This is a genomic window from Kribbella orskensis (assembly GCF_004342085.1).
Lineage (GTDB): Bacteria > Actinomycetota > Actinomycetes > Propionibacteriales > Kribbellaceae > Kribbella > Kribbella orskensis.
Genome location: NZ_SLWM01000026.1, coordinates 55,406 through 97,766, shown reverse-complemented (window position 1 = coordinate 97,766; position 42,361 = coordinate 55,406). Strand labels below are relative to the sequence as shown.

General features: G+C 67.9%; 39 protein-coding genes and 1 tRNA gene (1 of these 40 only partly in view). 22 read left to right on the top strand and 18 right to left on the bottom strand.

Going from position 1 to position 42,361, the window contains the following annotated elements:
• The first annotated feature begins 280 nt into the window (after nucleotides 1-280).
• Nucleotides 281-796, top strand: coding sequence for a MarR family winged helix-turn-helix transcriptional regulator (locus EV644_RS38245; protein ID WP_132195583.1), 516 nt, complete (start codon nucleotides 281-283; stop codon nucleotides 794-796).
• Nucleotides 797-1,041: 245 nt separating this feature from the next.
• On the opposite strand, the gene EV644_RS44895 is transcribed toward EV644_RS38245, so the two are convergent.
• Entirely contained in the window at nucleotides 1,042-2,199 is a 1,158-nt protein-coding gene (locus EV644_RS44895; protein ID WP_158293055.1) for a GAF domain-containing sensor histidine kinase, read from the bottom strand.
• 784 nt (nucleotides 2,200-2,983) lie between these two features.
• On the opposite strand from EV644_RS44895, the gene EV644_RS38235 reads away from it, so the two are divergent.
• Nucleotides 2,984-3,049: transfer RNA gene (locus EV644_RS38235), tRNA-Arg, on the top strand.
• 346 nt (nucleotides 3,050-3,395) lie between these two features.
• On the opposite strand, the gene EV644_RS38230 is transcribed toward EV644_RS38235, so the two are convergent.
• Nucleotides 3,396-5,516, bottom strand: coding sequence for a prealbumin-like fold domain-containing protein (locus EV644_RS38230; protein WP_132195587.1), 2,121 nt, complete (start codon nucleotides 5,514-5,516; stop codon nucleotides 3,396-3,398).
• 1,090 nt (nucleotides 5,517-6,606) lie between these two features.
• Nucleotides 6,607-7,083, bottom strand: coding sequence for a DUF1269 domain-containing protein (locus EV644_RS38220; RefSeq protein ID WP_132195589.1), 477 nt, complete (start codon nucleotides 7,081-7,083; stop codon nucleotides 6,607-6,609).
• A gap of 302 nt (nucleotides 7,084-7,385) precedes the next feature.
• On the opposite strand from EV644_RS38220, the gene EV644_RS38215 reads away from it, so the two are divergent.
• On the top strand, nucleotides 7,386-8,891 hold the full coding sequence (locus tag EV644_RS38215) for a CHAD domain-containing protein (RefSeq protein ID WP_158293054.1): 1,506 nt from the start codon (nucleotides 7,386-7,388) through the stop codon (nucleotides 8,889-8,891).
• Nucleotides 8,888-9,634 carry a ParA family protein gene (locus tag EV644_RS38210; protein ID WP_132195593.1) on the top strand — a complete coding sequence of 249 codons (747 nt, stop codon included), beginning with the start codon at nucleotides 8,888-8,890 and terminating at the stop codon, nucleotides 9,632-9,634. Before EV644_RS38215 ends, EV644_RS38210 begins: the two co-directional genes overlap by 4 nt.
• On the opposite strand, the gene EV644_RS47350 is transcribed toward EV644_RS38210, so the two are convergent.
• Nucleotides 9,617-9,745, bottom strand: coding sequence for a hypothetical protein (locus tag EV644_RS47350; RefSeq protein ID WP_255511450.1), 129 nt, complete (start codon nucleotides 9,743-9,745; stop codon nucleotides 9,617-9,619). The two genes, EV644_RS38210 and EV644_RS47350, sit on opposite strands and share 18 nt — an antisense overlap.
• Nucleotides 9,746-9,836: 91 nt before the next feature.
• Here EV644_RS47350 and EV644_RS46855 point away from each other — a divergent pair, with 91 nt between their 5' ends.
• From EV644_RS46855 to EV644_RS38190, 3 genes are all read left to right on the top strand, one after another.
• Nucleotides 9,837-10,574: a helix-turn-helix domain-containing protein gene (locus EV644_RS46855; RefSeq protein WP_158293053.1), complete on the top strand. Its 738-nt coding sequence runs from the start codon at nucleotides 9,837-9,839 to the stop codon at nucleotides 10,572-10,574.
• 11 nt (nucleotides 10,575-10,585) lie between these two features.
• On the top strand, nucleotides 10,586-10,747 hold the full coding sequence (locus EV644_RS46850; protein WP_369410595.1) for a response regulator transcription factor: 162 nt from the start codon (nucleotides 10,586-10,588) through the stop codon (nucleotides 10,745-10,747).
• A gap of 225 nt (nucleotides 10,748-10,972) precedes the next feature.
• Nucleotides 10,973-13,099, top strand: a complete 2,127-nt coding sequence (locus EV644_RS38190; RefSeq protein ID WP_132195599.1) for a Xaa-Pro dipeptidyl-peptidase — start codon at nucleotides 10,973-10,975, stop codon at nucleotides 13,097-13,099.
• Between the two features lie 11 nt (nucleotides 13,100-13,110).
• On the opposite strand, the gene EV644_RS38185 is transcribed toward EV644_RS38190, so the two are convergent.
• The 4 genes from EV644_RS38185 to EV644_RS38170 form a co-directional block, all read right to left on the bottom strand.
• Complete coding sequence (locus EV644_RS38185) at nucleotides 13,111-13,623, bottom strand: endonuclease V (RefSeq protein WP_241999330.1); 513 nt, start codon at nucleotides 13,621-13,623, stop codon at nucleotides 13,111-13,113.
• Nucleotides 13,624-13,898: 275 nt separating this feature from the next.
• Entirely contained in the window at nucleotides 13,899-16,340 is a 2,442-nt protein-coding gene (locus tag EV644_RS38180) for an FtsX-like permease family protein (protein WP_158293052.1), read from the bottom strand.
• Complete coding sequence (locus tag EV644_RS38175) at nucleotides 16,337-17,053, bottom strand: ABC transporter ATP-binding protein (protein WP_132195603.1); 717 nt, start codon at nucleotides 17,051-17,053, stop codon at nucleotides 16,337-16,339. The genes EV644_RS38180 and EV644_RS38175 overlap by 4 nt, the downstream gene beginning before the upstream one ends.
• The gene (locus tag EV644_RS38170; protein WP_132195605.1) at nucleotides 17,053-17,619 is read right to left on the bottom strand and encodes a PadR family transcriptional regulator; all 567 of its coding nucleotides are present in this window, start codon (nucleotides 17,617-17,619) and stop codon (nucleotides 17,053-17,055) included. The genes EV644_RS38175 and EV644_RS38170 overlap by 1 nt, the downstream gene beginning before the upstream one ends.
• Between EV644_RS38170 and EV644_RS38165 the strand changes: the two genes are divergently transcribed.
• Nucleotides 17,605-18,084 carry a hypothetical protein gene (locus EV644_RS38165; RefSeq protein WP_132195607.1) on the top strand — a complete coding sequence of 160 codons (480 nt, stop codon included), beginning with the start codon at nucleotides 17,605-17,607 and terminating at the stop codon, nucleotides 18,082-18,084. The genes EV644_RS38170 and EV644_RS38165 overlap by 15 nt on opposite strands.
• A 94-nt stretch (nucleotides 18,085-18,178) precedes the next feature.
• Nucleotides 18,179-18,892, top strand: a complete 714-nt coding sequence (locus EV644_RS38160; protein ID WP_132195609.1) for an SDR family NAD(P)-dependent oxidoreductase — start codon at nucleotides 18,179-18,181, stop codon at nucleotides 18,890-18,892.
• A 128-nt stretch (nucleotides 18,893-19,020) separates the two neighbouring features.
• On the opposite strand, the gene EV644_RS38155 is transcribed toward EV644_RS38160, so the two are convergent.
• Nucleotides 19,021-19,296, bottom strand: coding sequence for a hypothetical protein (locus EV644_RS38155; RefSeq protein ID WP_158293051.1), 276 nt, complete (start codon nucleotides 19,294-19,296; stop codon nucleotides 19,021-19,023).
• 35 nt (nucleotides 19,297-19,331) lie between these two features.
• Between EV644_RS38155 and EV644_RS38150 the strand changes: the two genes are divergently transcribed.
• The gene (locus tag EV644_RS38150) at nucleotides 19,332-20,981 is read left to right on the top strand and encodes a WD40 repeat domain-containing protein (RefSeq protein ID WP_158293050.1); all 1,650 of its coding nucleotides are present in this window, start codon (nucleotides 19,332-19,334) and stop codon (nucleotides 20,979-20,981) included.
• 140 nt (nucleotides 20,982-21,121) lie between these two features.
• On the opposite strand, the gene EV644_RS38145 is transcribed toward EV644_RS38150, so the two are convergent.
• Both EV644_RS38145 and EV644_RS38140 read right to left on the bottom strand, forming a co-directional pair.
• A complete protein-coding gene (locus EV644_RS38145; protein ID WP_132195615.1) occupies nucleotides 21,122-22,426 on the bottom strand; it encodes a S8 family peptidase in 1,305 nt (434 codons plus the stop codon).
• Nucleotides 22,427-22,587: 161 nt separating this feature from the next.
• Complete coding sequence (locus EV644_RS38140; protein WP_132195617.1) at nucleotides 22,588-23,037, bottom strand: hypothetical protein; 450 nt, start codon at nucleotides 23,035-23,037, stop codon at nucleotides 22,588-22,590.
• 588 nt (nucleotides 23,038-23,625) lie between these two features.
• Here EV644_RS38140 and EV644_RS38135 point away from each other — a divergent pair.
• From EV644_RS38135 to EV644_RS38125, 3 genes are all read left to right on the top strand, one after another.
• Nucleotides 23,626-24,147 (top strand): hypothetical protein, encoded by a 522-nt coding sequence (locus EV644_RS38135; protein WP_199240243.1) that lies wholly within the window; start codon nucleotides 23,626-23,628, stop codon nucleotides 24,145-24,147.
• Between the two features lie 208 nt (nucleotides 24,148-24,355).
• Nucleotides 24,356-24,637, top strand: a complete 282-nt coding sequence (locus EV644_RS38130; protein WP_132195621.1) for a hypothetical protein — start codon at nucleotides 24,356-24,358, stop codon at nucleotides 24,635-24,637.
• Between the two features lie 334 nt (nucleotides 24,638-24,971).
• On the top strand, nucleotides 24,972-26,216 hold the full coding sequence (locus tag EV644_RS38125; RefSeq protein ID WP_241999331.1) for a DUF2252 domain-containing protein: 1,245 nt from the start codon (nucleotides 24,972-24,974) through the stop codon (nucleotides 26,214-26,216).
• Between the two features lie 60 nt (nucleotides 26,217-26,276).
• On the opposite strand, the gene EV644_RS38120 is transcribed toward EV644_RS38125, so the two are convergent.
• Genes EV644_RS38120 through EV644_RS47340 form a run of 4 tightly spaced genes read right to left on the bottom strand, consistent with a single transcriptional unit; the run spans nucleotide 26,277 to nucleotide 29,411 of the window.
• A complete protein-coding gene (locus EV644_RS38120; RefSeq protein ID WP_132195624.1) occupies nucleotides 26,277-27,005 on the bottom strand; it encodes a hypothetical protein in 729 nt (242 codons plus the stop codon).
• A 58-nt stretch (nucleotides 27,006-27,063) separates the two neighbouring features.
• Nucleotides 27,064-27,888, bottom strand: coding sequence for an MIP/aquaporin family protein (locus tag EV644_RS38115; protein ID WP_132195626.1), 825 nt, complete (start codon nucleotides 27,886-27,888; stop codon nucleotides 27,064-27,066).
• 54 nt (nucleotides 27,889-27,942) lie between these two features.
• Nucleotides 27,943-28,533 carry a DUF2252 family protein gene (locus tag EV644_RS47345; protein WP_241999338.1) on the bottom strand — a complete coding sequence of 197 codons (591 nt, stop codon included), beginning with the start codon at nucleotides 28,531-28,533 and terminating at the stop codon, nucleotides 27,943-27,945.
• Nucleotides 28,428-29,411, bottom strand: a complete 984-nt coding sequence (locus EV644_RS47340) for a DUF2252 family protein (RefSeq protein WP_241999332.1) — start codon at nucleotides 29,409-29,411, stop codon at nucleotides 28,428-28,430. The genes EV644_RS47345 and EV644_RS47340 overlap by 106 nt, the downstream gene beginning before the upstream one ends.
• A gap of 467 nt (nucleotides 29,412-29,878) precedes the next feature.
• On the opposite strand from EV644_RS47340, the gene EV644_RS38105 reads away from it, so the two are divergent.
• From EV644_RS38105 to EV644_RS38075, 7 genes are all read left to right on the top strand, one after another.
• Entirely contained in the window at nucleotides 29,879-30,427 is a 549-nt protein-coding gene (locus EV644_RS38105; RefSeq protein WP_132195628.1) for a hypothetical protein, read from the top strand.
• Nucleotides 30,428-30,463: 36 nt separating this feature from the next.
• Nucleotides 30,464-31,585 (top strand): DUF4331 family protein, encoded by a 1,122-nt coding sequence (locus tag EV644_RS38100; protein ID WP_132195630.1) that lies wholly within the window; start codon nucleotides 30,464-30,466, stop codon nucleotides 31,583-31,585.
• Between the two features lie 13 nt (nucleotides 31,586-31,598).
• Nucleotides 31,599-32,951 carry a Dyp-type peroxidase gene (locus tag EV644_RS38095; RefSeq protein ID WP_241999333.1) on the top strand — a complete coding sequence of 451 codons (1,353 nt, stop codon included), beginning with the start codon at nucleotides 31,599-31,601 and terminating at the stop codon, nucleotides 32,949-32,951.
• 29 nt (nucleotides 32,952-32,980) lie between these two features.
• Nucleotides 32,981-33,847 (top strand): enoyl-CoA hydratase/isomerase family protein, encoded by an 867-nt coding sequence (locus EV644_RS38090; RefSeq protein WP_206751514.1) that lies wholly within the window; start codon nucleotides 32,981-32,983, stop codon nucleotides 33,845-33,847.
• Nucleotides 33,848-33,893: 46 nt separating this feature from the next.
• A complete protein-coding gene (locus EV644_RS38085; protein WP_132195634.1) occupies nucleotides 33,894-34,973 on the top strand; it encodes a sulfite oxidase in 1,080 nt (359 codons plus the stop codon).
• A gap of 124 nt (nucleotides 34,974-35,097) precedes the next feature.
• Complete coding sequence (locus EV644_RS38080) at nucleotides 35,098-36,408, top strand: chloride channel protein (RefSeq protein ID WP_199240242.1); 1,311 nt, start codon at nucleotides 35,098-35,100, stop codon at nucleotides 36,406-36,408.
• 351 nt (nucleotides 36,409-36,759) lie between these two features.
• Complete coding sequence (locus EV644_RS38075) at nucleotides 36,760-37,407, top strand: TMEM175 family protein (RefSeq protein ID WP_132195638.1); 648 nt, start codon at nucleotides 36,760-36,762, stop codon at nucleotides 37,405-37,407.
• Nucleotides 37,408-37,910: 503 nt separating this feature from the next.
• On the opposite strand, the gene EV644_RS38070 is transcribed toward EV644_RS38075, so the two are convergent.
• Nucleotides 37,911-38,411: a DUF1269 domain-containing protein gene (locus tag EV644_RS38070; RefSeq protein WP_158293048.1), complete on the bottom strand. Its 501-nt coding sequence runs from the start codon at nucleotides 38,409-38,411 to the stop codon at nucleotides 37,911-37,913.
• A complete protein-coding gene (locus EV644_RS38065) occupies nucleotides 38,401-39,054 on the bottom strand; it encodes a DUF1254 domain-containing protein (protein ID WP_199240241.1) in 654 nt (217 codons plus the stop codon). Before EV644_RS38065 ends, EV644_RS38070 begins: the two co-directional genes overlap by 11 nt.
• 212 nt (nucleotides 39,055-39,266) lie before the next feature.
• On the opposite strand from EV644_RS38065, the gene EV644_RS38060 reads away from it, so the two are divergent.
• The gene (locus EV644_RS38060; protein WP_132195644.1) at nucleotides 39,267-39,620 is read left to right on the top strand and encodes a carboxymuconolactone decarboxylase family protein; all 354 of its coding nucleotides are present in this window, start codon (nucleotides 39,267-39,269) and stop codon (nucleotides 39,618-39,620) included.
• A 6-nt stretch (nucleotides 39,621-39,626) separates the two neighbouring features.
• Here the strand turns inward: EV644_RS38060 and EV644_RS38055 are convergent, their stop codons facing one another.
• Nucleotides 39,627-41,873, bottom strand: a complete 2,247-nt coding sequence (locus EV644_RS38055) for a winged helix-turn-helix domain-containing protein (RefSeq protein ID WP_199240240.1) — start codon at nucleotides 41,871-41,873, stop codon at nucleotides 39,627-39,629.
• 247 nt (nucleotides 41,874-42,120) lie between these two features.
• Between EV644_RS38055 and EV644_RS38050 the strand changes: the two genes are divergently transcribed.
• Nucleotides 42,121-42,361, top strand: partial view of a potassium channel family protein gene (locus EV644_RS38050; RefSeq protein WP_132195648.1) — the start only. It continues 287 nt past the right edge of the window; the window shows 241 of its 528 coding nt (coding positions 1-241); its start codon is at nucleotides 42,121-42,123; its stop codon lies off the right edge, out of view.

The window sequence follows — 42,361 nt, the reverse complement described above, 5'->3', positions numbered from 1 at the left end:
GATGCGCCGGTCGAGGCGCCGATCGTGGTCAGCGAACCGCTGACCGCCGTGATCGGCACATACGTCACGAACACCCCCAAAACGGCCAGCGTGATGGTCAACGCGACGGTCCGCGTGCTGGGAGCGCCAACCTCTGCGCCTTGCCGCTGAGAGTGCGCGGGGGCGATTCGTCCCGCTCTACTTGCGTTCGTGGCCATAAGGTCCCTTCACCTTCATTATCTGAACGTGAAGGTAAATTTATCACGACGTTGAGATTCTTCAAGCTGCTATATTTGTGGGCATGTCCACAGCAAGCGCTCGACGCGACCGGGTCGACTCGATGCTGGCGTTCCTCGCCACGCTTGAGCCCGAGCGTGATGCCTCCGCGAAGGCGATCGCCTGGCGACTGCGGCGGGCCGCCCGCCAGTTGGACACCGAGGTACGCCGGCGGCTAGCCCCACTCGGCATGGAGCTGTGGGAGCTGGAGATCCTCAGCGGACTGCGCCGCGCGGGCGGCACGCTGACCGTCGGCGAACTGCTGGACGTGGCTCAGCTCACCTCCGGCGCGATCACCAACCGCGTCCGCTGCCTCGAGCGCAACGGCTACGTCCGACGCGACGTCGACCCCGCTGACCGCCGCCAGGTTCTCGTGACGCTCACCCTCAGTGGCCTCGAACGCCAGCAACAAGCGGTCGAGGCCAACGATGTCGCGGAACAGGAAGTCTTCGCCGCCATCGACCCCGCCCTGCAGCAGCGGCTGAGCGGCGACCTGCGTGAACTGCTACTCGCCATCGAAGGACCAGACCCCAACGCCTGAGGCCTGTCAGCACCACCCCGGCCGGGCCGTGCCGACGGCCACACGTCCTCGACGCCTGGTCGACGCGGGATACGCGAGCGACCCGCTCACATGGACGTTCGTAGCGTTGACGGTAGGAGGCCGGCTGTTTGTCTAGGCCGTTTCCCCTCTACTTTACGGCGTGGTTCCCTCGCTTCGGTCACCGAGCAGCGCGGAGCGAGGCGCCATCGTCGAGCTGCGTTGCGTGGTGGGTGATGGAACCGGCGCTACGGCGCGGGCGACACCCTGCTGCCCGGGCCTTCGAGTGGGATCTTGACCAGCAGCGTGGTGCCGTTGCCAGCGGGGCTGCTGACCTGCAGAGTGCCGCCGAGCGCTTCGATTCGATCGCTGAGCCCGAGCAGTCCGGACCCCTGGCCGAGGTCGGCTCCGCCTATGCCGTCGTCGCGGATCGCCAGTTGCAAGGTCGCGTCGTGGGTGTCGACTTCGACGTGCACGACGGATGCGTGCGCGTGTTTGGCGGCGTTGGTCAATGCTTCTGACACCACGTAGTACGCGGCGACCTCGACTGGCTCTGGCAGCCGTCGCTCGGTGTGCAGGTCCAGCTCGACCGGTACCGCAGAACGGAGCCGTAGCGCTTTGAGTGCCGGCTTCAGTCCGCCCTCGGACAGGATCGCGGGGTGAATGCCGTGGGAGATCTCGCGCAACTCGTCGAACACGCTGCTGAGCCCGTCGGCGACGCGCGCCAACGCACCTTCGAGCTCGCCGAGCTGCGGGGGCACCGTCGCCTGCGCCGCGCGCAGCTCCAGACCGAGCGAGACGAGCTGCTGTTGGATGCCGTCGTGCAGATCGCGCTCGATCCGCCTACGCGTCTGATCGGCGGTGGCGACGATCCGCGCCCGCGAGGCCATCAGCTCGGCGCGGCTCTGCGCGTTCGCGATCGCGGTCGCCATCAGCTCGGTGAAGTTGGCCAGGCGCGCCTCGATGTCCGCCGGCAGCGGCTGCTCCGGCGTCCCGCCCGCGATCAGCAGACCCCAGAGGCGCCCCTCGACGATGACCGGCGCCCCGACGCCTGAGCCGATCCCCTCCGGCCGGACTGCACCAATCGGGCCGGAGACATCGGCAAGGTTGAGCCGGGCCGGACGGCCGGTCTCGAAAACGAGCGTGCCGAGGTTCTTCCCGCCAAGGCCCCACCGGCTGCCGACAGGGAAGCTGTCGCCTGCCAAGCCCGAGCCGGCCACGATGGTCAACGTGCCGTCCGGCTCATAGCGACCCATGGCCACGTATTCGACCGAAAACAGCCTACCGGTCTCCTCGACAACGGCCGCGAACAACTCCTCCGGCGGCACCCCGCGCGCCACCAGCGTCGCGACCCGCCGCAACGCCGCCTGCTCCTCGGCCAGCACGCGCAACTGTTCACCGCTCAACCGCGCTCGCCATCCCCTCGCGACCGCGCGCCACACGCACAAGCGCCGCCACCGGCAGAGTGCGGCCGTCGTGCCCGACCCAACGCGGTTCACCTGCTGTTCGCCGACCCGTCCCGGCCTCCACAAGCACAGTTCAGCAGGCATCACCGACTCCCACAAGCGCGCGCAAGAACGAGCGCTCATCGGCATGAGCGTGCGGATTGCGGCAGAAGCGCGCGGCAAGTGAGGCGTCGCGGAACGACTCGTTACGTGTCGTACGTGAGTCCGTTCCAGGGTTCGTAGGACGCGATGAAGTCCGGGTCGGTGCCGGCCGCTGGATGGGCGGCCTGGCGGTGGGCGAGGGGCAAAGCGATCGCGCCCGGGAGCTGTACCAGCAGTCCCTCGACATCCGCGACCGCCTGGCCGAGACCGAGCCCGGCAACACCACCTACCAGCGCGACCTGGCGGTTGCAGCCGAGCTAGGCAACGCGGAGACGGAGCCTCGACAGCGCAGGGCAGTGACATCCCGTCCAGCTTGCGAGCGAACGTCCATCGTCTAAAGACGGCCGAGCAGGTGTGCTTCCCCCTCACCTCGGTCGGCCAGTCAACAGTGGTCCGGCGCACACAGGGCACTGCCGTGTAGCGGCTCAACTCAGCGACCGCGCCGACCTACCGGCCGCTCGTCGCGGCCGGCGCCCGGGCTGAGCAACTCAGCGTGGGAACGCTGTGGGAACAAAGAGGGGTCGATCCGAGTCAACTGGAGTCAAGATCGGCCGAACTGGTGTTGCCTGGTTATGCCTGGAGGGGCGCATGTCGGTGGGGTGCGCCGGTTTCCTAAACCGTGCGGGCGCAGGTTCGAATCCTGCCGGGGGCACCTTGTGATTTCTCAGGACATCGGCACAGCCCCGAACCGCCCCTCCGGGTTCGGGGCTTGTTGCTTTTGGGGGCCGGCGGGGGGCCTGTCCGGAACATTTTCGTCTGGTGGCAGTGATCCTCCGGAAAGGCGTGCTTCGCGCCGGCGACAGTACGACGAGTTCAGCCTTCGCAGACTCGGGCGTTTATGGGCAGGCGGCGGCGTCGTACGGGGTTCGCGGCGGCTCGATCAGGCCAGGCTGGACAAGCCGCTGGCGGAACAGGATCCGTTCAAGGTGGACACCTAGGCCTGGAGCGTGGGTTGGGGCCGGTCCGGGAGGACCGGCCCCAACTGGTGGGGGGTGTCAGCCGTTGGCGAGGGTGAAGCTTTCTACGCCGCAGGCGGAGCTGGTCGGGTTGTTGTTGGCGTCGCCGCTGTAGCTGACCTGCCAGCGCCAGGTACCGAGCGTGCTTGCGACGAACGTCGTGTTGGTCGTGCTGTACGTGCCGTTGCCGCTCACGGTCACCGTCTGCGTGAGCGCAGGCGCGCCGGCGCACGTGGCCGCGGCTGGGTTGTACAGGTTGAAGGTGATCGTGCCGGTCGCGTTGAGCGCTCCGGAGATCGTGGCGTCGTCATTCGGGATCAGGTTCGGCGCCGTGGTCATGGCCGGCTGCTTCTTTGTGACGACGAGATGCTCGCTGGTGCAGACGCTCGTCGCAGCGTTGTTGTTGGCGTCGCCGCTGTAGGCCGCCTGCCAGTAGAAGTCACCAGCCGCGTTGAAGGTGATCGCGTTGGAGTCGGGTACGTCGCCGTTCGTCACCGTGACCGTGCCTGCGCTCTGCGCGCCGGTCGAGCAGGCGGTGTCGGTGTAGACGGTGTAGGTCACCGTTCCACCGGCGTTCGCCGTCGCACCGGTCAGCGTCGCCGAGTCGTGTACAGTACCGCCGACCTCGACGGTTTCGGCCGACAAGGTGGTCGCGATCGACGGCGACTTCTTCGTCACGACCAGATGCTCGCTGGTGCAGACACTGGTGGCCGCGTCGTTGTTGGCGTCACCGCTGTACGCCGCCTGCCAGTAGAAGTCACCAGTCTGGTTGAAGGTGATCGCGTTGGAGTCGGGTACGACGCCATTCGTCACCGTGACCGTACCTGCGCTCTGTGCACCGGTCGAGCAGGCCGTGTCGGTGTAGACGGTGTAGGTCACCGTTCCGCCGGCGTTCGCCGTCGCACCGGTCAGAGCCGCCGAGTCGTGCACAGTACCGCCGACCTGGATCGTTTCGGCCGACAGTGTGGTCGCGATCGACGGATGCGCGTTGATGTGGTTGGTGTAGGTGCAGTCGACCACGCCGTCAGGTGCCATCACGATGTTGGTGGTCGCACTGCTGGTCGTGTAGCTGGTGCCTGAGCCGGTCGCCGTACACGCCAGACTCTTCAGCGTCCAGCCGTCCGGCAGGGTCGACTCGGTCACGCTGTAGTTGCCGGGCTGAACCTGAGTCGCGTCACTGTAGGTCCGCGATTGCCCGTTCGACAGCGAGAACGTCGACGGGGTGAGTCCGCCGGTGGTGGTGTAACCGAAGCTGGCGTCGCCGTTCTCGGTCACCTTCCGGATGATGATCTTGCCGCAGTTGGAGATGTTCACCGGCTGCGGTGCGACGAAGTCCTTGACCTCGGCCGGGAACGACGCCGACGAGCGGCTCTTCAGGAACGCACTGCCGAACGCCGTGCACTGGCCGGCCGGGAAGATCCCCGCCGCAGTCATGTTGATCGACGCCTCGCCGAACTCCCCTGCGGGCAGGCTCACGTTCGCGATCGGGTCCGCGACCGTGACACTGTTGACCGCGCCTTCGGCGAAGCCGGCAGCACTGAGGTCGACCCGGTTACCCCAACATGGCAGGGAGTTCGCGGAGAAGCACTGGCTGGTCGCGCCAGTGGTGACCCACTTGAGCAGGCCGAGCACCGGGTTGCCGCTACCGCCGAAGTCGAACGTGATGAGCAGATCACCGGAGCTTCTGTTGAGCGTCTTCTGCCCGGTCGTGGTGAGGTTCGGCTGCGCCAGCTTGTTGATCTCGAAGTCCATGTTGGCGGAGCCGAGAACATTCGAGCGCTCCCAGGCCAGGTAGAGGAAGTTGCTGCCACCAGCACCTTCGTTCCCGACGTAGAACCGGGTCAGGTCGCTCTTCTGCGGCGGGATCGACCCGGTCACCACCGATACGTTCGGGTCGTCTTCCTTGCTGCCCTGACCGAACGCATTGTCGCCGGAGCCACTGGCCAGGTCGTCACCACGGACGCGATTGATCGAGGTGGACACCCAGTCCTTGTTGCCTGTCGTGTTGACGACGAGGTTGCCGTCGTTGCCCTCGAAGGTACTGCCGGGCAGGTTCGCGTTGGCCGAGGCCCCGATGGCCAGGAGCAACGCCGTACCGGTCAAGATCACCAGGGGCCGCCGGAACCGCCGGAGCGCATGCGGCTTGCTTCGCTTGTTCACTGTTTGCCTTCCGAAAGTTGGAACACGCTGTGTGGGGTCGTGTCCGGAGACGGTGAGCAGGCATGTCGTCGAACGACCACCGGGCAGACGTTCGCGGCGCGCGATCGCGGCGCGATGTCGGCCCCGAGCGGTGGGAGGAAGCGCAGCTGCCCTACCAGTCAAGACGCGGCTTCGTCACCCGGCCGTCGGGCCGGGCGTCGATCCCTGAGTCTCAAGCTCCCGCCCGCAGAGCGGGCGGAGCTGACCTCGCCGATGCGCCGGCGGATCGCGTCCGACCGGTCCGGCCGGCGCGCGCGACAATCCATCCATGGTTCCCCCTGGCCCCGGAACGTCGCCAGCATCCGGGTCCCCACCCCTGGCTACGCTCCGCTGTGATGTCTCCGCCTGCGTAAGGGCAACCCCCAGCATCACAGTTACGAGGCGTAATGAACGTACACCCGGACTCGCCACCCAGCAACCCCCGGAATGTTCCCTACGGTGGCCTTCCTGCCGTACGGGATCAAGACTCAATCCTGTGGCTACACGGGGATTCCAAGACCGGACGCGGCGCGACCGTTGCACCGGGCAACGTGCGGGGGTTGACCTGCGCGGCGCATCACGTTGCGTTAGAAACTGTTGCATCCGTGTCCGCCGAGGTAAGGCTCTGCCACGTCCCTGCACGTTGTCGTCGGTGCCGGTCCGGCGACCGCCCAGTTGCTCGCCGGTCGGGGCGATCAGGTCCGCGTGATCGGGCGGATCCGCACCGCAGAGGTCCCTGGCTTGGACTACCTCGGCGCGAGCGCCGTCTCGCCGTTCATCGTGATGGTGCTGCCCAAGGTGATCAAAGGCAGTCGCGGTACGGCGCCGGCCGACCTGGACGCGCCGCACAGTTGGACATAGGTCGGTGATGTCGCGCGCACGTTGATCGCGGTCGCCTCGGACGAGAGCGCCTGGGGTCGCCCGTGGCACGTGCCCACACCGGAGCCCGTGTCGATCCGAGCCCTCGCCACCCGCGCGGGCGAACTCGCAGGCGCAGCAGGCGGCGGCCGGTGTGCGGCGGTTCAGGGACCGGTCGGCGCGAAGGTACCGGCCCGGTCCCGCGGCGACGCGGCTAGGACGTGGCAGGGGTGGCGGCTTGGTGGGCCTCGTCGAGATCGTCGTCGGACACTGTGTGCGACTCCGTCGTACCGCCCAGCTCCGTCAGCTTGGCCGAGACGGCGTCCGCTTCGCTCACCGGCGCCAGCACCCCGACGGCGGCCTTGCCATCAGTGAGCTCGGATCCGAGACGTTCACGGTCGGCCTTGTCCATGCCGAGGCCCTTGTGGTGCAGCGCACCGGCAAGTCCACCGCCGACCACTCCGACAGCGAGGCCGACCGGGGTGAACAAGGCCAGCGCCAGACCGATGCCGGCCCCCTTGCCAGTGCTGCGTTTGCCTACCTTCTCGGTCTTGACCTCACCCTTCTCGTTGAGGACGAGAACGCCGATCGCATCATGGCTGGCGAGCCCGGAGTCCTTGAGGGTCTGCGCCGCGGAATCCGCCGCGGCCTCGTTCGCGAACACTGCCAATACAACGGTCTTGTTTCCCATGGGATTTCCTCGATAGGTGGCATGTCGCAGAGCCGCGACATACCCGTTCTAGTACGCCGGCCAGACGCACCGCCTCACCCCCGACGGACGATCCCGGACACGGAGGCGCGGCCTACCGTCGTTTAGACCACCATCGGCAGCCACCACCAGGACTCTGGTCACGCCGGGCGGTCCTGCCGACCGAATATCGGCAGACCGGTAGTCCGCGCGCCCGCATCCCGACAGGGGCATGCCGTAGTTCACTGGAGTGAGACATACCTGCATTCATTCATCGTTCACGTCGCGTTTCCGGGGAGCCGAGGGTGGCGGATGAGTTCGTGGTCGACGAGGCGGTCGGGCCGTCGTGCGTCGAAGTGCTGACCGACGCGTTGCCGGTGCGCGTCGACGTCCACCACACCGAGCGCAGAGTCTGGTTCGACACGCATGACTGGCGGCTGTTCCGGGCAGGGCTGCTGCTCGAGCACCACCTGCGGAAGCGCGAGTCGTGGCTCGTGCTGAGCGACCTCGAAGGGCAGCAGATCTCCCGACAGCCGACCAGCCGTACAGCGGTCACCGCGCACTCCCTTCCGGACGGTGTGACGCGAGACCGCGTCCTCGAACTGATCGGTGTGCGGGCGCTGCTGCCGCGCGTAGTCGCGAGCGGTCCGGTTCAAGTGCTCTCGGTGCTCGGCCCCGACGAGAAGACCGTCGCCCGGATCGTCGTCGAAGGTCCCACAACAGTCCGGGACGGCACGCCCGTCGGCCTGCGGGCTAGGATCGAGTCTCTCCGCGGCTACGACAAGGACGCGGCCAAGGTGTGCCGGACGCTGGACGCGATCCCCGGGTTCGGGCCGGCCAAGGAGCCGCTCTTCGAGTCGGTCCTCCGGGCCGCCGGTCTCCATCCGCGCAGCTTCCGGTCGAAGCCCGACCTGGAGTTCACCCCGCGGATCCCGGCCACCCAGGCGTTGGCCGGCACGCTCACGCAACTACGAGAGATCGTCCTCGACAATGTCGAGGGCACGCTTCGCCAACTGGACACCGAGTTCCTCCACAATCTGCGTGTCACGGTGCGCCGTACCCGAGCCGTGCTGAAGTTCGCGCACGGAACGATCGACGAGGACATCCGGGCGAGGTACGCCGTCGAGCTCAAGTGGCTCGCCGATCAGACCTCGTTGAGCCGTGATCTCGACGTGTACCTGCTCGGCTTCGACGACCTGGTCAGCCAGGTGTCCGCATCGAGCGAGCTCGAACCGTTCCGCGAGCAGCTCACGCGGCACTGCACAAGGGCGCACGCCGTACTCAACCGCGCACTGCGGTCCGAACGATTCGCCGCGCTGCTCGACGGATGGCAATGTGAGCTGACGGTCCCGGGGCCTGTCGAGCGCCCGGTGATCGAGGTCGCCGACGAACTGCTGAGCCGCGCTTGGAAGCGAGTCGCCAAGCGCGGCGACGCCATCACCGACGCCTCTCCGGCGGAAGCCGTGCACGACCTGCGCAAGCGCTGCAAGGAGCTGCGCTACCTGCTCGAGTTCTTTGGCAGCTTGTACGGCGCCGACGCCCGAAGCGAGGCCGTGAGTGAGCTCAAGCTCCTGCAGGACATCCTCGGCGAGTTCCAGGACGCCGAGGCCCAACGCATCAGCGTCCACCACTACGGCGTCGAACTCGCCAAGGCCGGGACGCCCCCGGCGACGCTGATGGCGATGGGTCGCCTCGAACACCACCTGCAGCTCCGTCAGGACGCCGCTCGTGCCGAGGTGGCGGACCGCTGGCATCGGTTCAACCGGACACACAACCAGCGTCTCTACGCAAGGATGGTGACCAGCCGATGAGGATCGTCGCGTCGTACAGCATCAAGGGCGGTGTCGGGAAGACGACCGCGGCGGCGAACGTGGCCTGGCTGGCCGCCGAGAGCGGACACCGGGTCCTGTTGTGGGACCTGGATCCGCAGGGCGGTGCGACGTACCTGTTCCGGATCCGGCCCAAGGTCAAGGGCGGCGGCGAGGCGCTCGTCTCCGGCAAGCGTGACCTCCGCGACGCCGTCAAAGCCAGTGACTTCGACAACCTCGACCTGCTGCCGTCCGACTTCTCCTACCGCAACCTCGACCTGCTGCTGGACGCGCAGAAGAAGCCGACCCGCCGCCTCGGCCGGCTCCTCGACAGCATGGCCGACGAGTACGACGTCGTCGTACTCGACTGTGCGCCGAGCGTGTCGCTCGTGTCCGAGGGCATCGTGCGCGCCGCGGACCTGGTCCTCGCTCCGCTGGTGCCCGCTCCCCTGTCGGTGCGCACGCTCGACCAGCTGCGGTCGTTCATCGCCGAGGCCAAGGGGCCTGCGCCGGACCTGCTCGCGTTCCTGTCCATGGTCGACCGCCGTCGCCGGCTGCACCGCGACCTGTCCGAGCAACTCCCGAAGGAAAACCATGACGTCGCGGGCACCACGATCCCAATGGCCTCGGTCGTCGAGCAGATGGGCGTACGCCGCGCCCCGGTGGTGGCCTGGGCCCGCACCTCCCCGGCGTCGGTCGCCTACCGCAGCCTGTGGGACGAAGCCAGGCTACTTGCGAAGGTATGAGCCCCCGTTGAGGTCGAGCACGGTCCCTGCCGCGAAATCGGCCTCTGGGGACGCCAGGTAGACGATCGCCGCCATGTCGGTGACGGTCCAGCCCGGGGCGATCGCCGTCACTCGTTGTTCTACTCGGAGGCGGGTGGAACAGCAGGCGGGTACGGGCCGAGGTTTCCTGAGCGGAAACCCGGGTTCGGTAGCGTTGTCCTGCATGGACAACGACCTGGCGAACCTCGGGCAGGAGATCCGCCGTCTGCGCAAGCGGCGCAACATGACCCTCGATGCCCTCGCGGGCCAGGCTGGCATCACCAAGGGCTACCTGTCCAAGATCGAGAACGGCAACACGAACCTCGAACGCCGCAAGACCATCAAGGCAATCGCCGATGCGCTCCGGGTCAGCATCGCCGACCTGACCGGTGACCACTTCATCGCCGACCGCGCCAACAGCGACGCACACGCCGCGATTCCGGATATCCGCATCGCGCTGATGGCAACAACCCTTGACCTACCGACCGGCAAGCCGAGCCGAACCATCGATGAGCTGAGCCTTGAGACCCAGCGGCTCGCGGAGGCACGGATCAACTGTCAGGACTCCCTCGTAGGGCACGCTCTCGCCCCGCTCCTGACCGACCTGCACGCAACCGCCATCAGCGACAACCGCCTACCGGCCCTTCAATCACTCGTCCAAGCCACCAACTCGACGGCCCACTTCCTCAAGAACCTCGGAGCCGTCGATCTCGCCTGGGTCGCGGCCGAACGGGGCCTCCAGGCGGCACAGATCCTCGAAGACCCGGTGTACCTGGCTGCCGCCGACTATGCGCGGGCACAGGCCCTGATCGGGCTCGGCGCGTACGACCGCGCCGACACCATCGCTCGCGGCGCCGTCTCGATGGTGACACCGGACTGTTCCCCGGGCTCGGCCGGCGGGAGCGGGAAATACTCGACCTGATCGCCGCCGGTGTGGGCAACGCCGAGATCGCGAAGCGTCTCAGCCTGAGCCCGAAGACGGTGCGCAACAACGTATCGAGCGTCTTCGCGAAGCTGCAGGTCGCCGACCGCGCGCAGGCGATAGTCCGAGCCCGCACTGCTGGTTTCGGGCTGCAACCCGGCAACCAGCAGTAACGGTGTGGGGTCAGCCTCGAACCCTCATTGGGTTCGGGGTTTGTGTTTTCCCCCAAATGGTCGAGTGGTCAGGGCGGGAGTTCTTCTGGACGATGTTCAACCGACACAGCTCCGGTCTCAAGACTGCGCGCGGGCCTCCAAGGCCAGACTGTTGCGGTTCCGACTCTGGCGCAGCATGATGCTGAGGTTTCGACGTGTTGGGCGAACGCAAAGGGGCGAGCAGCGATGAGAACTCGACTTCTGGCGGCCGTGGCGGCGACCGCCCTGGCGGCCGCAGCAGCGGCGAGCCCTGCGTCGGCGCTGGCGACGCGCAATCTCACGACCGAGGCGCAATCTGCGGTCCCGACGTTTGTCAATGGCCTTGCGCAAGCCGTCTTCTCGACCAACCCCGCCGACTGGTACAGCGGTGAGGTGTGGGTCCAAGCGTCGTTCGACAGTGACAAGGACGGCAAGCTCGACCGGATCCACGCCGACTTCACCGCGCCGCGGGAGGTCCTCACCGACGGCCTGAAGGTGCCGGTCGTCTTCGAGGACAGCCCGTACTACGCGGGAACGGCGTCGGAGTACAGCAACTGGGCTGTCGACCACGAGCTCGGCGCACCTCCGGCGACGCGGCCGGCGACACCGCTCTGGTCAGCCTTCAACACCAGCCCCACGATCAGTACCAGATACGAGTCGACCTGGGTGCCGCGCGGCTTCGCCGTCGTCCACGCTGAGTCACCGGGTACCGGCCACTCCGACGGTTGCCCGACCTCGGGTGGCACGAACGAGACCCTGGCCGCCAAGGCTGTGATCGACTGGCTCAACGGCCGGACGGCCGCGTACACGACGCGCAATGGCGACACTCCGGCGGCCGCGGCCTGGACGACCGGCAAGGTCGGCATGATCGGCACGTCCTACAACGGGACCATCCCGGAGGCCGTGGCGACGACAGGGGTCGAGGGCCTCGAGGCCATCGTGCCGATCTCGGCCATCTCCGACTGGTACGACTACTACCGCGCCAACGGCATGGTGCGGGCGCCACACTCGTCGTCCAACCCGACGGGCAACAACAACGCGTTCCAGGGTGAGGATCTCGACGTACTGGCGGACGTCGTGTACTCACGTCTCGACGAGGCCGGGCCGCGCACGATCTGTCAGCCCGAGATCGACTACCTCAAGGCGCACATCGATCGAGCCACCGGCAACCGCAGTGGGTTCTGGCAGGAGCGCAACTACATGAAGGACGTCGACAACGTCCACGCCGCGACCCTGCTTGCCCATGGCAACAACGACTTCAACGTCATGACGAAGAACGCGGCGCAGTTCTACGCCGCGCTCAAGAAGCGCGACGTACCGCACATGTTCTACTTCCACCAGGGCGGTCATGGCGGAATGCCGCCTGACGTGCTGATCAACTACTGGTTCACTCGCTACCTGTACGGCGTACAGAACGGCGTCGAGTCGCTGCCGCGCTCCTGGGTTGTTCGCGAGGCCGCGTCCTGCCCACCTCGCCAGACGACGGTTGCCGGCGATCAGTCGAACGCCGCGACGCTGACGGTCGCGGACTCCAGCCCGTTCGGGATCGGCTTCGTGCTGACGGTCCCGCAAACGAACCTTGACGGCACGATCACGAACACGACGCGCCTGATCACGGACATCCCGGACGCCACGCACGTGGTACTGGCTTCAGCGGTGGCCACCGGGACCGGCCAGAAGGTCGCTGACGGCACAGTCGTCAGCCTCGTCTGCGGCAATGCCAACCCGACCCCGTACGCCGAATGGCCGGACCCCACATCGAGCGAGGTCGCGCTGCACCTCACACCCGGGGCTCCGTTGCGCGGCGGTCTGACGATCGCACCACCGGTCGCGACGAGCGTGACGGAGATGCTGACCGACGACGCGTCGATCGCCGGGCTCACCTCAGCGAACACGGCCTCCTCGAACGTGCGCCTGATCTACCAGACGGCGCCACTCACGCAGCCCGTCCGCATCAGCGGAACGCCGACAGTCTCGCTGCAGTTGGCGTTCAGCAAGTCGAGAGCGAATCTGACCGCGGCGCTGGTGAGCTATTCACCGGCAGGCAACGGCACGATCCTGACGCGGGGCTGGATCGACCCTGCCAATCGCAACTCCGATTGGGCCGACGCCCCGATCAAGCCGGGCCGAATGTACGGGATCGATGTCGACCTGCAGCCGAAGGACACCGTCGTGCCGGCCGGGAATCGGCTCGCGCTAATGGTCATTTCCAGCGATCGCGACTTCACGATCCGGCCGCCGGGCGGGACGCAGCTGACCCTTGACCTGGCCCGCAGCTCGCTCACGGTCCCGGTGGTCGGCGGCTCGGTAGCGCTGGCCGGCGCCATCGGCTGAGAAGGCGAGGCCTACTGCCCTGCGCGAGCACGCCGGGCCGCCTGCCTGGCGGACCTCAGTGGTTCCGGGGTCCGGCGCCCGGCGAGTGATGCCTCGACGACCCGGACGGCGACATCCAGATCGGTCCGCCAGGCGGGGTGCACGACCAGCGGCCGGGTTCCTCGTCTGGTTCGGAGCCAGGTCGCGACTTGGTCGGTGCCAATGGTCAGCGGTGAAGTCGCCCCGGCCTCGTCCGCGGGCCAGGCCCCGGTGGCCAGCAACGGGCGGTGTGTCACACCCACTGTGGGCAAGTCGAGCGCCGCCCCGAGGTGCACAGCCAGCCCGGCCCGCCGCGGGTGGTCACCTCCGGTCGCATCCAGGAGCAGTACCTCCGGCCAGGGCGCAATGCGCCGCACGACGTCCTCGAGCTGCGGGCCGAGCCGCAGGGCCAGCATCCCGGGCACGTACGGACCTGACGCGCAGCCGCCGACCACCCGCTGCCCGACAATGCGACCAGCGTCAACGACGACCGCGGCGGCCCACATCGGATCGCCCGCAGCCCCAGGGCCCGCCAGCCCACGACGAAAGCAGACCCAGCAGCCGCCCACGAGGTAGCTAGCCGGTGGCATCCAGAGCGCTGGTGTCTCCCCTGCGAGCCTGTTCTGCAGGGAGGCGAGCTCAGCCGGATCCGTCGGCCACAACCTAGGTCCTCCTCACTCATGCAGGTTAGCGCCGCACGAGTCCCGCGACAGCCTGGGAGACCCGTCGTCGCTGGCCGCCCGCCGTGCAGCAGCGAGGCGCCGCGACAATGCTCGGCCTGTCACGGCTGCCTGGTCAGGTTTCGGGGCTCTCGGCCGGCCAGCAACCAGGTGGCTCCCGCGGCGACCAGCGGCACGCCGATAACGGTGACCGCTAGTTCGACGACCGGCACCCGCTTGAGCAGACCGATGTCCTCGGCCAGGATCGCGGCCACGGACAGGTACGCGACGCCGACGCCGAGGATCGCGCCGAGCAGGGCGAGCCCGAGGGCGGTGGTGGCGGCCAGGGTGCGGCGGACACCGCGGTTGGCGCCGGTCGCGGTGAGCGTGCGCAGGTCGCGTGCCGCTTCGCCGCGGATCAGGCCCACCGTCATGGCGAGCACCCCGAGGGCCAGCACCGCTCCGGCCGTCATTGCCGTCGCCCGTATCTGCGCCTGTGGTGGGCCGGTGTCGCGCGACTCGACGACTAGACCGTTGTCGAGGGCCAGGTCGCGGGCCGCGGCGAGCTGCGCTGTGGTCAGCGGCCGGTCCGTTTCGATCAGCCAGCCGACCCGCACGGCCGTCAAGCCGTGGCGCCGGAGGGCCCCCGGGGTAAGCAGCCCATCGGGCAGTGACTGGTAGGCCGGACGGCGCAGCGGCGCCGATGCCGCCCGGGTGTCGTCTCTGCCCCCGGTGAGTGACAGGTCGTCGGCGCGGTGCGGGGTGAGCACCTCGGTACCCGGGCCTATCGCGGCGGGACCGAGGCCGTAGTAGCGCAGGAGCTCGGGGGTGGCGACATAGAGGTTCGCGGACACGTCGAGCGGCCACGGGGCTTGGTTCGGATCGCCGGACCGGTTTGGTTTTGTCAGGAACGCCGGCAGCCGTCCGGGCGGGCCGCCATCGGAGTCGAGTATGACCGCCTCGTCCGCGCGTACCGCCGCATCCAGTGGGACCAGCGTCGGGCCGCGCAGCGTGGCAGCGAACCGGCCGACCGACGCGTCGATGGCCGCGATCTGGGCCGGTGTCCGGTCCGGGATGAGAGCTCCGACACGCCCGTAGGCGCGGTCGGTAACCGTGATGAGCAACTGCCGGTCAGACAGGTTGCCTTCGGCAGCGGTCGGTGCGCCGGCCGCCACGGCGATGACGACGATGGCGGCCACCGCGAGGCCGAGGCTGATCGCGGCCAGCGCCGCCCCTGAGCGGGCTTGATGGCGAGCCAGGTCACGCAGGGCGAGCCGGGCGGCAACCGGCAGCCGGGCACCGGCCCGGGCCAGCCCTCGGATCGCCAGCGGGGCCAGCAGCGGCAGCCCGGCGAGCGTGGCGGCGCTACCGGCCACGACGAGTGCCGCGTTGTCCGAACCCAACCGCAGGCAGGCCGCACCGGCGGCCAGGAGGAGCAGGCCAAGGACGGCCCAGCGGCGGGCCGGCCGAGGGCGCGGCGGGCGCTCGGAGAGGGCCTGGGTGATCGGGATGCGGGCAGCCGCCCGCGCGGGCCACCAAGCGGCCGCGGTGGCGGTGACCACAGCCAGCAGCAGGCACGCACCGATCAGCCACCAAGGCAGGCTGAACGCTTCGATGCGATGCCCCACGGCCGGTTCCAGCCGAGGGATCGCCACTATCCACAATGCGGCAGCGACCACCGTGCCGAACACCGCAGCGGCGATGCCGGCCAAGGCGCCGGCGGCAAGCATGACCAGACGGACGTGCCGTTCCGTTGCCCCGGTCGCGGCGAGCATGCCGAACTGTCGCATCCGGCGCTGAGCCATCGTGATGAACGCGGACGCGGCGACCAGGCAAACCAGGAACATCGCCAGGACTACCAGAGCGAACGCGTACGTCGCGGCGGCGGTCCGTGCGTCGCCTTCGCGGGTCGCGATGGCCGCGCCGGTGCTCTTCTGATCCACGATGACTCGTGACGATGGTCCCAGGCTGAGGATCGTCACCGACTCCGGCGGGTCGGCCCCGGCCGGGGACACCAAAACGAACTCCGCGTTCAGATCGTGCGGGTTCTCGACCACACCGACCACCGACCACGTCCGGTCGGCCAGTGTCAGTTGTTCGCCGACGCGCAGCCGCATCAGGGCGGCCACCTCGTCGGTCGCCGCGGCCTCCCCGGCCGCCGCCGGATACCGGCCCGATACCAGGCGCAGCATCGCGGCGCCGTACGGGCCGTGCGGGTCCTGGGCCCGCACCTCGACCGGCCGGGTCAGGCCCGGGATCGTCGCTTTGCGGTGCCCGATCACGTCGACGGTGCCCAGCTGGGCCCGGGCGGAGGCGACCTGGGAGTTCAGTTCTTGGGGATCCGCTGCGCCGTACCGGATCAGCATGTCGGCCGTGCCGTACCTGGCATCGAGCGAGCCGGGGGTGTTGTACATGACCGAGACTCCCAGCAGCGCACCCGCGACGGTGAACGTGAGCAGAGCGATCACCAGCACCTGCTGGCGCCACTCGCGGCGGTACACCCGCCAGGCCCATCGGAGCACTGCCCGGCGGGCGGGCAGGCCCCCGTTGCGGGGCCGACTCACGGCTTCACCCCAGGAGTGAGCAGCGTCTCGGGGCCGGGGCGCGGGGTGGTCTGGTCGACCACCCGGCCATCGCGCAGGAACACCACACGGTCCGCCCATGACGCCAGCTGGGCGTCGTGGGTGACCACCACACCGGCCATGCCGTCGCGGCAGGCGGTGCGCAGCAGCCGCATCACCGCCTCGCCGCTGACCGAGTCCAGCGCGCCGGTCGGCTCGTCGGCGAGCAACAGGTGCCGTTCCCCCACGATCGCCCGGGCGATCGCGACCCGCTGGCTCTCTCCGCCGGACAGCTCGTCCGGGAATCGGTCGGTCCGCTCGGCGAGGTCCAGACGCGCCAGCGCCTCGATCGCGGCCGCGCGAGCCGACCTGACCCGTACCCCGTCCAGCTCCAGCGGCAGCGCGACGTTCTCCACCGCGCTGAGACCGGGGATCAGGTTGAAGTCCTGGAACACGTACCCGATCGACCGCCGCCGCAGCCGCGCCCGGTCGTTGCGCGACATTCGCGCAACGTCGCGGTCGCCGACGAGCACCTCACCGCTCGTTGGCTCCTCCAGCGTGCCGGCGATGGTCAACAGCGTGCTCTTGCCGGAGCCGCTCGGCCCCATCACCGCCACCAGCTCGCCGCCGCGAACCGACAGGTCGACCGTGCGCAGGGCGTGCACCTCGGCCGCGCCGGAACCGTACACCTTCGACACCGCGCGCAGCTCGAGCATCACCTCTCCCCCAGACGGATCCGCCGGCGGCGCGGCACGGTCGCGCCGCGGTTCGACGGCGGCCGATGCTTGAGGCGAGCGTCGGCGGCGTCGATCCAGCGCACAATCGCCTCGATCCGGAACAGCTCGGAGTCCACGACCAAGCCGAGTTCGACATCGTCAGGAGACATCTCGCCCTTGAGATGGGTGTAGTCCTGCATCGCCTCCACCATGTGGCGCCGGTGGACCTGGAGCAGCTCGGACACGTCGATCCCCGGCAGCCGCGCCGCGACAAGTACCTTCATCACGAGCTCGTCGCGTGGCGGCGGCACGACGTCGGGCGGTGTGCGCAGCCACGTGGCGAGCTCCTCGGCGCCATCCGGCGTAATCGAGAAGACGTTCTGCGGCCCGTCGGAGCCGTCGGACGCGACCAGCCCGTCGCGCTCAAGACGCTGCAGGGTCGTGTAAACCTGGCCGACGTTGAGCGGCCACACCTCGCCGGTGCGCGCCTCGAACTCCTGCCGCAGCTGCAACCCGTACTTGGAACCCTCGCTGAGCAAGGCCAACATCGCATGACGAACGCTCATATCCAGTATGATACTGCGTATTATACTGAGAGCAAGATCCCCAGCGTGACGCCGACGAGCGACGAGCGCACGCCCGATCCGGCGTGCCGGCCGCAGAGGGCGACGAACGATGCACCCTCGGCCCGCGTCAGGCGATGTTCGCTGGGCCTAACCGTGAGGCGCCCGGCGGACCTACTTCTGGCCGCCGCGGGACTTGCCGCGGTGCTGGTCGACACACTGCCCGAAGGCGCCCTGACGCCTGGGAACCTCTACCAGTTTGGGCATATCGAAGCGTGCAAGGTTGTGCTGTATCGGTCGGCAGACGACGATCTGATCATGGGGAGACTCCTATGCAGGATCGGCGTTCACCGGTGGGTCAAAAGGCGCAACCCCGAGGGCGGCGCGCACTACCTCGAGTGCGAACGCTGCCACAAGCAGAAGGACACCGTCACGCTCGGAGACAGCGGCGGCGGCTTCTGGGGTTGACAGCCGCTGGCTGACTGGATGAGCGTGCAGACCACGCCGCTCACCCAGCACCCCAGCGACCCGGCGCTTACCAGCAGTTGACGACGGGACGGTCATGAGCGAACAGGACCGCAAGGTCGCCATCATCACCGGAGGCTCTCGCGGCATCGGCGCCGGCGTCGTCGCCGAGTACCGGCGGCGAGGCTGGGCGGTCGTGGCCACCTCTCGCACGATCAGGCCCGCTGCCGACCCGGCCGTGGTCACCGTCGATGGAGACATCTCCGACCCCGCCACCACCGACCGGGTCATCAGCGGGGCGCTTGAGAGCTTCGGGCGCATCGACACCCTCATCAACAACGCCGGCGTCTTCATCTCCAAGCGGTTCACCGACTACACCGTCGACGACTACGCGTCGGCTGTCGGCATCAACCTCACCGGATTCTTCTGGCTGACCCAGCGCGCCATCGCCGAGATGCTCAAGCGAGGCAGCGGCCACATCGTCAACATCACCACCACCCTCGCCGAATACGCCAACTCCAGCACGCCGTCCGTCCTGACATCGCTCACCAAGGGCGGCCTCGTCTCGGCCACCAAGTCACTGGCCATCGAGTACGCCGGCCGCGGCATCCGGGTCAACGCGGTCTCGCCGGGCATCATCCAGACGCCGGAGCACGCACCGAAAACTTACGCCGCGCTCGCCGAACTCCACCCCCTCGGGCGTGTCGGCCAGGTCAGCGACATCGTCGAGGGCATCTTGTTCCTGGAGTCATCGCCCTTCATCACCGGTGAGATCCTGCACATCGACGGCGGCCAGATCGCCGGCCACTGACTTGTGGCTGGCGAGTGACCTGCTGCTTGGCACTGTGGGACCGGGACAGGCTTGCCTACCTCACCCTCACCATCACGTCCCCCCATCCGCGAACCCACCGCCAGCCACGCAGCCCCACGGTCTGACCCTCAGATCGAACGCAGCGCCGTCAGGTGGCGGCGCTTCTCGATGATGAGCGTGATGCCGAGGGCTGCTCCGCCGAGGGCGATGCCGCCCAGTGCACCGAGTGCGACCGAGGTGGTGTCCAGCCCGCTGTTCCGCTGCTCGACCGGCGGGAAGAGCTTGGCCTCGTCCTGCGGGTCGTAGCTCGGGTAGTTGGGCGGGCCCGGCTCAAACACGGCCGGCGTCGGGACGTATGGGTCTCTTGCCGGCAGGTCGATGGCGATCGCCGGCCCGGCGGTCACAGTCAGGGCCAGCAGCCCTTCCAGCGGAGGGGAAGTTGCAGTATCTCGATCTCGCCTTCAGCGCGGACGGACGCTACCTGGCCGCGGGTGTGCAGGCGGACGGGTCCGTTCATGACTTCAGTAGTACGGCCTATGCCCTGATCTGGGACCTGCGTGCGCCTGGCAGGCAGCCGCGGATGGTGGCGTTTCCAGGTGAGTACCAAGGGATCGCCCTGAGTCCCGACGGCAGCACCATCTACTGCACCTTGCCGTTCATCGCCTTCGATGTGGCCACCGGCCAGCGGAAATGGCAACGCCCTGCGCTGCCCGGCTACGGCAGAGTCGAGGTCAGCACCAAAGGCGACCTGCTGGCGGTTCAGCAGTTCGCCGCAACCGGGCTCGACAAGGACACGATCGCCCTGGTCGACGCGCACACAGGCACGACGGTGAAGGTACTGCGCAGTCAGGTCGACACCACTCGAGGCCAGGCCTTCTCTGCCGACGGCAAGCTGCTGGCCACTGCTGAACAGAACGGGGAGGTCATCGTCTGGGACGTGGCGGCCGGCACCGCGCGCGAACGGATCGAGACCTCGGAAGTGTCGTGGGCCGTCGACTTCAGCCCGGACGGCCAGACGCTGTACACCGCCGGCGACGAGGGGATCCTGCGGGTCTACGACCTGGCCGGGCAACTGCGCTACCTTCCTCGGACGCGCGCTGTTCCAGCACGGCAATATCTCCACCTCCTCAGGTCCGATGACGGCATGACGACCGCCTACCTGTGGCGGGACGCGAAGGGGGCCTGGGTGTCCTTCGCCGACACGGCCACCGGTGCCGCCACCACCCCCACACACCTCAGCCTCGACCTGGAAGAAGGACCACGATCACCGGCCGCCTGGCGCCCGGACGGCCGGCGCCTGGCCGTCCACGACGCCGACACGATCACGACCCTCGACTCCCGGACCGGCAAGGTGCTCGAGTCGAGGGGATTCCAGGACGTCGACTCGCTCAGCTACGTCGGTAACGGCGAGCGCCTCGTCACCGGCAGCGCCAAGGGCATGATCTTCTTCGACGAGAAGCTTTGGGCCGAGGGGCAATACGCCTGGTGGCCGGCAGACTGCTGTACTGCGCGAGCTCCCGACGGCCGTACCGCGATGCTTTTCGAGCACTTCCCGGACGGCGCCGGCGAGCACTGGCGGATCGTCAGCACGGAGCAGGGCATGCTCCGCTCGGAGGGCGATCTGCCCGTGGACCTCAACCACGCCGCGTACTCGCCCGACGGGCGGCTCGTGGCCGGCGTCGGAGCCGGCGGCCAGGTCCTCACGATCGACGTGCAGTCGGGCCAGGTCAGGCGTGCAGCGACCATCAGTCACAACGATGAGGGCATGGTCGTCCGCTTCTCACCAGACAGCTCACGTCTGGTCTCGGGAGCCCGGGACGGCACAGTCAGCCTGTGGGACGCGCGCACACTCGATCTGCTCGGCACTGTCTCAATCGCTCCCGCGGACCGGCCGGTCGCCGCTGTTCCGAGTTTCACCGATGGCAATGACATCGTCACGATCGCGGCGTACGACGGCACGACCTATCGCTGGGACACCAGCGTCGACCGGAGCATCGCCTTCGCCTGCGCGATGGCCGGCCGCAACCTCACCTCCGAGGAGTGGACCCAGGCCTTCGGTGATCGCCCTTACGAGAAGACCTGTCCCTGAGACCGACGGGTTCGCAGTACCGGTCCGTCACTGACAAGGACTCGTATCTGAGCGAGTCCACACGCAACGAGTGCGGGACTTCGAGTCGCAGACGGCGAGAGTGGGGCGGGCTGGTGCCCGCCCCACTCAGCGCTTCGGTGTCAGGAGGTGGCCGCCAGGGCGTTCACCATGCCGGCGCCGAAGAAGGTGGTGCTCGACGGCCCGCCGGTGCACTGGCGGACGTCATCGGCCGGCCAGACGGCCGGGCATGCCGTCGGCGTCGCAGTACGCCGAAGCTGCGCTGCCACGGCACCCGGGCTCCAGTTGGGGTGGAGCTGACGGATCAACGCTGCCACTCCAGCCACGTGAGGCGAGGCCATGGACGTCCCACTGATCCAGACCCAGCGGGCGCCGTTGGCGTCCTCGACCGCGCGCCCGGGGACGGCGGCGGCCAGGGCCTCCCACTGCCCGGTGTCATCAGTGCTCGACCAGGCGGCAAGGACCCGGCCGAACGTCGTACCAGGAGTCTGCGCCGCGTCGCCACCTGGCGCCGTCACGTCCACGGTCGGACCTCCTGTGTTGGAGTAGCCGGCCAGCGTGGTCACGCCAGAGGCCGACACCGCGACCACACCGGGGAGTTCAGCAGGCGTGACTCGGCAGTTGTTGCGTACCTCGCGGGTCACGGCTGCGTCCGGCGGCCAGTCCGGGCTGATGGTGTCGGTGGTCGGGTGCCCCAGGTCCTGCGCCTCGTTGCCGGCCGCGGCCACGACCACGACGCCGCGCTGCTGTGCATACCGAGCAGCACTCTGCAGGTCCAGGAGCATGGCCCGCTGTTCGGCGTCGTTGCCGCAGAAGTAGAGCCACGGGTCGGCGAAGAGGCTGAGGTTGACGACGTCGAGGCGCTGGTCACCGGCGTACCGAAGCGCGGCAGAGACCGAGTCTGCGAAGCAGTAACCCGCGATGGTGCAGGCCTTGATGGCCACGATCTTGGCCTTGGGGGCCACGCCGGCGATGCCGACGCCGTTGACCCGACCAGCGATCGTGCTGGACACATGCGTGCCGTGGCCTTGCAGATCCTGGACGGCGGCTTTGTTGCTGCAGTTACCGTTGGCGATCTCCCGCGGGTCGGCCGTCGGCGTAGTCGAGAAGATGAACGAGCACGACCGAGCGACGTCGATGCTGCCGACAAGGTCGGGGTGGGTGAAGTCGACCCCGCCGTCGATCACCCCCACATCGACACCGTCACCGGTGGCGTTGGCGTACGACGCCGCTCCGACCCCGATCGCACGCATGTCCCACTGGCAGGCGGACAGCGGCTCGGGTCCGGCTGCGACGCCGAAGAATGCCTGGCAGTTGGCAGACGCCGTCGCCGGTGTCAGTGCTCCGGGTGTGGCCGCATTCGCCGAGGTCAGCAACCCCAGCGTCAGTGTGAGCACGGCTCCCACGATCAGCACGAACTTCCTCATCTGATTCCCCTTCCCCAGGGAGGCGCGGACGACTCGGAACAGAACCGGCGCACCGCCCAATCAATTGCCTCATGATCGATCCGCACAGGGAGTCTTGCAACGCCTCGGCCAAGGTTGTTGGCGTCACGGGCTGGTTGGCGTGGAGGTTCGTGAAGCTCTGCTCAGCAGGTCGACTTGACCTTGGTGGACAAAGTGTCCACTGAGGCGACGAAAGCCTGAGACGCCGACAAGGCCGTGGCCAGGGTGGCGGCCGCCGGGGCGGACTTGGCCGTGGCAAGGCTGGTCTTCAGCGCGTTGTAGGCCGTTTCGACCGCGGTGAGCTCGGACGAGAAGTCCGACTTCGCATCGGTCTTGACCTGCGCCAGGTTGGTGTCGATTGCCGCCAGTCCGTTCTGCAGGTCACTGACGCCAGTCGACGAGGTGACATCGATCTTCTTGGCGTTGTCCACCGACGTCTTGAGATTGTCGACGGAATCGCACACGGCGGCGTTGTCGGAACTACAGCCCACAAGCGACACGCCGAGCACGAGAGCCGCGACAGCACGGACCGCGGACGACCTCATCCGCCGGTTACCCTGCTTGGTTGTGGGGTTGTCAGTCGAGGTGGTCATGGTGTTCTCCGGATCGTTTCGCCCACTGCCGGCTCCGCCATCAGAGCTCCGCGCGAGGTGGCGGCGCCCAAACCGCCGGCGCTGGGCATTGCGATGGCGTCGAGTCAGGCTCCTGAGCGGGACTCCACGTGACACCGTGCCGTCGATCCCCGCGATGGGTCATCACCCCGAGGGGATGATCCGGGGCGAGGTGGGTCAGACGCCCCTCGACCGCTGCCCGATTGCACCGAACGGGCATGAAGATCAAGAGGCGAGTGCCAGGTAGCCGAGCACCGTGAGAACTGGCACGAACAGTCCCCAAGGGAACGCAGTACCACTCGTGCAGGAGCAGAAGTACCAAGCGGTGCTGGCGGTGCTGCCCGATGGACGGTCTGTGACCGACGTGCCCTTGCGCACCGGTTCGGCGGCACGCTCATCCGTGGTGGATGACGCGTAGAGGTGACGCGCGCACCAGTGTGGGGGCAGGCATATCGACGCCTCCTGACAGCACTCACGGACCGCGACCCGAGATGACTTTGCGGCTTTGAGCAAGTGCTCAGGAGAGGAGAGGAAGAGTGGAACATGGCAATCGGGCCAGTACAGCTCATCGTGCTGGGGTTCCGGCACCCTGACTTCCACGGTGAGATCATCGCCGAACTCGAACGGCTCCGGGCGAGCGACACCGTCCGCGTGATCGACTCGCTGGCGGTCTACAAGAGCGCGGACGGCGACCTGGAGGCGGAGCATCTCAGCAACCTGTCCGAGCAGGAAGCGATCGAGCTGGGCAGCAAGATCGGGGCGCTCATCGGCCTGGGCTTCGAGGGCGAGAAGGGCATGGTGGCCGGCGCGGAAGCCGGCGCCGAGGCGGTCGCCGAGCAGGGCGGCGTGGGCGTGTTCACCGGCGAGGATGCCTGGGATGTGCTCGAGGAAATCCCGAACGACTCCGCCGCGGCGCTCATCCTGCTGGAGCACCACTGGGCCGTGCCGCTCCGGGATGCCATTGCCCGGGCCGGGGGGTTCCGTATCAGCGACGGCTTCATCAGCCCACTGGACCTGATCGAGATCGGGCTGGTGTCGGCCGACGAAGCCAAGGAACTGCACGAGATGGAAACAGCGGGCGCCGCCAGCTGACCGGGTGGCCGGCGTTCGCCACCGACAGGGAGGAGGAGAACCGGATGCTTGGATCACGCAGGGTCGCGCGCCGGACCGGGCGCCGCACCGCGCGCCGTGTCTCGCGCCGCAGGTAACGGCTCACAGCGAGTAGGCCCCAACCAGCGGGACCGCTTTCCCACGCGCCCGGGCGAACCGCCCGGGCGGCCTCCGCCTGCCACGGGGGGTGGTGTCGCACGCCGAGAAGGCGGAGATCAAGGCAGATGTCGAACAGACGCTGCCGCTCAACAGCTCCGGCATCGTGGCGATGTTCGAGCCGCAATGGACGGACGCTATCGACAAGGCGCTCTCGGGTGCCAGCAACGTGACGAAGGAGCAGGTCGACGGGAACAGCGCAGACGAGGCAAGGCCGCGGCCGCGAAGAATCCGCCGGCTACGACCGCGTAGCGCCGTGTCCAGCCCGACCGTGCTCGACCTGACCTCACTTGAGCTGGGCCCAACGGGGCGGTGAGAGCCGGCGATCAGGCCCGATCCTCAGGTTCGGGTCCGACGAAATCCGGTGGAGGGAGCTCCCCATGACGGAGCGGACACAGGCAAAGCGGACACAGGCAAGGCGGACACAGGCAAAGCGGACACAGGCAAAGCCTTCAACCGCGGCTCGGGCGGGTCGGGCTGCCTCGTCCGGGGGTGCCGCGCGGGCTCACCCGTACCGGACGGTTGACGAGCGGGTCGCGCGGGGTCGGGCGTGGCGGGATGCGGCGCCGATCGAGGGGCACGCCAAGTACGAGATCAATCGTCGGCGGAAGGATCCGGTTAGGATCCTGCGGGCTCAGGATGACGCCCGGGTGAAGGATCTGGTGCCGATCCGGTACGGGCGGATGAGCGCGTCGGCGTTCGCGTTCTACCGCGGGTCGGCCGCGATCATGGCCTACGACTTGTCGAGTCAGCCGTGGACTCCGGGTCATACGCAGTTGTGTGGTGACGCCCACCTGTCGAACTTCGGGGTGTTCGCTTCCCCCGAGCGTGACCTGGTCTTCGACGTCAACGATTTCGACGAGACGCTGCGCGGCCCGTTCGAGTGGGACGTCAAGCGGCTGGTCGCCTCGTTCGTGTTGGCGTCCCGGGATCGTGGTTTCAAGCGCAAGGAGGCCAGGACCGCGGTGCGTACAGCGCTACAGGCGTACCGGGCGGCGATCACCGAGATGGCTCAGCTGGGGACGCTGGACGTCTGGTACACCAGGATCGACGAGCAGATGCTGCTCGACGCGATCGCCCAGATGGGCGACCAGCAGGGCAAGGTGAAGAAGAAGCTTCGGAAGAGGGTCACCAAGACGGCGACGGCCAACTTCGACGCCGCGCGGCGCAAGACCTCGATGAAGGCGGCGCGGAAGTTGACCGAGGTCGTGGACGGCCACCACCAGTTCCGGGAGGACCCACCGCTGCTGTCCCGGCTGGCCACCGAGGACGACCGCCGCCTGGTGGAAGTGGGCTTCTCCGACTACCGGGCGACGCTGCGCCAGGACCGCCGCCGCTTGCTGGAGCGCTACGACATGATCGACATGGCCCAGAAGGTGGTCGGGGTGGGCAGCGTGGGCACCCGAGCCGGGATCATCTTGCTCAAGGGGCGGGACGACTCCGATCCGCTGATCATGCAGTTCAAGGAGGCCACGTCGTCGGTGCTCGAGCCGTACCTGGGCGCCAGCACGGCAACCCAGCACGGTGAGCGGGTCGTGGAAGGGCAGTGCTACATGCAGGCCGCCAGCGATATCTTCCTCGGCTGGGTGCGCGGCGAGGGCGGCCGAGACTTCTACGTCCGGCAGTTGCACGACATGAAGGGCAGCGTCGACACCACCACCATCCAACCGATCGGCCTGACCGCCTACGCCCGCTTGTGCGGCACAACCCTGGCCCGGGCCCACGCCCGAGGCGGCGACGCCGTCGAGATCGACGCCTACCTCGGCACCGACGACTCCTTCGCCGAAGCCCTCGAGGAGTTCGCCCAGGTGTACGCCGACCAAGCCGAACAGGACTACGGACAACTCCAGCAGGCCATCACCGAGGGGAAGATCCAGGTTCAGACCGGCATCTGAGCCGCTGCGAATCCTACGACGGGTCGAACAATGAACTCGATGGCGGCTATCTGGATCTGATCAATCCTCTGATCGATGCTCGTCCGCCTCACTCGAAGCGGGCAGCAGCGAATCCGATGCCGACCTTTGTACGTCAAAGACTTCGGTCTTGAGGCCGGGCCGCTGGGACAGCCACTGCATGTACGACTTGGATTCATCGAGATCGGGTTCCGCACCACCGGGCAGGGGGCGGTTGAACACGAGCCGGGCGGTGGCCTCGAGCGCGCTTCGGAGCAGATCGGCAGGACCGCTCGCCTCGAACCCCAGGGTCCACCAGTCTTGGCCGATGGTGCTGACCTCGGTGAGTTCCACGTCGCACTGTGGCTCCTGGTCCAGCTCAGATGCGCGCGCCACGATCTGTCCTCCGGCAAGTGCGAAACGGCTGATACGCCGCCTTTTGCGCACCGGCCGCCAGCCGGGCGGAGAGCCGCTGTACTGGTCGGGCGGGCTGGCCGGAAAGGACCACTTCTGCCAGGACTCCAGGCGTCCGCGGGCATGGCCCGCCACCTCCAGGATCCCCGGGCTCCCGTGGTACATCTTGACCTCGAGTAGCCTGCCCCCGCGGACTTTCACCGAAAGCCCAGGCAACCGCGGATCCAACAGGTAGCTGTCCTCGCGTGACTCCGTCTCGATCGGGAACCGCCCGAACCATCCGGTCACCGCGGTCTCCAGCCGGCCCGGGAAGATCCAGCGCACCTCCAGGCTGCGGACTTCCTCGGCGGCCCGGCCCTCAAGCGGTTCAGCCGTCATCTACACACGCTCCTGACGTTGGCCGGATGCCACCATGTCTGTGGGCCTGTCTACTCAGTCACTTGTCGCGGGTGGGGGTGCCAGTCATCGGCAGGGCACCGCCCTCAGCGGCCTCAAGCTCGTCCTTGTCGGGCAGTCCGCGCACGGTTCCGATGATCGCCACGGCGATGGCGGCCCCGATCAGCGGGCCTGCGATATAGACCCACCAGCCCGTGTAGTCGTTGCCGACGATGTCGGGCCCGAGGGTGCGGGCCGGGTTCATGGACGCGCCGCTGATCGGGCTGGCGAACAAGCCGAGCAGGGCGACCGTCGAGCCGACCGCGATAGCCGCGTTGTGGCCGATGCTGCGGCCTCCGGTCGCAGTGTTGAGGATGACGCTGGCCAAGATCGCGGTCAGGACGGCTTCCATCACGAACGACTTCCACTCCCCGCCGGGAGTGTTGACCGGGTAGTTCCCGCCCGTGCTGACGTCGCCGAACATCAACTCCAGGAACAGCGCGGCACAGATGGCTCCGGCGAACTGGACCACCCAGTACGGCACCACCCATTTGGTGGGAAACACTCCCCGGGCGGTAAAGGCGAAGGTCACAGCGGGGTTGATGTGGAGTCCCGACAACGGGCCCCAGGCGTAGATCATCGCCATCACCACCGCCCCAGGCGCGATCACCGCCGCGGTCCTGCTGATCGGTTCGTTGCCCACGTAATGGTTGATCACACCCGATCCGGCCGCCACCGTCACCAGTACGAAGGTGCCCAGAAACTCGATGATCAGCCGGATCCACAACGGCCGTTGCCGCAGGGTGTCTTCCTCGAACCGGATTAAGTACCGGCGCCTCAGGGACGCTTCGTGCTCAGCATCGGGATCGATGGCGGGGTCTGCCATGGTGCGTATCCCTTCCTTCTCGGCCGTCCGGGCTGGATCGCCCGGGTTCGGTTTTCAGATGTCGGTGGTCGCTTCGGCTCTGCCGACTTCGACAGCGCCCTGGAGCGCGGCGTAGTCGCGCTCGTTCTGGTCGGCGTAGGTTTCGGCGAAGTCGGCGATTGCCTGGTCGAAGGCGTCCGAGCCGCCGAGGTAGGCGGCCAGGGCGACGCGGTCGCCGGAGCGAGCGTGAGCGCGGGCCAGGGTCCATCCGCACACGCGGGCATAGACGACCATGCCGGAGGGGGCCGCCTGCTCGATCGGGAAGGAGAACTTCCAGTCCTTGAGCTGGCGGACGTAATAGTCGCGGTCCACTCTGTCCGGGCCTGGCGTGTGGGTCCAGCCGAGGAAGATATCGCTTTCGGCCTGCATCAGGTGCTGTCCAGCGACCACGCGCTCGCCCTGATTGGTGTACTGGCTGCGCCCGCAGTAGTCCGCCAGGACCGACGGCTGTGCCTCCTTGGCCTGCAGGAACACCGGTTCGACTCCGTCTCCACTATCCATCAGCACGATCCAGGCGCGGGTGCCGACGCTGCCCACGCCGACGACCTTGCGGGCCGCCTGGACCAGCGTGAACTGCTCGAGCAGGTGCCGCCGGTCGGACTGCAGGGTGCGCCGGTACTTACCCAGCACCGTGCGGATCTGCTCATACACTGCACTGGCCTGCCGTCGGCGAAGACCTCCTCGACGGGGACGACCATCGGGGGGTCACTGATGATCCGCCGACGGCCCTCGTCCACCGTGGTCAGCTTGCGCAGCGCCTGGGTGCTGTCGCGGGTGTGGGCCTTGGCCAGCATCTTCTCCGTGGCCTTGAACCCTTTGGCCTTCATCTGGGACCGGAACTGCCCGATGGCCTCTTCGATGTCCAGGTGCGCGTACCAAACCTCGAGGAACGTCTGCTCCGCGAACCCGCGCATCGCCTTCCGGTACCCCTTCACCGCCGCGAGGACGATCTTGCGGCGGTGCTTGCCTCCGAAGCCGTTGTCCCGTCCCGCCACTGCCAGGCTCGCCGCCAGCCGCTTGACGTCCCATTCGAACGGGCCGGGCAGCGTCTCGTCGAAGTCGTTGACGTCGAAGACCAATTCCCGCTCCGGTGAGGCGTACGCGCCGAAATTGGACAGATGCGCATCTCCGCACAACTGCACCCGCAGCCCTGAGGTGGGCGTCGTGGCCAGGTCGGCCGCCATCGGCAGCGCAGCGCCCCGATAGAACGTGAACGCCGACACCAGCATGCGCCCGTGCCGGATCGGCACCAGCTCCGGCACCCGCGACTTCGACTGCTCCAGCAACAGCCGCACCGGATCCCGCGGCCCGCCGGGCTGGAACTCCGCGTGCGCCTCACGCGGAGTGACCCTCCGGGCATCCTTCCCCAGGGCGACCCGGTCCGCACGGCTCAACTGCCCGAGTGTCCCGGCCCGCTTCGAATCTCTACGGAACGCCCGCTCGGCGGAGCTCGCCAATCTGCCGCCCTGAGTCTTCACAGTCATAGCCACCCCTTCCGCCCACGCGATCGAGAAGCGCCGAACCAGATCCAGCGGATCGTGGAATTCTTGGACCGACCAGAGCATCGGCCACGCAGCGCGCCTGGTGGTCTGGGAACCGTGGGGCAGCATCGTTCCCCGGACCATGCCCCTACCCTGATACCGCGAGGGGCAGCGCGGCATCACCCCTGCTGGGTGACGAGAGGCCGAACTCGGCGGCGTCGACGACGCGGTGGATCCGGTCGTGGGTGTCGCGGGTGCGCTCGCTGCTCGGGTGGCTTTCGCGCGGGTGTGCGGCCGGCAGCATTCACGGCCGACCGCATAGATCACCCGCGGAGGATGAGGCCCGGCGTCGCCCGGCGCGACAGCATGTGCAGATCGGGGGGTCGGAATCGACTCGCAGGGCCTCCAGCAGATGCACTTCGCGAGCTGACCTCGAGCAGGGAGGGGCCGCGAATCTCAGAGGAGGAACGATGGCGACACCGGCGACTGGAACCTCTCGCCCGGGCGTCAGCGTCGGCCCGACGAGCGAGTTCAGCTTGTTCTTCCAGGTCAAGCCGGGCGAGGGCAAGGTCCTCCGGATCGCGCTCGAAGCCCTCCAGGAAACACCTGGGTACCGTCCGGGCGACTACGGCATGGCGGTCGCAACGATCCACGAGGCGCGGTTCGTGCTCTTCGACGACGACACGCGGCTCGCGTTCGTGACGAGCTTCGACGGCCCGTGGGACGCCTACATGGAGGACTTCTTCACGTCCGGGCCGACGCTCGAGCTCTTCGACGTCATCTTCCGGCACGTGGTGGGCTACGCGGGTCTTCCGGATCTGGCTGCGCTGAAGGCGTTCATCTTCGACGCGCAGCAGACCGCGGCGGCCTACGCGAGGAACTACGGCGGCACCGTGAAAGAGATCCGGAAAGCTCAGCAGGTGTTCAAGGCTTTCCAGCAGGTGCTGGACCATCCCGAGGCCGCGGAGGCGTTGCAGCACCCTGCCTTGCGCCCGCTCCTCGACGAGGCCGCCGACTAACCAGCCGAAAGGCAGAAGCGGAGACCGAGTACGCCGATGTCGGACCACATCTCAGGGCCGCGCGCGTTGGCCGACCCGATCGCGGACATCACCGACGTCTACGCGTTTCCGAGCCCGGAGCGCCCGGGACAGCTCGTACTCGTGGTCAACACCCTCCCCTTCGCCAAGCCCTCGGACCTGCTGTCGGACGGGCTTGTCTATCGCCTCCGGCTGCACCCGTTGACCGTGACCGCGGGGGATCCGGTGCCGTTCACGGTGCAGCCTGAGGAGTTCGTCTTCGACTGCGTGTTCTCCCCTCCTCTGAGCGGTGAAGGCGTCGAGCAGGAAGGCACCTGTACCACCCCAGCGGGCGAAACGGTTTCGTTCCGGGTGAATGACGAAAAGGGCGGCTCGGCGCACGGAGTACGCGCCTTTGCCGGCCCGCGCTGGGATCCGTTCATCATGGACGCCCCCGCCGCGCTGAAGACGATCGCGACGGGCGAGTTGGCCTTCACCGATCCTGGGGCGATCTTCCTCGACGGCAAGAACGTCCTCAGCCTCGTGGTCGAGATCGACTCCAGACTGCTGGGCGGTGCGGAGCTGGTCGGGGTCGTCGCGGAGACCCTCACGCGCGGCAAGTTCGGCGTACGGATCGAACGCGTCGGGCGACCCGAGGTGAAGAACATGATGCTGGCGCCGAAGCAGTTCGATCCGGTGAACCGGGACCTCGAGATCCGTGACCTGTACAACATGGAGGACGCGTTCCAGCTCGGAGAGTCCTACCGGGGTGCCTACAGGGCGCGGCTGAACGCCAACCTCGCCTTCTGGGACGGACTCGACGGCAAAACCGATTGGGTCCCGGACGGAAACGGTGACCACCCACTGACGCAACTGGTCCTCGCCGACTTCCTCGTCGTCGACCTCACCAAGCCGTACGCCGAGCGGGGCTCCTTCCTCGAGATCGAGCTTGCCACTCGCCGGGGCAAGGCACACGAAACCTGTGGCGGACGGGCGCTCAACGACGACGTGATCGACACGATCTTCACCCAGCTCGTCAACGCTGGAAACGGGCCTGTCATCCGTGACGGGGTCGACCAGGCGTCGAGGCCGGCCTCGACGACGTTCCCTTACCTGGCGGCGCCGAATCCGAACCCACCCGAACTGCCCGAGCACCTCTAGCGATGGAACGCGGGTGAACGCAGTGACCGCCGGGGAGACCATCGGCCTCGAACTCGACGACATCCAGAGCGGCGCGCTGCACGAGCGACCGTCGCCCTACGTCGGAAGCTACCTCCTGCTGCGCATCGACGACCGAGCCGCAGGACGCGAGCTGGTGCGGAGACTGCACCCGCTGGTCGACTCCGGACGACCCGCGTCCGATCCCATCCACGACGCCTGGATCACGGTCGCCTTCACTTATCACGGCTTGCAGGCGCTCGGCGTACCGCAGGACTCGCTCGACAGCTTCGCTCCGGAGTTCCAGCAAGGGATGGCGGCGCGCGCGGCCGAGCTGGGGGATGTGGGCGAGAGCAGCCCCGTCAACTGGGAGAAGCCGCTCGGCACCCCTGACGTCCATGTCGCCCTGGCTGCGCTCTCCCCCGATGCCGCGCGGCTGCAGGCGGTCCTCGAGAAGGTACGCCGCGCCCACCATGAGCTTCCCGGCATCGAGTTGATCTGGCAGCAGGACTGTTACCAGCTTCCGACCGGGCGTACCTCCTTCGGGTTCAAGGACGGGATCGGTCAGCCTGCGGTCGAAGGGAGCGGCATCCCCACTTCGAACCCGAAGGAGAAGCCGCTCAAGGCCGGTGAGATCGTCCTCGGCTACCCGGACGAGACCGGCGAACTGGCGCCGATGCCGACTCCGGAGGCGCTCGGTCGAAACGGCACGTACGTCGTCTTTCGCAAGCTGCACACGAAGGTGGCGGCGTACCGGCAGTATCTTCACGCGAGGGCCGCGAGCCGCGAGGAGGAGGCACTCCTCGGCGCGAAGATGGTCGGGCGCTGGCAGAGTGGCGCTCCGCTCGCGCTCTCGCCCGAGCGAGACGATCCCGAGCTCGGCGCCGACCCGCGCCACCACAACGACTTCCTGTACGGCGACGATCCGCGCGGCTTCAAATGTCCGGCCGGAGCGCACGCGCGACGGGCGAACCCGAGGGACGCGCTCGACCATGACGGCAGTGTGAACGTGCGTCTCCACCGGATGATCCGGCGCGGTACGAGCTACGGCCCGATGCTGCCCGAAGGCGTGCTCGAGGACGACGGCATCGACCGGGGCATCATGTTCGTCTTCGCCGGCGCGCACCTCAAGCGGCAGTTCGAGTTCGTCAAGACCCAGTGGCTGAACGACGGCATCTTCATCGGGGCCCCGGCCGACAAGGACCCGCTTGTCGGCGCGAATGACGGCTCGGGGGCCTTCACCATTCCCAGAACGCCGATCCGTCGCCGGCTGCAGGAGTTGCCTCCGTTCGTCGTCACCCGCGGCGGCGAATACTGCTTCGCCCCAGGCCTGCGAGCACTGCGCTGGTTAGCGGAGCTCGAGACGTGAACAGCCTCGATCGAGAAGAGGGACCCGACGTGGCCACGAACTCCACAGGTACCGACCGCTGGAGCGCGCTGGACTTCGGTCCGCCGCCGTCCGACCTCGCCGAGCCCGACTCCCCCGTGCTCGTCGACTACCTCTCCGACGGTCGCATCGCCCTCATCACCCTCAACCGGCCGCACGCCGACAACGCGATCACCACGGAGATGGGCGCTCGCCTGACCGAGATCGTCGAGACGGTCGCGGTCCGCCCCGCAGTACTCGTCGTCATCCTGACCGGAGCCGGGGAGCGAGCCTTCTCCGTCGGCAGCGACCTGCGGCAGCGCAAGGGCATGACGAAGGAGGACTGGCTCCGTCAGCGTCAGGACTTCGATCGCACGCTGTACACGGTGCGCCAACTGCGCAAGCCGATCTTTGCCGCGGTCAACGGAATCGCGTACGGCGGCGGCTCCGAGCTGGCCCAGAGCACGGACTTCATCATTGCCTCCGACAACGCAACCTTCGGCCAGCCCGAGGCGATGCTCGGCCTCGCGGCGGGCGGGGGCTCGCCGGTGTTCCTGCCCAAGCTGCTCCCGCGGGGGAAAGCCCTGCAGATGTTGATGACGGGCGACCCCATCACCGCCCAGGAGGCGCACCGGCTCGGCATGGTCAACGAGATCCACCCGCCGGCCGAGCTGATGGGCGCCGCACGCAGAATCGCGGAGAAGATCGCGAGCAACTCGCCGACGGCGGTACAAGCGGTCAAGCGGGCCGTTCACCTGGGTGAGGGACAGCCGGTCGAGCAGGCGATCGCGATCATGATGGACGCGCACTGGCGTTCCGCCGTCCATCCCGACCGTGTCGAGGGAATCGGCGCCTTCAATGAAGGCCGGGAGCCGACCTTCCAGGATCCCGACTACTGATCTGCGCTACCGCGGTCAACCACCGCATCGACGAGGAGACTGAGACATGGCACTGGCGGAAGGTATCGAACAGGGGCGGCTGGCACTCCGGATGATCAACCCGGCTCCTTTCAACGCAGAGGCACCGCCTGAGGCGCTCGCCGGGCCGATCACTCCCAACGAGCTCCACTATGTCCGCAGCAACTTCGCGGTGCCGGTGCACGACGGCACGCTCGAGATCGGCGGAGCAGTCGGCAACCCACTCACCCTCACGCTCGACGACCTGCGCGCCCTGCCGGCGACCGAGCGGGCGGTCACGCTGGAGTGCGCGGGCAACGGCCGCCTCGAGATGCGACCGTTGCCGATCGGCGAACCCTGGGGAGACTTCGCGGTATCGACCGCCCGCTGGACGGGCGCGCTGCTGCACCAGGTGCTGCAGTTGGCGCGCCCCGCGGCAGACGGGGTCGACGTACGGTTCGAAGGCGCGGATCACGGCGCCTACCACCTCAAGCCGGTCCTCGCGGAGACCGACAAGGACGACCTCACCTTCGTCCGCGCGCTGCCGCTGGCCCACGCGTCCGATCCGGCGGCGGAGATCCTGATCGCTTACGAGATGAACGGCGCCCCCCTGGGCTCCGACCACGGAGCCCCGTTCCGGGTCGTCGTGCCGCACTGGTACGCCGTCGCGTCGGTGAAGTGGCTGAAGCGAATCGACGTGTTGACCGAGCCGTACACCGGCGAGTTTCAGACCGGCCACTACCTGTACGAGTGGCCGGACCGACCGGCCGAGGCCGTCAGCCTCATGCGTGTGCGGGCGCGCATCACCCATCCCGCTCCCGCATCGACCGTCAACGTCGGAAAGCACACTGTCCGCGGCAAGGCCTGGTCGGGCACCGGACCGGTGACGCGAGTCGAGGTCAGCCTCACCGGCGAGGGCGAGTGGTACCTGGCGAATCTCGAACCACCCGAAGGCCCGTACCAATGGCAGGACTGGTCGTTCGAGTGGAATGCGACCGACGTGGGAAGGCACACTCTCCGCGCCAGGGCGACCGACGCGGCCGGCAATGTGCAACCGGAGGTCCCGCCCTGGAACCGGCTCGGCTACGGGAACAACGCCGTCGAGGTCCCGTACGTCGACGTCCGCTGACGCGCCACAAGCCGGGGTTGTTGGATCAGGGAGGCGAGAACTGATGACCGACTCACAAGTCCCCTCGGGCGTGTCCCCCGCGAAGGGTCGGACTGCCGCTGCGCCACCGGCTGGACCACCGGCGATGGACCCGGCCAAAGTCATCCGCTCCAAGCCGTACCTATCAGCCCTGCTGCTCGCCGCGATCCTGGGTATCCCGATCTCGGCTGTGGCCTACGGTTTCCTGGCCCTGACCAGCAAGATCCAGTCGCTCCTGTTCGACGATCTGCCGCAGGATCTCTTCACCGGGGGCGTCCCCGCGTGGTGGCCGGTGCCCTGGTTGGTGCTGTGCGGCCTGCTCACCGGTTTGACCATCCGGTACCTGCCAGGCAACGCGGGCCATTCACCCGCCTTCGGGTTCAAGACCGGCGGTTTACCCGTGGACCGGGAGCTCCCCGGCATCATCCTCGCCGCACTCGCCACGCTCAGTCTGGGCGCTGTCCTCGGACCCGAGGCACCCCTGATCGCCATCGGTGGTGGCCTCGCCGCGCTGACCGTCCACCTCGTGAAGAAAGACGCACCACCGATGGCCTTGACGATCCTGGCCTCGGCCGGAAGCTTCGCCGCCATCAGCACGCTGCTCGGCTCCCCGGTGCTCGGCGCATTCCTGATCATGGAAGTCGCCGGCATCGGCGGTGCGACGCTGAGTCTGGTAGCGCTGCCAGGACTGCTCGCCTCCGGCATCGGCGCACTGGTCTTCGTCGGGCTGGACAACTGGACAGGACTCGGGAACTTCTCGCTGGCCCTCACGACGGTGCCGCCGGCAACACATCCGACCATCGCGACCATGGCGTGGGCCCTGGCCATGGGAGCGGCCGGCGCACTGCTGGGCTGGGCGATCCGGTGGATCGGGCTGTCGCTGCGCCCGGTCGTCCACATGAACCGGGTGCTGGTCACGGCCGTTCTCGGCCTGGCCATCGGCCTCACCGCGATGGCATACCAGCTCATCTCCGGCAGAAGCTTCACCCAAGTGCTGTTCTCCGGCCAGGATGCCTTGCCCGCATTGGTCGATCAGGCCGCCGACTACTCGGTTGGCGTACTGATCCTGCTCGGGGCCTGCAAGGCCCTGGCCTACGGGCTCTCGCTGAGCGCCTTCCGGGGCGGACCGGTCTTTCCCTCGATGTTCATCGGTGCGGTGCTGGGGATCGCCGCAAGTGGCCTGCCCGGCATGAGTCTCGCGCCGGCGATCGCCACGGGCATCGGCGCCATGTGCGCCGCCATGCTGCGGCTGCCCCTGACCTCGACGCTGTTGGCCACCCTGCTGCTCGGTGCCGACGGCGTGTCGGTGACACCGCAGGTGGTGGTGGCTGTGGTGGTGGCCTTCGTGATCACCTACATTCTCCCGGATCCAAGTCACGAGACGCCGAAGCCGTCCCGCTCCCCGCAATCGGGCTGATCGCCGCGTGCTGACAGAGTCGTTGCCACAAGCAACCTCGCGACCCCGGCAGACCGAATCGTGGCAGGTGACGGCAACTGGTCACCGCCAGGTGGCGCGGGGGCTAACCCTTCGGGCGACAGACCTCGCCTTGGATCTGGGTAACGGCTGGCGCGGCTACAGCGGGGATGCGTCGACCAGTGACGAACGTTCCGGGCCCGGCAGATCCATGCGGGCATCCTCGCAGGTTGGCCCGCGGTAAACCCGCCCTCGGTGTGTGCGAATCGGCCGTTTGGGTCTCCCGGTTGTAACACCCCGCGCGCAAGGATCGCTGGTCTTCCGCGGATCGGGGGTGGCTGTCATGATCTGGTCATGGCCGACGAGGAGTCGCCGTCTCGTGCGTCGGGTCTTCGGACCGATCGCATGGAGGCCTTCAGCGATGGCGTTTTCGCTATCGCGGTGACCCTTCTCGTGCTGGAGGTCGGAGTTCCCGCCGGTTCTGAGAAGGATCTGCTGAAGGCGCTGGGCGAGGAGTGGCCGGCGTACCTGGGCTATTTGGTGAGTTTCGCGACCATCGGCGCTGTGTGGATCGCTCACACGGTGATCACCGAGTACCTCGACCATGCCAACTCGATATTCCTCCGACTGAATCTGCTCCTTCTACTCGTGGTCTCGTTTCTCCCATTCCCAACCCGACTGCTCGCCGACTACACCCATGAACCCGACGCCGAACGCATCGCAGCCACCGTCTACGGGATCAACCTGCTTCTCTCGTTGATCATGGTGTCGGTGTTGTGGCGGTACGCGGTCGCCGAACAGCTCGTGCGGCCAGACATGGCCGACGAGGACGTGCGGACCCTCACCAAGCGATTCACGCCCACCTTGAGTGTGTATGTGCTGGTGATCGTCGTGGGGTTGTTCTTGCCGTTGCTCGCGGTGTTCGGCTACCTGGCAATCGCCTTGTTCATCCTCATCCCGTTCGGCTCGATCCGACGCCAGCAGAAGAAGAAGACCGCCTGACTACGCTGCCCCTTCCTCCGGTGCCGATGGTCAGGTTCCTGGGCAGCTCTGGGTCAACGCTGTGGACAACGACGACGCCGCGGTGCCGACCTGCTGGAGCGCCGTGTTGATCTCCGGCGCCTTCTGTTTGAGGCTGTCGCAGCGTCCAGGCTGGTCTTGACGTAGGCCATGGCCGTGTTCAGCACGGTGAGACCGTCCTGCAACGGCTGCACGTTCGTGAGCGTCTGAAGCGAGGCCTTCAGCGCGGACGCAGCAGCGCAGTCCGCCGCGGGCTCAGCCGTTGCCGACGCACCCGTTGTCGGCGGAGCTGCCGTCGCTGACGGACTCGGCTGACCCTCTGGTGAGCTGTCACTGCAAGCCATCGGTACGACGAGGAGCACAACGGTCACCCGGCGCGGCAAAGACCGATCGACGCGCGTTGGTTCGCGGCATGGTTTCTCCTCGAAGGTGCGAGGTTCTTGGGTGCCTCCTGATCGTGAGGAGACCAGCGGGCGGTCGGCGGACTACTTGGCGGCGTCCTTGACCTCTTTCGCGCTGTCCGCGTCGACTTCCTCCTTGGAGACCTTGTCTGCATGCGACAACGCCTTGTCGACCTCCGCGACCCACTGCTCCTCGAACAGCGCCACGATTCCCGAACTGTTGAGCGGGAGGGTGTCCTCGACGTCAGCCTTGATCGCCTTCTTCTCCCGGTGGGACTTGAGGCCACCGATCCCAAGGCCCGCACCCGCACCGACCGCTGCACCGGCCAGCAGGCTCGGCGGGAAAATGAGACCGATAACGGCACCACCGACCGCACCCCAGGCGGCACCCTTGCGGGCCGTGTGGAAATCGTCGTCGACGTTGATCTTCCCGTCGGAGTCACGGCTGACCAGGACCAGCCCGTCGACCTTGATCACGTCGTCCTCGGCGAGCTGCTTGATGGCGGCCCAATCGAGCCGCGCTCCCTCCGCGTTCGGATAGGCGGCGATGTACAGGTCGACTGGAACGTTGCTGTCAGATCCCACGATCTCTCCTCTGATCCGGCGACCGGCACGAGGACCGGCCACACGATGTCCAAACACTGTCCGTCGGGCGGATACCACACACAGAGCGTGGCCAGTGCCTCACTGAGGACCGCACGACGTACGAGGTACCTGTCTTTCTCACAATGTCTCCGGCTACGGCGGATGGCGTCACCCCGGGCGGACTAGCTGCCCTCGGCCTCGGCCTCCGCGGCGGGTGAATGGCGGGCGTGATCCCGGTGGCGGTGGAGAAGAACGAGGTGCGTGAGTGCAGCCGGCGGGCGCCCTTGTTCGGACAGGGCTTGATCCCGTCCTTGGTGATCTCGGGCGGCGGGTTGGTGAACTCGAACCCACCGACCCACAGCGAGATCCACCAGGCAGAGTCGCCGTCGTAGTAGCGGGAGCCCTCCGTCGGGTGGGCGCCCATCCCGAGGGTCCGGGAGGCGGCGTTGCCCACGGCAACCGCATCGTCGAGGATGGCCCGCAGGTCGATCACACCCAAGGCGTCCGGGGGTGTTTCCACCACCAACGGACCGTCGGACAGGTCGAGGAAGGCCAGGTAGTACACCGTGTCGGCGTTCACGGTCAGGACAGCGACCGGGGCCGATGGAGTCGTGATCGCCGCGGGCACAGGCGTTTTGCTCACACCGCCGGGCCCAGGCATCGCGGCCTCTCCAGATCGGCTCCTCTAGCTGGAACGTAGTTCTGGCCCGTGCCCTGGTCATCACGCTGACTGTGCGAATTCACATCATGTGAGTGATGCCGGTAGGTGCGGCTCCGCCGTCCAATGGCAGTGTCCTGAACAGGGACTTGTCCGACGACAGGTCGGGCCGTGCCGGCCGGAAAGGAAGCGTCCTCGTGGACTACACCGCCGTGTTACGCCGCCTCTCCCTGCACGACGATCGGGTCGTTGCCGAGGTCCTCGGGGGTGCGGACCCCCAGTCCGCGGGGCTTGATCCGATTCTCGATCCGAGAACGGTGGCGCTGGTGCGGCTCGCAGCTCTGGTCGCGGTCGGCGGAGCGGTTCCGTCGTACGGCGCTCAGGCCGATGCGGCAGTCGATGCCGGTGCGACGGCTGCCGAGATCGTCGAAGTGCTGGTGGCGGTCATTCCGGTCGTCGGCCTGCCGCGCGTGGTTGCGGCGGCCCCGAAGCTGGCGCTGGCGCTCGGTCAGGACGTCGACGACTCCTTCGCGATCTTGCCTGATGGATGATCGCGGTCAGCCACCGAGCAGACCGAGCCTGGTGGCCTGTTGCACCGCGTCGTTGCGTGAGGAGACGCCCAGCTTGCGGTAGATCGAAGCGATCTCGGAGCTGACCGTGTTGCGGCTGACGAACAGCCGTTCCCCGATCGCGCCGATCGTCAGATGCGTCTGCAGGTAGGGCAGCAGCCGCAGCTCCGCTCCGGTCAGCGGTGCTGCGCGGGTCGCTGCGCTCTGGGCGTTCGCCGCCACCGTCTGGCGGACCTCGGATACCTGGTCGACGAGCGCGCCCAGGGCCGGTCGGTGGCGCAGGAGCTCGTCGATCTCTCGCAGCAGATGGCGAGCGGTGGCCTGGTCGCCTCGTGTCGAGTACGCCTTGGCGAGCTGCAGCCGGGCGCGCACCGCGTAGAAGGGCAGCGCGAAGGTGCACGACGGACGTGCTCGCATCGCCCGGGCGAGCTGTCGGTCCGCCTCGTCCAGATCGCCCCGGTGCACCGCAAGGCGAGCCGCCACTGCGAAGGCCAGCAGGCTGACCGCGTAGTCCTGCATCCGATGCGCGTCGATGACCACGAGCGCCCGCTCGACGCGTTCGGCCGCCTCGGCCCAGCGCCCGCGATCCATCGCCAGCAGTGCGAGCTCGGCCTCGCCGTCGACGACCGTGTCGGTGTTGCCGAGCGTCGCCCCGATACTGACCGCTTCGACGAACAGCACCTGCGCCTCGTCCAGGTCGGCGGTTAGCAACCGCGCGTGCGCGGACAGTAGGAGCGCCGTGTCGAGCCAGAGGCTCCACGGCGGCTCCTGGGCCACCGCGGCATCGGCGTCGACCATCATCTGCTCGGGTCCTGAGGCGCACATGACGGCGCGCAGCATGGCCCGGGCAGAGTCGAACGATGCCGTACCGTCCACCGGCACCTGGTCGAACGACGCGGCGTCCACCCTCGCCATCCACCGTTCAGCCGCCGCGGTCTGCCCGGTCAAAGCAGTCGCCCAGCCTGCCAGTACGGCGAGCGGTGGATACCCCTCGACAGCGGAGTCGCCCAGCGCCGAGAGCCACCGCTGGACCGTCGACATCTGGCCGGCGTTGTATGTCGGCAACACCAGGGCCGTGACCAACTGGACGCACCGGTCACGCTCGGTGGTGTTCAACAGGTGCTCGACGGCCAGGGCAGGAGATCCGTTCGACTCGTACCAGTCGGCGGCGCGCAGGTGCAGTTTGACGAGTACCTCGGGCTCGATGCGTCGCAGCTCCCCGAGGAGGAACTCCCGGTACAGGGCGTGGTAGCGGAACCACTCCCGGCGCCGGTCGAGCGGGATCAAGAACGAGTCCGATGCCTCCAGCGCGCGTAGCCGTGCCTGCCCGCCGGATTCGCCCACGACGGCATCACACAGCGGGGCACACAGCTGATCGAGCACCGCCGTGCGCCGCAGGAAGCGCTGGGTCTTCCTGGGCAGCAGCATCAAGGACTCGCGGTACAAGTAGTCGGCCACATAGCGGTCGTCGCCGGAAACGTTCAGCCCGCGGTCGCGGTCGTGGCCTGCGATCAAAGCGGCGAGGTAGAGACCGACCGGCCAGCCTTCGGTCCGCTCGGTCACCGCGGCCGCCAGCTCGGGAGAGATGCCGATACGGGCTTCGGCGAAGATCTGCTCGGCGCCGGCCTCGTCCAGGGCCAGGTCGCCGGCCTCGAGTTCCACCGCGTCGCCTGACGCGCGGAGCCGCGGCAGGTGGGGCTGCTCGAACCGGCTTGCCGCGACCAGTTGGGAGCCTTCGGGTATCCCCGAGATCGCCACGCCCAGGGCGTCGTGACAGGCCGACGCATGGAGCTCATGAAGGTCGTCCACCATGAGCACGAACGGTTCCGGACTCGACCTGAATGCCGAGGCCAGGCGGGGCGCGGCACGTCCCAACACATCCACGCACAATCCGCCCATGTCGGCGACCAACTCGGCGTTGCCCGGCGAGATCCGAGCGTAGGCCGAGGCCAGCAGTGTGAGCAGAACCGCGGGGTCGTCGTCGTACCGGTCCAGGGACACCCAGCCGACGGGGCGATCCTCGACGAGCGCCCATTGCGCCAGCAGGATCGTCTTGCCGTAACCCGCGGGCGCGGTCACACCGACGACGCGGCAGCCGCTCGCTCGGGTCGCGTCGATGATTTCGGCGCGGCTGACCGACCCCTGGCGAGGCTGTGGAATCGAGAGCTTGGCCTCGAGCAGGGATTGATCAAGCTGAACCGCGGCCGGAGCCGCGGGGCGAGTCCCCTCCCACACGACCCAGAACCTACGTTTTCCGGGGGGTGCGGACCTCATCCCCGGCGAATGAAAGCCGAACCGCAGGTTCACGCGATCTGCATGATGCGGTCCCCTCTCATTGCGAGTGCGATCGGAGCATCGAGCAAACACTTGACGAGGGAGGTCGACATGCCGACCGACTACAACGAACGGGCCCGGCGGCTGCGGAACGCGGTGGAGCCGGTGGCGGCCGGCGGGAATGCCTCACGATGAATGACCTGCGCCCATGACGCCGCTGACCAGCCGGCGGCGGCGGTGGCTGATCGCGCGGGGGCTGCTCCGGGCATTCGCATCCGCGGTGGTCATGGTTGCTCTGTACTACGTCCTGCCACTCGATCGCCGGTCCGACACCTATGTGTTCGCCGAGCTCGCGATCGGCGTGGCGCTGCTTGCCGGCGTGGTCGCCTGGCAGGCACGGGCCATCATCCGCTCGACCTACCCGGGCATCCGCGCGGTCCAGTCGCTCG

Bases quoted from the DNA above. Each gene is read 5' to 3' on its own strand.
- EV644_RS38210 (WP_132195593.1), top strand. From the start codon at position 8,888: ATGAGGATCGTCGCGTCGTACAGCATCAAGGGCGGTGTCGGGAAGACG.
- EV644_RS38075 (WP_132195638.1), top strand. From the start codon at position 36,760: ATGGCCGACGAGGAGTCGCCGTCTCGTGCGTCGGGTCTTCGGACCGAT.
- EV644_RS38185 (WP_241999330.1), bottom strand. From the start codon at position 13,623: ATGTGGGCCGCCGCGGTCGTCGTTGACGCTGGTCGCATTGTCGGGCAG.
- EV644_RS38115 (WP_132195626.1), bottom strand. From the start codon at position 27,888: ATGGCAGACCCCGCCATCGATCCCGATGCTGAGCACGAAGCGTCCCTG.
- EV644_RS38220 (WP_132195589.1), bottom strand. From the start codon at position 7,083: ATGGGAAACAAGACCGTTGTATTGGCAGTGTTCGCGAACGAGGCCGCG.
- EV644_RS38100 (WP_132195630.1), top strand. From the start codon at position 30,464: ATGTCGGACCACATCTCAGGGCCGCGCGCGTTGGCCGACCCGATCGCG.
- EV644_RS38120 (WP_132195624.1), bottom strand. From the start codon at position 27,005: ATGACGGCTGAACCGCTTGAGGGCCGGGCCGCCGAGGAAGTCCGCAGC.
- EV644_RS38140 (WP_132195617.1), bottom strand. From the start codon at position 23,037: ATGACCACCTCGACTGACAACCCCACAACCAAGCAGGGTAACCGGCGG.
- EV644_RS38080 (WP_199240242.1), top strand. From the start codon at position 35,098: ATGGACCCGGCCAAAGTCATCCGCTCCAAGCCGTACCTATCAGCCCTG.
- EV644_RS38145 (WP_132195615.1), bottom strand. From the start codon at position 22,426: ATGAGGAAGTTCGTGCTGATCGTGGGAGCCGTGCTCACACTGACGCTG.
- EV644_RS38165 (WP_132195607.1), top strand. From the start codon at position 17,605: ATGACGAACGCTCATATCCAGTATGATACTGCGTATTATACTGAGAGC.
- EV644_RS38245 (WP_132195583.1), top strand. From the start codon at position 281: ATGTCCACAGCAAGCGCTCGACGCGACCGGGTCGACTCGATGCTGGCG.
- EV644_RS38170 (WP_132195605.1), bottom strand. From the start codon at position 17,619: ATGAGCGTTCGTCATGCGATGTTGGCCTTGCTCAGCGAGGGTTCCAAG.
- EV644_RS38190 (WP_132195599.1), top strand. From the start codon at position 10,973: ATGAGAACTCGACTTCTGGCGGCCGTGGCGGCGACCGCCCTGGCGGCC.
- EV644_RS38160 (WP_132195609.1), top strand. From the start codon at position 18,179: ATGAGCGAACAGGACCGCAAGGTCGCCATCATCACCGGAGGCTCTCGC.
- EV644_RS38105 (WP_132195628.1), top strand. From the start codon at position 29,879: ATGGCGACACCGGCGACTGGAACCTCTCGCCCGGGCGTCAGCGTCGGC.
- EV644_RS47340 (WP_241999332.1), bottom strand. From the start codon at position 29,411: ATGACTGTGAAGACTCAGGGCGGCAGATTGGCGAGCTCCGCCGAGCGG.
- EV644_RS38175 (WP_132195603.1), bottom strand. From the start codon at position 17,053: ATGCTCGAGCTGCGCGCGGTGTCGAAGGTGTACGGTTCCGGCGCGGCC.
- EV644_RS38085 (WP_132195634.1), top strand. From the start codon at position 33,894: ATGGCACTGGCGGAAGGTATCGAACAGGGGCGGCTGGCACTCCGGATG.
- EV644_RS46855 (WP_158293053.1), top strand. From the start codon at position 9,837: ATGGACAACGACCTGGCGAACCTCGGGCAGGAGATCCGCCGTCTGCGC.